We start from the raw sequence: 44,005 nt of genomic DNA, 5'->3' as shown, positions 1-44,005 counted from the left end.
TAAAAATGCAATTGATCCGCGTCGAAATATGGCATGAAGATTTCGGCCGGCGTTGATACCTGGTCGATCATCTTCAACTCTTCCATGCCGGCGAGCAATCGATCCAATCCCAGCGAGGCACCCACGCCGGGCAGTTCCTGGCTCGTATAAAGCTCGGCCAGATTATCGTACCGTCCACCGGAGCAAACGCTGCCTAGGCTCGGCAGATCGTCGAGAAAGGTTTCAAAGATCACACCGGTGTAGTAATCCAGACCGCGGGCGATCGAGACGTCAACCTTCAAATTCTCGCGCCTAACACCACCTGCAGCAGCGCCCAGTACAACTTCGTAGAGTCTGTCGACGCCAGCTTCACCGACCTCGCTACCCGTGACAAGGATTTTTGATTCAGCTAGAACCTTTTCGTCGCCGCCTGCGAGCGTTGCGAAGTGCAATACCGTGTCAGCTTGCTCCCACGACGCTCCTGCGGTTTCCATTATTTCCTTCACGACGGCATTGGGCCCGATCTTGGCCAGCTTGTCGATCGCACGCAACACCGGTACGGCCTGCTCGGTCAGTCCTGTGCGTTCGAGCAATCCGCGCAACACCATGCGATTGTTGACATGGATGTGAAAGCGTTCGAAGCCGATGGCACGTAGGAGATCGTGCATCACCAGTATCGTCTCGATATCGGACGCCGCGCTGCGGGTTCCGATCGTGTCGAAGTCGCACTGCATGAACTCACGATAGCGGCCATGTTGGGTATTCTCGCCGCGCCACACCGTGGCGATGTGGTAGCGCTTGAACGGCATCCCCAATTCGTGGGCATGCTGCGCCACGAACCGCGCCAGGGGCACCGTCAGATCGAAACGCATGCCCACCCAACGCTCGCCCGGGTCCTGAAAGCGGTAGAGCTGTTTATCGGTCTCGTCCCCCCCCTTGCCGGTGAGGATGTCGAGATATTCCAAGGCCGGCGTATCGATGGGACTGAAACCGTATGAGCGGTACACGCGCCGTGCGGTGTCGATGATCCGTTCGCGGGGAATCATCGAGGCGGGCAGATAATCGCGAAAGCCTTTTAGCGTGCGCGGTTCGATGCGTGTCGGTCGGTTCAAGCTCGTCGGTCCTGAGAGATGGCCGCCGCGGCCGGTTTCGATGCAGGGCGGCCCGCCCCTACCACTTAGGGCAGTCCGTCAAACAGCGCCACGACTGCAGTTCACGTTAGCCAATAATGGGCAGCAGCGGGGGCCTGCGGCTGCGGAAGCTGTGCCGCTTTTTGTCTGGCAGGATCGCCTCGACATATTCGTCGACCTGCTCGGACGTCTCAAAGTAATGCTCGTAAACCCAGTCGTCCTCGTATTCGCAGTTATCCGTCGAGTAGTCGCGGCAGATCTGCGGCCGGGTTTCGTAAATGCCGCAGCGATTGTCCGGCAGCAGGTGCTTGCAGGTCGTGTGAACCAGCAGATACCAGCTCCCATCTTCGACAAACACCGTCGCGTCGGCGTGCAACAGATACCAGCGGATGTAGTCGAATTCCTCGTGCGTCGTCGGGGTATCGATCGGCGCGGCCAAATAATGACAGCACTTGGCCGGACAATGATCGCACAGACATTCTCCCGCCGGCAGCTCTTCGCGGCGGATTTTGCGTTTGGCGGTCGCTTCCATCGACGCATCCCTTTTTCAATCGTACACCAGGAACAGCCCTTGCCGGGGAATTGCCAAGCATGGCTCGCTGGCGCGAGCGTCATCGGCAGAGTCCACGGTGCGTCTAGGGTAGCAAAATGGGCCGCGCGCGGCTAGCAGCCGTGACCCACGATGGCCTCAGTCCCAGATGGGCAAGGCGTTTGCCGAAGATAGGGCTAGCCACCTGTGCGATGACGGCGGCAACCTGCGCTCAGTCAATTCCGATGTCGGCGGGAATGCCGTCCGCCGTGACGCGATCCAGCGTCCGCTGATTTGGCGCGATGTAGCTGTGCGCCAGGCCCACGGCAACAAGTGCCCGGATCGTCAAGTAAGTAACATCCAGTTCAAACCAACGATGACCATGGGCGGCGCTGCGCTGATCGGCATGATGGTTGTTGTGCCAACCTTCGCCGTTAGAGATGAGGGCCACCAGCCAATTGTTCCGACTGTTTTCGTCGGTTGCATAATTACGGTAGCCCCATACGTGGGTAACAGAGTTGACGCTCCAGGTGATGTGCCAGACGGCCACAGTGCGAACGAACACGCCCCATACCAGCAGACTCGCCCCCATTTGTGTCGCACCAGCCCAGGTGCCCGTCAGTGCTCCGCCCAGGCATGCCCCGGCGATATAGAACACGACGAACTGGGCGATATTGACCCAAAGCCAGAAATGATTGCGCTCGAAACGCATGTAGAACGAATCGCGCAGCAGGTCGCGGCCATAGCGGTCGTAGGCGGCGATGGAATTCAGCCCTCGGTTTTCGACAAACAGCCAACCCATGTGCGACCACAGAAAATTGACGAGCGGCGAATGGGGGTCGGGCTGCTCATCCGAGTGTTGATGATGTACACGATGTGCGACGACCCAGCGGACCGGAGTATCCTGCAGGCAGCAAACGCCCAGTACCGAAAGGGCATGTTCCAGCCACAGCGGACAGACGAAGCTGCGATGTGTCAGTAATCGGTGAAAGCACAGGTTCACCCCCAACGTCCCGAACACATACAGTCCCAACGCAGCGGCGGCCACCCCCGTCCAGCTGAACAACCAAGGCACCACGGCGCACAGCGCCACGCCATGGTAGGCAGCGACGCCGGCCACATTGCCCCACATCACGCGGCTGCCGGCCGCCGTCGAGGGGTAGGCGAGTGATCGATCGGCCGACGGCGCGGGCGCCGCGTGGGGCAGGCCCAGCACGGTCGATGCACCAGACTGGGCATCGTGCGGAACAATTAGCCGACGGCCCGCACGTACCCGTGTTGGTGCAATTTCAGACTGCATGTCATGTCACCTGGGCCAAGTCTTGGAAAAGCGTGCCAACGCCGGCCGCCCCGCGCGTAGAGAGCTTTGAATGTTCAGGACTCATTAGCGCTGGACAGTTCGCACTCTGCCAAGTCGCTGCTAGCAGGACCTCGTTGATTCGTTCGATGCCAGACTAAAGAAGATGTGCATTACGGGTCGTCTGGCGCAGAGGAATAGGCGTTGTGAAACGGAATCTGCCTACCGCTCAAAAGGGTGGCCGCAAGGCGGCCTATGTTTAGTCGAAAAGGCCATTTTTAGTCAATCGATCGCAGCTTCGATTCATAGCGACGGCGGCTAGCATGGCATTGCTAGCATTGTCGTGTCGATTGGCGGGAAATCGCTCGGGTGGGAACTTGTCTTGTTCCGGACAACGTGCGGCGATTATTGTTACGGCAGTCTTGGTAACGAATTTCAAAAGAATGCAAGGAAGGGTCCACGGATGGACCAGCAGGCTCAAGCTACGCGGGCCGACAGCCCGCAAGGTGATAAGTTGCCGTCGCATGAGCGCCGCATCCGTTTTGACGGAGCGCATGCGCCGGTTCCGCGGCCGATAACGGTATTCTCGACACCAGGCGCGCGCGGCTCCAACTAAATGCCAGAGCGCTACCGGATTCCCGCCGGGACCGCAGTCAAGGCTTCGCGCGCCTTTCCATTTTGCTGCTGGCACGTGCCGCTGTCGGCTCGAATTGCACACCCGCCAGCGTCACTACAATGTTTCCTCGCGCGCCGTCAGCACATACCGTGGCGCGGAACGCCGCGGCGAGCAAAACTTGCTTCGAGCCACACCGGACCGGCTCTTCTGCTCGCTTAACACGGTGCTAAGCTTGCGTATGTCGTTTGGGGGGCCAGTTCGGCGGGGTGGCCAGCTTGTTAGCTTTGCTGCCGGCCGCGGCCTTACCGTCTGATCGACCAAGCGGCTCCGTTTTTATTACTACCAAATCGTGTCAGCCCCACAGCTTGATATGCAGGTCAACATCACCGCCGTCGGCCCCGATAATTGCGGACTCGCCGATCCGATCGTGCACTACGTCACCGGACAGGGTGCGAATATTTCCGAAATCCAGATGTACGACCACGATGAGCAGCGCGTCTTTGCGATGCTGCTACGGATCGAATTGCCGGCGGATCGTTTCCCCCATTTGCGCGCCGCCATGGCCGAAATTGGGCAGCGTACGGCGCTATCGATTCGGGTCTGGTCTCCGGAGGAACGCGCGGCGCGACCACGATTGGCCATTTGCACCACGATTCGACCGGAGCCGGCCCTCGCGGTGTTGCGCGCCGTACGCGACGGGCGCGTGAAGGCCGAGGTGCCGCTGATGATCGGCAACCGGGCTAACTGTCGCTCGTTGGGGGAGCAATTCGGCGTCGACTGGCATCATATCGGCAATGAGCAGGGCGCGGTCGACGACGATCGGATGATCGAGCTTTGTGACGAGTACCAGATCGATTACATAATCCTGGCTCGCTACATGCGCATTCTGCCTGCCTCGAGTTGCTGGAAATATGCCGGCGGAAGAATTATCAATTTGCACCATGGACTGCTCCCCAGCTTTCCGGGTATGCGTCCTTACCACGAGGCCTACGCCAGCCGCATGCTCACTTACGGCTGTACGTGCCACTTCATCGTGCCCGACTTGGACGCCGGCAATCAAATCATCTACCAATCGACGTTCACCGTGCCGCCGGGCATGCCGCTGGATGACATCATCCGGCTCGGTCAGGAAGACAACGAACCGCACTGCCTGGTCGAGGGAGTGAGGCGCGTGGTCGATCGAGAGGTACGGCTGCACTTTCACCGGGTCGTGGCCGCGAAGTAGGTACGGAAGGCCACCCCGTCGCTCGGTCTTCGCAACGTGCCGATCAGGCTCATCAGAAACGCCGCAGACGATCCAGGCACCAGCGGATCTCGCTCCAGGCCAGCACCAGGTAGGCCACTCCGCCGACCGCGATTTCCAAGATCAGCACCGCCGCGGGGGGCAGCCAGGAAATGCCGACCAGTGCCTGCCGCGCCGCGAGCACGATGGCGCCCATGCCAACCGCCGCCAGCGCCGGTCGAACGAGCTGTTTGGCCCAGGCGACGACCGAGACGTCGACCAACCGCAAGCATAAAAGCATGTAGGGAAGGAATAATACCAGGCAGGTGGTGAGCGAGTATCCCCAAGCGACGCCCAGCGTCGCGTGTCCCCAGGCACGTCCGACGGCCAGGCCGACGAGCACACCCGGCACGACCACCAAGAGCATCGCGAGCAATCCGATCAGCATGGCGCGCCAATGGCCGGCCGAAATAAAAATGCTACCTGCCATCATGACGAATCCCTGGACCAGAATCGCGGCCGCCAGCGCCGTCAGTAACGGACCAGCGGGGGCCCATTTCTCCCCTCCCAATACGACCATCGTATCGCGGGCAACGATCATCAGCCCGACGCCCGCGGGAAAGCCGGCTACCGCCAGCAGTCGCTGAAACGCCAACACGATCTGGGCATAGTGCGGATGGTCGTGAACGCTGCGCGATAGCGCCGGCAACATCACGCTGCTCAACGGAGTGGTAAGCACAACGACGGGTTTCATCATCACGGTGAACGCCTGGCTATAGAAACCAAGCGCTTCGCGCCCTAGCAAAAAGCCGACCAGGATCTTGTCGATGTTTCCCAATAAGTGCAGCACGATCTGGCTGGCCGTGAAGTAGCCGCCGAACCGCAGCGTACCGCCCACCGGTTCACCGTCACGAGGCCGAAGTGGCCTCCACGGCTCCAAGCACCATGCGACCGCCGCCAGAGCCACCAACTCCACATATTGCTGTACGATCAGCGCCCACACACCGTATCCGGCAACTGCCATGCCGATGGCCAGCACTCCGCCCGCGAATTGTCCGACCAAGCGGCTTACGGCGGCGCTACCCAACCGCAGGTTTCGTTCTAGCAGGGCAATATGTTGCAGCCCCAGCGCGCTGGCAATCGACGTGGCCGAAAGTGCCACGGTGACCGTGGTAGCGTCGGGTTCGCCGTAGAACCAGGCCACCGCCGGCGCGATCACAACTGCCGCCAACGCCGTTGCAAAACCCAACGCCAAGTGTGCCCAGAACAGGGTTGACACCAGAGCGGGCGTCAACTCGCGAGATTGTACGGTAGCGATGTTCATGCCCAGCGACGTGAAGATCCGCAGGAACATGATCACCGGCAGGACCATGCCCATCAGACCAAAGTCCTGCGGCGCAATCAGGTGGTATAAGCTGGCCAGCACGATCAACGAAACGACATGTGAGGCAACCTGGGCCACCACCGTCCGGCGGCTACCATGGCGCACTGCCTGACGCAGTCGCTCCGCAGAGAACGTCGCATTCAGCGAATCGGTCGGACCAGTTTGACCGGAGATCGGCATGAAATGCAGACTTCGCGATAAAGGAAGTGGCGAGGTCGTGGAACGCCCTGGCGCCACGCGAGTTCACGTTCAACTATAGTCACTGGCGGGACCTGAAGCTGCTCGCCGCGACAGCGTACACCGAGACTCGCGCAAGGAATGAGAATTGCCTCCGAGCGCTAGCTGCGCGTCGCATTGCGCTCGAGAGCTTCGAGAACCTTCGGATGGAGGATCTCTCCTTCGCGCACGACAAGAGCCTCGCGTGTGATCTCGTCTTCCAGGTCGAGTTGCAGCTTTCCTTCCTTGACCAGCAGTGCGAGAAAGCTGGCCACGTTCTTGGCGTACATTTGGCTGGCATGTTGGGGCACGGTGGCGGGCAAATTGTCTGGGCCGAGGACCGTGACCCCTTGATGCACGACCGTTTCCCCTAGCCGCGTCAGCTCGCAGTTTCCGCCGCGTTCGGCCGCCAGATCGACAATCACCGAGCCGGCGTGCATGGCCTCGACCATTTCGGTTGTGATCAGGATAGGTGCTTTGCGACCGGGAACCGCGGCCGTGGTGATGACGACGTCTTGCCTGCCCAAAGCGCCGAGCAGTAGGTCGCGTTGGCGACGATAGAACGACTCGTCGAAAGCCTTGGCGTAGCCACCCGCATCCTGCGCGCCTTGCGTCTCCAGCGGCAAATCAAGGAACTTCGCCCCGAGGCTTTGCGCTTGATCCTTTACGTCCGGGCGCACATCGTAGGCTTCGACAACTGCACCCAGGCGCCGCGCCGTGGCGATGGCTTGCAACCCGGCCACGCCGACGCCCAGCACCAAGGCTCGGGCGGGGAGCAGCGTACCAGCGGCGGTCATCATCAGGGGAAACATTTTTGGCAGCGCAGAGGCGCCGAGCAGCACGGCCTTGTAGCCTGCCAACATGGCCATGCTCGACAGCGCGTCCATCGATTGCGCGCGGGTGATGCGCGGGATCATTTCCATAGAGAGCGCGGTGACGCCGCGCGCCGAGAATTGCACAAGCGCTTCGGGAGCACCCAGCGGGTCGCAAAACCCAACCAGCGTTTGTCCCCGCCGCACCAGGCCTAAATCGGTAATGCCGGCTTCGCAGTTGGCCCCCAGGGCCCGGACGTGAACCATGAGGTCGGCCGCGGCAAAAACCTGTTCGCGGGTCGGCACCAATTCGGCGCCTTGATCCAGATAGGCCTGATCGGAAAATCCGGCGGCTTCGCCGGCGCCGGATTCAACCAAGCAATTAATACCAGCCTTGGCCAGTGCGGCCAGCACGGCCGGTACCAGGGCCACGCGACGCTCGCCCGGATAGGTCTCTTTGACAACGCCACATTTCATCACTTGATTGCTCGCTGGCCGCCCGGGTCGGTGCAAACGGGAAAATCGCCGCAACGGATCACCAGTCCCGCGGAGCGACGGCGGTAGTCCGTCCGCAGGCAGGAAGCTAAGGCCCTGGCGACCTTGGACTTGCCGCCGGGACACTGCTTGGATTCCCCCGCTGGCGAAGGAATTGCGTCCAGGTTAGGTTCCTAGCCTTGATCGAACAAGTCACAGGCAGTAAATTGTCAGTTTCTCATTTGCCAGAACCCCGCCACCGGGGATAAAGAGGTTCTCTTGAGTGCCACGATGAAAAGCTACATGGCGAAGACGGGCGAGGTCGAGCAGAAGTGGTGGCTCGTAGACGCCACCGATCAGGTTGTCGGACGCTTGGCCGCCGAAATCGCCGTGATCCTGATGGGCAAGCATCGCCCAACGTACACGCCGCACGTCGATACGGGCGACTTCGTGATTGTGCTCAACGTCGAAAAGATCAGCTTTACTGGCAACAAGTGGCAGAATAAGAAATATACGCACTACACCGGCTATACGGGCCTGCGCACCGAGACGGCTGAACACCGACGCGACCGTCGGCCTGAGCTAATCCTCAGCGAGGCCGTGCGACGCATGCTCCCCAAGAATAAGCTGGCGGCCAAGATGCTCTCGAAACTCAAGATTTACGTGGGGAGCGATCATCCGCACCAGGCACAAATGCCCGAGCCAAAAGAATTCGTGCTGAAGTAGATCACACAGAAATCAATAACTAACGCTGCCATAACGTGCTCGGCCAATCGATTCAGTGGCCGACCATGACTGCAAATTTTACGAGGTAGTTGATGTCCACCGTCGAGACTCCCGCCGCTGCGAAAAAGAATAACGGAGATGTCCTGGGCACAGGGCGGCGCAAGACGTCGGTGGCGCGAGTTCGCGTGCGACCGGGTAATGGCACCGTTACAATCAACGGTCGTCCGTTGGACCATTTCTTTGTCCGCGAGCAAGACCGCAATGCCGTGCTGGCCCCACTGGTGCAAACTGATCGCGTAACGAGCGTCGATCTGCACATCAACGTTCACGGTGGCGGCATTACCGGTCAGGCCGGTGCCTGCAAGCTGGGCATTGCTCGGGCGCTTAAGAAGTATGACGTGACGTTGGAAGAACCGCTTCGCCAACAACACATGCTGACGCGTGACAGCCGCATGAAAGAGCGCAAGCACTACGGTCTCCGCGGTGCCCGCCGTGGCACTCAGTTCTCCAAGCGGTAGCCCGGAAGCCATCGGCACGGTTCCAGGATCCCCGCGATTTCCGGAAATCGGCGCCGCCAGTACTGGACTCTGGCGTGGCCTTCGATGGTCATGCTTCCGCCGGGAGCAAGGGCGCGATCACCGCGCCTTCACTGAATTTGATCGGCCGACCCACCGGCGACATCTCTTCGTGCCGCTGGTCGATCCCTAAAGCCGTCAGGATCGTGGCGTGAACGTCGGCCACGCTGCGGGGGTCGGATACTTCACGTCCGCCCTCAGGATCGGTGGCGCCAATCACCTGACCGCCACGGATGCCACCGCCGGCCAATGCCATACTAAACCCGTGCGGCCAGTGATCTCGCCCGTCGAGCGGATTAATTCGCGGCGTACGCCCAAACTCGCCGCCGCACAGCACCACCGTGCGATCCAACAGTTCGTGTTCGCGGAGGTCGGCCACCAGCGCCGCCAGTGCCGGGTCGAGCGTGCGCACTAGCTCGCTGTGGGTCTCGTGATTGTTCGTGTGGCTGTCCCAGCCGGCGAGCGTCACTTCGACGCAGCGGACGCCCTGCTGGATCAGTCGACGCGCGGCTAGGCAACCGCGCCCGAATGGTGTATCGCCGTAGCTGCCGCGCACGGTCGCCGGCTCGCCTGCGACCTCGAATGCTTGCAATTGCTCTGAGCTCATCATCACCAGAGCGCGCTTGACCATCTCGTCGTGCTGCGTGGCCGCGACTTGCCGCCGGCGCCCCGTCGCGAACGATTGATCAACAATATTCCGGTCGCGCACGCGTGCTTCGTGGCGTTCGTTCGAAACCCGATTGGTGACATCGGACAGCCGTTCGGCCGGATCGAACGTCTTGAACGCGTCGTACTGATTGCCCAAGAATCCACCGCGAGATGGCCACTGGTTGGGCAATATCGACACGTGCCGTGGGATCTCCGTATCGCCGACGGGCAGTTGATGGCAGCAGATCGCGCCAATCGAAGGATGGAGGATCGACTGGTCGGGCCGATACCCGGTCTTGACCAGGTAGGTGCCCCGTTCGTGATCTCCCTCTTTGCTGACCAGCGACCGCACGAGCGACACGTGCGACATCTGCTCCGCCAGACGTGCAAACCCGTCGGCCAGCTGGATACCGTCAACCGCCGTGGGAATTGCCGTTGTCCCGCCGGAGATGGCTGTGCCGGGGTGCGGATCGAACGTTTCCAGCTGGCTTGGGCCGCCAGCCAGCCAAAGCAGGACCACTGACTGTGCTGGCTCGCGTGGAGACTGTTGCTCGGCGCGGCGAGCCAGCGCGTGAGCCAGGGGTGTTAGCCAGCCCATGCCCGCCAGGCCAGCCGCCTGCAGAAGGCGGCGGCGGCTGATGCTGTGGCGTGGACCACCATAAACAGTCGCGGGATTGGCTAATGATTCCATGAGAACTCCGCGCTGTTCACTAGCGCCCAATAGATATCCTCCATCTGTTGACGCCGAATAGAGCCGCGGCTGTCGGACAGTTTGGCGACGAAGTGCTGCTGCTCTTGGGCTGTGGGTTGCCGCGCAAGGCAAGCCAGATAAGCGATTTCGATGGCCTTTTCGTCGGTAGACGCGAGTGCCGCGATCTGCGTCGCGGCGTTTCCCAGCAGGTTCTCCTTGGTTTTCTCTTTGACCAGAGTCCCGTTCATCAGCAGCAGCCTCTGCGGAACCGTGCCCCCCTCCAAGGCGAACTCATCGGCCCCCAGATCGCCGTAGTGTTTCAGGAATTCTGCCTGTCCAATCGCGCGGGCCGCGCGCACCAGGATATGCGACTGGTAGTCGAGCGTCGCCAGTGACGAAGCTTGCAGCAGACTGCCCACCACTTGCTCGGGTCGCAGTCGCGTAATGGGAAACTTGGACCATGCGTCGGGCCGGAGAGGGTCTGCGGCGCCGTCGAGCGTGTCTCCCTCTATCCGGCTATCAAGTTGAAACGCCTCGGACGACGCGATAACCTCGATCAAACGTCGCAAATCGTATTCATGAGCGACAAAATCTTCGGCCAGGACGGTGAGGGCCCGCGGCGCTTCCACGTCGAACGAGATATCGTCGATCGGTTCCACCAGCGGTCGCCCCAGGAGTAGAGCCCACACACGATTAACAGTGGCACGCGCGAAGGCCTTGTTGGCGGAGTTCGTTACCCAGTCAGCCAATCGTTGCCGAGGCGTTCCTTGCTTGGGAAGAAGGTCGACCGCGAAGGGAACGCCAGCGACGACGATCTTAGGATCGCCACTGACGGGATCGTCGATCTCGGCCGGGCCTTCCCGATCGCGAATGCCGCGCAGGGAATTCTCCGTCTGGCCAAAAAAGCCCGCCAGCGCCTGAAAATCACTTTGCTTCCACGGCCGGAACGGATGATCGTGACACTCGGCGCAATCAAGCCGTACGCCCAACATAGCACGCGAAACGCGAGCAGCCAGCAGGTTGGCATCGGGCCCCTTGCCAGCGTCGGCCTGCACGGTGACTGTGACAAAGTTCGTCGCCGGCTTGTCGGTCCAAATGCCGTCGGTCGCAATCAATTGTGCGACGATCTCGTTGTACGGCCGGTTGGCATGGATCTCGTCAGCCAACCACGAGACGAAGCGGCGGCGGCGATAAATCAGAAATGGGCCGTCGTCCGTGCCCACATAGGCGCGTGCCAGCCGCTCGGCCAGGTAGTCGCTGGAGCGCCGATCTTCGAGTAAGCGATTCAGCCACCAGGCGAGACGACCATCGTTCGTGTGTGATTCGAGCTGCCGGATCTCCGCCAGCGAGGGAACCGTGCCTGCCAGCGCCAATGACAGTCTCCGCACGATCAATAGCTCAGGCGCTCGCCGCGCAGGCTCGATACCTGCGGCGTCCCACGCCTTGCGAAAACTGGAATTCAAGCGCTCGACGCTCGGATGCAAATCCGCAGTGGGTGCGCGAAGAGCGTCAGGGCCAGCCGCCGGAGTGTGGACCGGCGACAGGCTCGCCGCCAATGCCACGGCGCCACCCAGGCAAACTGCGATAAAGAGCAGATTCCGACCCCACACGGGCGTATCTCCGCCGGATTGATCGAGGCGGTCTTTCGTCAGCCCCATCGTAACGCGCAACCTCAGCAAGTTCTTCGTCAGCCGGGACAATTTCTTGCCCGGTGCGGGTAAGCGGAAGCCTTTCTGAACGAATCCGCTTATAGTGGAGAGCAACCCGCACGACGCGTAGTACTCCGGGAATCGGCCGATATGTCGAGATCCGTTACCTCCGCGATTCCACACGATGCGACGTCTGTCGTCGTAAGCACCTTCAGAGATGCGGGGATGTCGGATTCCGTGGAGGTACTCTGCGACCCTGTCGCACCGATGTCTGGCGCGGTCCAAATACACGGGCTAAGGCGACTGGTTGGCAAAGCACTTCGGATCTGCGACTGGCTGTTCGGCTGCGTGGCCCTCTTCATTGGCTTGGCGGTGTTGGCGACTTTGCCCGCGTTGCAATTGCTGAGCCTAGGATATTTGCTAGAGGTCTCGGGGCGTGTTGCCCGCGAGGGGCGGCTGGCGACAGGCTTTGTGGGAGTGCGCAAGGCGGCGCGGCTGGGCGGAATCGTGCTGGGGACGTGGTTGCTGCTATGGCCGTTGCGTTTCGTGTCGTTGCTGGCGAACTCGGCTCGACTGATCGAACCCGGCGGCGTGGCCGACCGTGGTTGGACGGCTGTCTTATGGGTGCTGACAGCGCTCTTTGCCTGTCACGTTGTGAGTGCCTGCTGGCGGGGCGGAAGGCTCCGTGGTTTTTTCTGGCCGCGGCCAGTTCGATTCGTGCGCGAGCTTACGCAACCGGGCGCTTACCGGCGCGCCCGCGATGCCGTGTGGATGTTCGTGGTCGGCCTGCGCCTGCCTTATTACTTTTGGCTGGGCTTGCGCGGCTTTCTCGGTGGACTGGCCTGGCTCGTGGTGCCGATCACCCTGCTAGCCGCCGGCGCCCGTGCGCCTGTGGCAGGATTCGCCGGGGGCTTGCTACTGGCGGTGGTGGTGCTTTATCTCCCTTTTGCGCAGGTACACTTCGCGGCCGAGAATCGCCTGCGGGCCATGTTTGAAGTACGCGCACTGCGCGATCACTTTCGTCGGGCACCCATCGCGTTTTTTGTGGCGCTGGTCGGTACATTGCTATTCGCGGTGCCGTTGTATCTTCTGAAGATCGAAATCATCCCTCGCGAGGCCGCTTGGCTGCCTAGCCTGGTCTTTGTGGCCTTCATCGGCCCGGCGCGTCTGCTGACCGGCTGGGCCTATGCGCGGGCGCGGCGCCGTGAATCCCCGCGGCACTGGGTATTTCGCACCGTGGCCCGCCTGGCCATGCTTCCAGTGGCACTGGCATACGTGGCAGTGGTGTATTTCACCCAATTCACAAGCTGGTATGGGATCGCTAGCTTGTACGAGCAGCACGCCTTCCTGGTGCCGGTCCCCTTCCTCGGTCTGTAGCAAATCCAGCTGCGGCGGAATCGGCATCGCGATATGCGAGACCGTGCCCGTCGCAAGCTACGAAATGATCCACAGATTTCATGGACGCGAAGAGGGACCGTGGTCCGAGAACTTCCGTATCCATCTCGTTTTGCGCAATCTACGAAATCTGCAGAACTGCGTCGTCGAGCGGCATTCCCTGGTTAACGATCCGTTTTTCTACGGAGTCGCTTGAGGAAGCGCTCCATCTCGACCACGTGCCGGACGTGCTTTCCGCGACCGATGAGCTCGTGCTCGTCGTGTGCTTCGATAGCGTACGAAACACGCCGTCCGTCAACGGCCAGCACCTCGGCCCGCGCGATCACCATGGCGCCGGCCGGCGTGGCGGCCAGATGTTCAAATTCAAAACCGACGCCCAGTGACTGCTCGCCATCGTCGAGATGCGGGATGATCGCCTTGAAGGCGGCAAACTCCATAAGCATCAGCATAAAGGGCGAACCGAACACGGGGGGCCCGGCAGGATCGTAGTGACTCACCAGGTCGGCCGAGACAACGCGTCGCGAAGCCTCGCCGCGAATTCCTGGAACGAGCGTGCTTTTCATAGTGTCGATCCTGTTGTGCAAGGGCCGAATGCCGCCGGCAATGACCGGGTAATTATGCGGCGCCATCCGGCGTTACGGAAGGAGTGCCACTATCTTAAGGCCAAGCTGCCCGCTGTGTCGGGAGTACATGCGCCGCTAGAATGAAGCAGAGCGTTGGCTGTCGTGGGCCCGCGACCCTGGCGCTCGGTAAGTCCTGAGGGAACTTCGATGCCGCGACAAAATCTCTTTATCTTGTTGATCGTCTCGATTCTGTCGGTCGTTTGCTATCGGCAGGCAGACAATGCCCATCGTAGCGAACGTGGTCGCATGTTCGACACCTTCAACGAGGTCCTCAGCGAGGTCGACCAGAAGTATCTTCGCAAGGTGGAGAGTCGCCAGTTATTCGAAGGGGCGCTGCAGGGGATGATGAGCACGCTCGATCCCTATTCCGCCTATATCGGCCCAGAGCAATACGCCGAGTTTGTCGCCACGCTGGAACAAAAGTTTGGGGGCATCGGCATCGAGGTCTCGCAAGATCCGGATAAGGGCGTGCTGACGGTCACAACACCAATCGCAGATTCGCCGGCCTTTGCCGCGGGAATCCGCGCGGGGGACGTCATTCTCAGCATCGATGGCGAAAGCACGCAAGGCCTTGAGATCAACGACGTCGTCGGCCGACTGCGCGGGTCGCGAGGAGTTGTCCAATTGACCGTGCTTCACAAAGGGGAGACTGAACCAACCGAGATTGCCATCAGCCGCGGCGTGGTGCCGGTGGCGTCGGTTCTGGGGGGCAAGCGCGACGAAAGGGCCCGCTGGGACTTCTTTCTGCCCGGGCAAGATCGCATCGGCTACGTGCGAGTGACGAATTTCGGCGAGAATACGGTCGATGAGCTCAAGTCCGCGCTCGCCGATGTTACAGCGCGAGACGCCCGAGGGTTGATTCTGGATTTGCGCAACAACAGCGGCGGCGTACTCAAGCAAGCGATTGCTACCTGCGACCTGTTTCTGCGCGGCGGTCGAATTGTCAGCACGCGCGGTCGCAATGGCGATGAAATCGAGAGTTGGGATGCCTCGGGAAAGGCCCCCTACGCACAATTGCCCCTGGTCGTGCTCGTCAATCAGCGGACCGCCAGCGCAGCCGAGATCGTAGCGGCCGCGCTGCAAGATCAACACCGTGCGATCATTGTTGGGCAACGTACTTTCGGCAAAGGTACGGTTCAAAACGTGATTCGGCTCGAGGGGGGGACCAGCTTGCTGAAACTCACCACGGCCAGTTACTGGCGTCCCAATGGCCGCGACATTCACCGCCATCCCGACGTGAAAGATCAGGAAACCTGGGGTGTCCAGCCCGACCCCGGTTTCGACGTGCCCATTGACGACGACCAGTACGCCGATCTGGTTCGCAAACGGCATGAGGGGGACGTCATCCGCTCAAGCCCCACCGTGCCGGCCGGTGAATCCGAGGGGTTGGCGGATGCTGCCTTGCAATCGGACGTCCAACTGCAGAAAGCCGTCGCCGCACTTACGTCGCAGCTTGCCACTCGCCAGTCGACGGACCCACCGTAAAAGCTCAATTAGTTGGCGACGAACCGGACAATACGGCTTGCCAATAGCGCCCGACACGGTTCCCTGTCACGATCCAACTATGCCTACCCGCTTAACATGCACTTGCCAAAGTGTTTGCAATTGCTGCTCGCAGACTGCGCCGTGTGGCGCCAGGTCGGGTACTTTACGTCGGGATCAGAATTGTCGCTAAGTCGTTATGAGAAAATGCGCAGCGTCGGTGAGCGGCGGTATGACGTTGCTTTTTTCAAACTTTGGCGCTGGAGTTGCTACATACTCCGCCGCTCTGCCGACCTGGCAGTCCTTGGCCCCACTCACGCGAGGGGAGTGGGAAGAGTTCAGGACATAGGTCGGCGGTAGTTGTACGGTCCGAGGGGAGCACAGGAGGGTGAATTGCCATGCCAATGTCTAAAGTCCACTGCAAGGTTATCGAGACGGTCTGCGACCAGACTGCCGGTCGCGATTCATTCGTCCCAGCGGAGAGGGAGTTGTCGCCATGGGCCGACCCTTTCATCGCTCGGCTGGTCGCACGCTACCGCCTGCGGGCGGCCTTGGACGATTCCTTACGGTTCCTCCAAACCGATGCGTCATACGCTGAGTGCCAGCCGACCCAATTGCCCGAAGCGAGGCGTCCGCGTGGGAGTCGGTTCACGACGACCATTGATGATTGCCCACCATCGGTCGATTCGTGGCCTTGGTAGGAGTTCTGACCCTTGGGATCGATGCGTTGATAGCACGTCTCTAGCGTTTGCTGGAAACGCAAGATGAGTCTTCTTATTTCAGAAGCGATTCCAGATCGGTGTCGAATCGCACGGAAATGACCTTCCAGTTGCCGTAGGCGCTGCCTGTCTCAACGCTACGTGCGTCTCGATAAAAGGCGATGTACCACACGACGGGATATTCTTCGCACTTATATAGGTACTTGAAGAGGACTAAATCCGCGCCTACCTTGCGGGCTTGGATTAGTTCGTACCCCCTTGCCCGTCCATAGACTGACTCCAACTCGGCCGTCTTCTTAACCAACTGCTCTCGCTGATTTTGCCTTTCAGGCTTGGCCAATTGGCTGTCGACCAGCAAAACTGCGTACGCTTCCTGAGTTCGATGGTCTCTGAGATTGCCGAAGAAATTCGTCAGACGCTCGCGCAGTTCGCTAACGACCGGACTTTCTTCTGACACCTGAGCATCTGCGACAGCGCAAGTAAAGGTCAGCGCAAGGCTCAACCAGACAAGACCGCAGGCACCTTCCCTGAACATCGGGGAATTCTCCGATTCTAGTTATTCGACCGGCGTGCTCGGTGCCGGCTGTTGTTTGCGCGTCTGCGTCATGCTGGCCGCATCAGATGCTGCGGCCAGGCGAGAGGTCGCATCGCCATTTGGGCGCGAATCTCGGCCGCGATGAAAAAGGACCCGGTCACGCACAAAAGGTGCTCTGGCGTGGCGAGCATTCGTACGGCGTCCCATGCGCTCGCCGGGTCGGCAAACGTCTGGCAGTGGTCTGCTCGTAGGTCGCGGGCGATCTCGCGCAGCTCTTCCGTAGGTACGCCACGCGGGTTGTTACCATACCTCGTGAGAAGAACGACGTCGAACTTGGGCAACAATATTGACATCATGCCGCGCACGTCTTTGTCCTGAGTTGTCGCGAAAATCAATATTCGCGGCTGCGTAGCAAAACTAGTTTCCAAAGTCTCCACCAGCGCCGCGACAGACGCCACATTATGCGCAGCGTCGACGACGATGGTCGGACGACGGCCGACCACTTCGATGCGCGCCGGCGAGTGAACGTGGGCCAGTCCGCTGCGCAAATGGGCTTCGGCAATCGACCACTCACGGTCCTGCAACTGGGCGAGCGTTGCCAGGGCCACCGCGGCATTAGCGGCCTGGTGCGGGCCGAGCAATCCCAGCAGCACGTCCTGATAAGAGCGGCTAGGCGCCGCGGGGAAGCTGAAATCCATCCGTCCGGGGCGGGGATGGTTATCCACGCCGTGCGGCGGGTGATACTGGTAATGGAAATCGCGTCCCAGCTGGATCAAGCGGCTATCGCGCTCGTGGCAAATCTGCTCGATCACGCGACGCGGCTCATCCTCGGTCACGCCCGACACCAGCGGTACGCTGGGTTTGACAATACCCGCCTTTTCGTAGGCGATGGCTGCCAACGTGTTGCCCAACTGGCGGGTGTGGTCGAAGCTGATGCTGGTGATTACGGATACCAGGGGGTCGCAAACGTTCGTCGAGTCGAGACGACCGCCCAACCCGACTTCCAGCACCGCGGCTTGTACCCCGCAGGCGGCGAACGAGAGCAGCGCCATGACGGTGGTCAACTCGAAGTAGGTGGGACCACACTCGTCCGCATAGCGGGCCGCCACCTGGTCCATTGCGTCGACTTCTGGTCTGAGACGCTCGATCAACGCCACGAGCTCATCGGCCGAGCAGGCGCGGCCGTCGACCGCGATCCGTTCTTCCAGACTTTCGAGGTGGGGGGAAGTAAAGAGGCCCGTGCGATATCCGGCGGCTGTCAGCACGCCGGCAATCATGGCCGAGGTGGATCCTTTTCCCTTGGTCCCGGCGACATGGACGATGGGCATCCCGGTTTGAGGGTTGCCAACCCGTTCTAAGAGTTCGTGCATCCGTTCCAATTTGAACTGTCGTGCCCCATAGGTCACCGAGGGCGCGCGTTCGTAGTTGATACGGTCGAACAGGTAGGCCGTTGCACGTTCGTAGTCGGTGGAACCCACGTTGCGTCCCGGCAGCGAGAATCTGTGAATTCGGCTGTGAGACGCAAGTCTAACGTCAAACGGGCCAATCGTCTGCCAGGGTCGTCATGTTGGCTATGTTGCCCTTGGCGACCCTACCGTCTCTGAATGTGCATTGGATCAGGATGGTCCAAATGCGGGCCGCGCATGCGGGAGGGCCGAAAGGGTGCGGGACCCTTCCGGCCCTGTTGTGTGGGGATCAAGGCAGGATGTAAGGTAGGGAATTTGGTAGGGCTGTCCCGCTGCGCGCGGGCTGCGTTCCTAGCACGCCCCCCGACGCGCTAGAACGAAATCGATGTGGTCGCGTTAAGATGCCGTGCCGGATAACTGTTCGTGTCTAAGCGACTGGCAAAGATTGCGGAACTCACCCAGATCGCGCTCGATAGCCCGAGCAAAATAGCGTTCCGAGGCGCCAGCGGCAGTCTGCAATTGTTCGTGACAGACTTGCAGCCGGTCGAGCAACTCTCTCATCCAGAGAAACTTGGTGTGCTGATCCATTCCTTGCCACTCCCAGAGCTGTTTCGCTCGAATGCCCGCGGAATTGAGAAGCACGTGGCGTGCCAGACGCGCGGCTGTTGCCCTGCTGCAAATGGCTTTTTCAAGACGCAAATGACACGACAGCAATGGGTTGTGAATCACCCAAGATTTCGGCACTGGAAGCCACTGGGCCCCGGCTGAGGAGTACGCGCGTGTAACTTCGACAATCCTGCTGTCACCGGGCCGACAAGATATGCCGGATATAGGGTCGCGGATCCATGGACACTACTCTGTGCAGGCGACCGCTAGGACTCTTGGCCTCGGGGAGCTACTGGTTCAGAGTCATGGGTTCGCCGCCGGTCCTGGTCGAGGCTCCTTGCCAGATGTTTCTGTCGATGCTGTTAACAACCGTGCGAACCGAGCCGTCCATCAGCGATACGTTGACGCACCCTGGGTGGTAGCTGCGGGAAGTGATGGCGGCATAGGTCACGGCCGTGGCCGAAGACGCCTCGGTGACGCCCACGAAGTCCACGTCGTAGCTCGCACCGTTGAAGGTACACAAGGCGGCACTATTAGGGGTGAAGGTCGTCGTGCAGCCCGTCTGGTTGCTCTTGCCGTCGCCCCATTCCGTATGTTCTTTGTTGTCCGTTTGATTGGGGCCCATTTTAGCTGTGCCGCCCAAGCCGCAAAGATCGCTAGGCACGTTAGGTTGCGTGGATGTCGCGGTGGTTGACCCGCTGTAATAGGAACCCCAGGCCTTGACCTCCATGGCCATCAGCGTGTTGCTTAATCCGTCTGTGAAGTCGGCCGGTCGCAGGCGGCTGTTGACATAGAACGAACCAGGCGGGGTCGTTAGACGCGTCGGATCGAAGATCAGCCAGGGACCAAGGTTCACCCCGTAGGTTCCGGGGTACGAATTCAATGAGCCATCGGTATTGAGCTTAGCCGTGTCATTGATTTCCGACGGACACATGTAGGCTGCGATACGCAGTCCCATCACCGGCGTCCCGTCCCCCATCGTCTGGTCCTCGGTGCTCAACGCCGTGTAGTTCGCGCCGAGCGCTCCTTGCTCCAGGTACGGCAGCAACCGAGACCAGACCGCAATGTCGTTCGTCTTGTCGTTCAGCACCCCGCTCCAGTACATGGCAGGCGGATATGCGGCAAAGCTCGACTCATAGTTGTGTAGAGCCAACGTCACCTGCTTGAGGTTATTAGAACATTGGCTGCGCCGGGCCGCTTCGCGAGCTGCCTGCACGGCCGGCAACAACAGCCCCACCAGAATTCCAATAATTGCGATGACTACCAACAGTTCTACTAGCGTGAAGCCCGATCGCTTTGCCGCAGTCATTTCTGTAATCCGATCTCAAAGGGTAGAGTAAGCTTTCGTTTTTCACAGATAATGAGACTCAGTATCATGTACTTGGAGCCTGATTTTATGTGGTAAAGAGCGGGTGTCAATGCGCCGTGCGGAAAACTTTTGTCTGCCGATGGCGATGAGAAGACCCCGCACGACCGGTCGCGATGACCCAAATCATTCGGGGGAAAGCTGGCAGGATCGAGCCTGTCCCCACTGGCTAGCGGGATCGCCCGGCGAATGATGACAGGTGGTCTATGCCGCGCAGAAGGCATAAGCCTTGTTTGTCGGGGGCTTCCGGCTCAGATCCAGACTCGGAACCTCCGCACGGCCAATAAAAAAACCACTGCCGGCCCGTTAGAAGGCCAGCAGTGGTCATTAATTGGCATGCTTGCTCAGCCCTCGGCCCTGTGTGGCCTTTGACAAAAGCCATCACGGCCGGGAGGGCCTTGCCCGGCACTCAACGGCGTCGCCGCCGGTGCCGTACGATCCACAAACCGGCCAAGGCGGTGCCCATCAAGGCGATGCCGGTTGGTTCGGGAATATTGTTCTTCGACTCGTGAAACGTCTGCGTGACAAACGAGAGCGTCGGAACGCCTCCGCCCACCGTCGCCGACAGGGCCAGGACGTCCTTCTGCACGATCACTTGCGAGTGTCCCACTGCGAAAGTGCCGGAATCGGACAGCTTGGTAGTCCCCGGTGAGATCGAAAAGATGCTCAAGCTCAAATTCGTGTCCGTGGGCAGGAACGTCTCGGTGACGCTGGCCACTCCGCTGCCGCCCAGCACCGAGGGATTCCCAGTGAGCGTTGCCCCACTGATATTTTTAGTGGCGTCGAGCTCGGTGACGCTGAATCCAATCAAGGCGTCCGATCCGGCTCCGCCCAGGAAGTCGATAAAGGCGCCTTGGAACATCAGGCCTACATCCCCTGCGCCGTCAACATAGGTGACGACGTTCACTCCCGTATCGCTGGGCATGTCCCCGGTATTCAGGTAAGAGAAGCTACCGAAGACAAGATCGCCAACGGTGATCGTCCCTCCCGCGGTGAGGGTGGAAAGAAGCGTCGCAGATGCCGTGGTCGGCAAGACGCTACAAGAAGCAATTGCGGCTAGTGCGCACGCGAGCAGAGATCTCTTTGCGGTCATTTGCGCCTCTTTGTGGTCTAACTTGATGTTAAGTTCGTGAGCATTGTTCCGAGTTCGCGCTCCGCGTGGATAACGGCACGCCAACGAACGGTGATGAGCGTCATCGCTGCAATGAGGCCTTCGCCCATCAAGTGCCGCAAAGAGCGCGCACGAAAACAGGAGAAAAACTGATTGGAGGGACGACGCGATGAGAGAACCCCTGAGGAGCCAGACGGCTCAACTCAGCTAGCAAATAGGTTCTCGATTCAGGTCATTAGCGTCGTCAAAGATGCCGCATAGGAAGTTGCCACGGACGGTGTGTCCATGTGCGTCGCTACCACATCTTCGCCGATCATTGCGTCCGTTGCAATAATCCAAGTAAAAAAAATCCAAAAATCCTCCCAATGTGGTTTCCGCCGCATGTTTCACAGCGGGGTTCTTCCCAGAAAAAGCAGTCTGGCAGTAAGGCATATGCTGGGAAGGTCCCGCGGGGGATGGGAGTGCAGTGGCAGATTTCCGGCCGAATAAGGGGTTGGTAGACTGGATTTTTGGCCCGTTGACCCCACTTTCTGTCGCATGCTATAAGTAATGATGAGCCGATAGTTTACGTTCCATTTCGCCAAGGCCGGCAAAGCGTGCGACAGGGCGGCTCCCTTGGCCGCCCGTGCGCTGCTGGCGGGCCTGCGCAGCCATCGAGCGAAAGTTCGCCGGCGCGGCGACCGACTCCCAACCTTCGCTGGCGTGCTATGGCCCTCGTCAACATTCGTATCTTGGACGGCGCTGATCGCGGCCGTTTATACGAGGATGTAGCCACTCCGGTGACGATCGGCCGCGAAGAAGGAAACGACATCCAACTCGCCGACGAACGAGTCAGCCGCTTTCACCTGAAGATTCAAGAAGATCAGGACAAAGTGGTGCTCACCGATCTGGATAGCACCAACGGCACGAAGGTCAACGGCGACGACACGCACCTGCGGATTTTGCGCTACGGCGATATGATCACGTTGGGTCGTTCGGTGTTGCTGTTCGGATCGCAGGAGCAGATTGCCCAACGGCTGGCAAGCTTGCGCGACCCAGAAGCCAACAATCTTGGGACGGTAGGCTCCGATCTCGGCGACGGCGATGTGCATGAAGCCAGTCTCGATTTCGAGGTCGGCTGGAGCGGCGCCACCGGCTCGCAGGCAATCTTGCACAGGCTGTCGCCCCCTGAGCTTCCAGAGCGTCTGGGGCCCTGTCAGGCCGCCCAGTTGTCCGAACTGCTCGAGTACCTTCACATTCGTATCCGCACCCTGCTCGAGTCGGTGCAAATTGATAACAAGGACAATAAGCAGGAACGCGTGACGTTGGACGTGCGGCAGTGGCAAAACCTCTTGGATTTGCAATCTCGCCTGGCGTCGTACTTGCGATCGATTGGGCGACCGCAAGAGGAAGAATAGTCCTTCGTCGCAGCTACATTCCGACGGACGATAGGCCACGCACGCCATTCGTTTCCAATCGCCGGAATGAGCCTTTTCTGGATGCTACGGCTGGCAGACCAGACCGTGCAAACCACCGCGAGACGCGTACATTACGTGCGCTATTGCGCGCGTCAGGCTCACCACTGCGATTGTCTTGTCGTCATGTGAAAGTGCTCGAGCCCTCGGCCTCACTCTGTCGCGCTGCACGCGCGTTTGTTAGAATCCAAACGGTTGCTAGCTTGGCCACATCCCGACGTATTTGCGGGCGTGGCCCAGAGGACCTCCTGTCGGCTGCAAGCGTTTTCCCGTCGCGATAAGTTTCCTTGCAGTCGATTTTTTTGCGCGGACGGATTCTTCACAGGCTCGAGGACACGATGAGCAACGCTGGTCGCTTCGTTCACCTGCACTGCCACAGCCATTACAGCCTGTTGGATGGCGCGAGTCCGATCGAAGGATTGGTCGAGAAAGCCAAAAGCCAAGGCATGAATGCCTTGGCACTGACGGATCACGGCAATCTCTACGGCGCGCTCGAATTCTACGAGGCCGCCAAGGCCGAAGGGATCAATCCGATCATCGGCTACGAAGCCTATATTGCGCCTGGCAGCCGTTTCCAGAAAGAAGCCGAAGCGAACCAAGAAGCAAGTTACCATCTGACTCTATTGGCCGAAAATCGCACCGGCTTTCAGAATCTGGTCAAGCTCGCCTCGGCCGCGTTCCTGGAAGGCTTTTACCGCAAGCCTCGCATCGATAAGGAACTGCTTGCCGCGCACAGCGAGGGATTGATCTGTCTCAGCGGCTGTGTCTCCGGCGAATTGAGCCGCGCGCTACTGCGTGGTAGTGCGACTGAGACCAATATCGAGGAAGCGATGCGAATCGCCGCCTGGTTCCACCAGACGTTCGGCGATCGCTATTTTCTTGAGATTCAAAACAACGGCGTCGAGATCCAGCGGATGGCGCTGGAAGCAACAGTCGACGTAGCCCGTCGCATGGGGCTGCCACTGGTGGCCACGAGCGACGCGCACTATGTCAACCGAGAAGACGCCGAAGCGCAAGACGTGTTGTTGTGCATCAATACGGGCCGCTTCCGCACCGATACCAATCGCATGCGGATGGAAGGAAACGAATTTTTCCTACGCGGGCCCGATGAGATGTATAAGGCCTTCCCGGGACTCGAAGATGCCGTGGCCCGTAGTCAAGAGATCGCCGACCGGGTGTCAATCGAACTGGAACTCGGCAAGCGGCACTTCCCCACGTTCGACATACCTGGCGAAAACACGTCCAACGACTATTTGCGCGACTTGTGCTTGGCCGGATTGAAAGAACGCTATGCCAAGCAGCCTGATTATTGTGTCGACGGCCAGTTGGCGCCGGCGGTGCTGGAGCGGCTCGAGCGCGAGTTGGACGTCATCAACAAGCTCGGCTTTCCCAACTATTTTCTTATCGTCTGGGACTTCGTGCGCTTTGCGCGCGAGCGCGACATTCCGGCCACGGCGCGCGGCTCGGGTGTGGGCTCGCTCGTGGCATTTGCCTTGCGATTGAGCCACGTCTGCCCGCTGAAGTACGACCTGCTCTTCGAGCGGTTCCTCGATATCAGCCGCCTCGAAGCACCGGATATCGATATCGACTTCTGCAAGGACCGCCGCGGCGAGGTCATAAACTACGTTAAAGAGAAGTACGGCGCCGCGAACGTGGCCCAGATCGGCACCTTCGGCACTTTGGCCGCGCGGGCCGCGATCCGCGACGTGGGGCGTGCCCTGGGATTGCCGATCCCCCGCGTCGACACGGTCGTCGCCATGGTCCCCGAGACCCTGGGCATCACTTTGGAAGAAGCCCTGAAGGCCAGCGAAGACCTGAAACGCGCCTACGATAACGATGGCGAGATTCGCGAACTGCTGAATCTGGCCATGAAGATCGAGGGCCTGGCCCGGAACGTGGGCACGCACGCCGCAGCCGTCGTGATCGCCGACCGGCCATTGAATGAGTACGTCCCCTTGCAGCGCGTGCAAGGCAAGGAAGAAGTCATTACGCAATGGGCCATGGGGGACGTCGAGCGGGCCGGGCTGCTGAAGATGGACTTTCTGGGCCTGCGCAACCTGACGATCCTTTCCAAAGCCGTCGAACTGATCCAGCAGACCACTGGCCGTCACGTCGACCCGTATGAATTTCCGCTCGACGATCGCGACACATTCGCGTTGCTCTGCCGCGGCGAGACCAAGGGCATCTTTCAGCTCGAAAGTGGTGGCATTCGAGACCTCTTGCAGCGGATGAAGCCGGACCATTTTCGCGACATCATCGCCACCAATGCGCTCTACCGGCCAGGCCCGCTCGAAGGAGGCATGGTCGACGACTACATCCAGGTCAAGCACGGACGCAAGCCGGCCGAATATAAGCATCCTGTGATGAAGGAGATTCTGGAGGAGACGCACGGTGTGATGGTTTATCAAGAGCAGGTCATGCGGATCCTCAATCGCCTGGGGGGCATCGAGCTGTCCAGCGCTTATTCCTGCATCAAGGCGATCAGCAAGAAGAAGCTGCCGATGATCGCCAAGTTCCGCGAGCAGTTCATCACAGGCGCCGTCGAGCAAGGACTCAAGGAACGCGAAGCCGACGAGCTGTTCGGCATGATCGAGAAATTTGCGGGCTACGGCTTCAACAAAAGTCACTCGACCGCGTACGCCCTGATTGCGTACATGACCGCTTACTTGAAGGCGCATTTTTCGGTCGAGTTCATGGCCGCCCTGTTGTGCGGCGACATTCAGGGCCGCAATTTCAAAAAGAAAGACGCGTTGGTCGAGCACCTGGACGATTGCCGGCGGATGAATATCACGGTCGTGCCGGCCGACGTAAACCGGTGCCAAGGCGAATTCGCGGTCGAGGATGGCAAGATCCTCTTCGGACTTGCCGCCATCAAGGGGTGCGGCGCGCAAGCTGCCGACGCGATCAATGCCGAGCGCCGCGCGAACGGGCCGTTCGTCGATCTATTCGACTTTTGCGAGCGCGTCGACCCATCGCTGGTCAATCGGGCCACGATTGAATCGCTAGTCAAAGCCGGCGCGTTCGACTTTACGGGGGCGCGGCGTTCGCAGAACGCCGCGGCGGTGGAGCGCGCCTTACAATCCGGCGCCGCGGCTTTGGCCGACCGCCGCTCGGGGCAGAAGGGTCTTTTTGCCGCGGATGATGAGCCGACGGTGACCGCGGCCACCTTGCCAGATCTGCCCGAATGGCCCGAACGAGAAAAGCTTGCGGCCGAGAAGGAGGTCCTGGGCTACTATCTGTCGAGCCACCCGCTGGCCGAGCACGAGGAGACATTGGCCAGCTATTGCACCCATACTGCAGTCGAGGCCACGGCGTTGGCGCACCGGACGGAGGTGGTATTAGGTGGAATCCTGGCCTCGATCAAGTTCTCGAACACCAAAAACCCCCGGCCCGGCAGTACCGCTACGAAGTACGCCATGTTCGATCTGGAGGACACGGCCGGCATGATGCGTTGTATTGTCTGGCCCGAGGAGTTCGCCAACTACGGCGAACTGGTCAAGGCCGACGGTATCGTGGCCGTCCGCGGTGCCATCGACAAGCGCCCCGGCAGCGAAGAGGCCAATCTGATCGTCAACGAAGTCATGCACCTCGCGGATCTGCCGGCGCGATTCACGCGTGGCGTGACGATCCGCGTCGACGAAGAGCCACACGGCGTTCACGGACTCGAGCAACTGTATGAGATCCTGCGTGGCTATCCTGGCAGTTGCGAGTTGGAGTTGGTCCTGCGTTTAGCCGATGGAAGCCGGGTTGCATGCGCATGCGACGGGATGCGCGTCGAGTTGACAACCGAGATGCGCAGACGCGTCGAAGAATTGCTCGGACGTGGCTGCCTGCGTCCCATTGCTTCACGTCCCAGGCCGGCAGGCGGTGGTCAAAACGGCCACGGTCAAAATGGTTATTCGCGCGGCACGGCCACGGCTCGGCGTTGACGGGATCTGGCTCAGGCGTGATGGCGGTGGAACTAAGCGCGGCCGCGATTCTTTTTCTTGGTTTCTGACGAACCGTTGCCATTTGCCCCGGTCCGTGCCACCGCTCCCCGCGCCGCGGTGGTTGGGGACGCGCCGCCGGCCGGTGCCGTGGACTTGGGGAGTAACTTGCGCTCGGTAATGCCCCACAAGCTGGAGGCGATAAAGTACAGACACAAACCGCTAGCCACTTTAAAGAACATCACGCCCATAAAGATCATCATGTATTGCATCATTTTTTGCTGCATGGCGGCTTGCTCGTCGGCCGCCGGGGGCATGAACATCTTCTGTTGCCAGATGAACAGGCCGATCGTGATGCACGGCAATAGATTGAAATAGGGGCCCAGCCAACCACTCGGCCCGGCCAATACCGCCGGCAAATAGTTGTGCCAATTCCATAGCATGTCAGGCGCGGCCAGGTTCGAGCACCAGCGGATCGATTCGCTGATCAGCGGCGCACCGCGCAGTTCGACGTCAACTGACAACGAACGATAGAGACCGAGGAAAATCGGCAATTGCAGAAAAACAGGTAGACAGCCGGCCAGAGGGTTGTATTTGTGCTTGCGAAACAACTCCTGCTGCGCCTTGCTGCGGGCTTCCATGTTGCCTTTGTATTTCTCCTGAATCCGCTTGATCTCGGGTTGCAACTCCTGCATCTTCTGGGCATTGAGCGCTTGCCGCCGGCTGAGCGGGAACATCATCGAGCGCACCAGCACGGTGAGCATGATGATCGCGATGCCGTAGTTGGGAATGATCCTGTAGAAAAAGTGCAGCACTTCGAGCATCGGTTGCGCTACCCAACCGAACCAGCCGTAGTAGACCAGGTTGCCGAGGCCGTAATGCGCAAGCAGCGCCGGCTTCTTCGGCCCTGAGAAGATCTTGAATGATTGTGCAAACGGCTTGCCTTGCGGAGCGACGGTTTCCACTTTGCTTATCAGGCGGAACGATACGTTCGTGCGGTTGAGCTTGCTACGATCGGCCGGCACATCGCCTACGCGAATCGGCACGGCGCGGCCGTAATTTGTCTCATCGGCAGCGCCATTGTCCGTCTCTTCGGCGCTCGCCGGCAGCAGGGCTACGGCAAAATACTGGGCGTCGACACCGATATACTTCAACCAATCGTCTTGCCAGGTGGGGAGGTCCGTACCCTCGGCGATCGTGTAGGCGCTGACCAACCCATTCTTCTCGCGCCGATTAGCCAGAAACCCGACCACGACGTCGCGCATGCCGGCGCCGCCACGCATGTTCGGACTGATCTTCATCGCATACCAGGCGCCTTCTAGCGGCAAGCCGGTGGGACCATCGAGGCGCCAGGCCAGCTTATGCTCTCTGTCGCCGGTGTTGCGCACCTCGATGGCGAAGTCGAGGTGATATGCCTTGGCCGAAGGATTATCGGCCTCGGCCGGATCGACTTTGCCCAGGCGAAACTTTTTGATCACCGACAGCCCGGCCTCGGCCAGATCATACTGAAACGCGATCTCGTCCGGATCGACGCGCGGCAGCACTTGCCAAGGGGACGTGCGCATCATGATGCCGGGTAACTCTTCGGCATCCTTGGCGATGCGTTCGCCGTCGAGGCTGTCGATCGTTAACAGGAACGACAAGGCGTCGATCCCTTCGGGCCGAATGACTTCCATCGGCCGGCGGCGCAGCGTGCCGTTTAGTTTCCGGCCGTCGACGGCTCCGTCGGGAGTGTGTCGATTGATCGTGAGCGTGAACTCATCGCCCGGTTCGGTCTGTTCGAGTGCTTCTTGAAACTCGATCGGCCCGAGGACCGCATTCCCGTTGAGCTCGGTGATCACGTCGTCGACTTTGAGTCCGGCCTCGTCCGCGGGCGTTCCAGGGCCCACCACGCGCACCAGCGCGCCTTGCTCGTGATTAGGCACTACACCCAGGTCAAGTTGCCCCAAGTAGCCGCTACGGTCTTCCTGATCGAGGTACTGCGGACTGTTGAGCTCGACGCGTTGAACCGCCGCTCCGGCGCTAGTAAAGGTCACGAGCTCGCGGAAACCACTCTTTGGATCAGCCGAACCGAGGGTTAATCGTTGTTCGGGGGACTGCGGGGGAGGAGCCAGAACAGCCGGCTTTTTGGGCTCGGCGCCGACGTCTGCAGCCGCCTTCTCGTCGGCTGGCTCGTCAGCCGCAACTGCGGCGAGTTCGGGCTGCTTGTCAGCGGCACCAGCCGCGGGCTTGTCGGCCAGCTTGGCGTTTTCCTGGGCGGCCTGCTGTGCGGCGGGTGCAGCCTTCTGCTGCCACCAGCGCATCAGCTGCATGTTCACCATCAAGACGACAAAAGCCACCAACAAAAACGTCGTAAATCGCTTATCCATTCCCCGCATCCTTTATCGCCAGTCAGAGCTTGGCGATCGTTATGTGCAATTCGGCAGTCGCTGCCATTTGCGGCCAATAGGGTGGGTGCCGCTCGGCACAATCGTGCGCGTCGCTAACGGCCGTCGCGCAGACGGTCGCCCAGAAAATTGTCCAGCTCCGGCGTCTCGTAGATCTTCGCGATCGTCTTCTCCACCGGATACTCGACGCGCCGGAACGTTACCAGGTCGTCTTCAAGCACTACGTAGCAGGCCCGCGAGTCTCCGTCGCGCGGCTGGCCGACCGAGCCGACGTTGATCATCGTCTTGTCGGACCCTAAATGGTGCTGGTAACCAATCTCATCGGGACTGAGGAAGTTCAAGCTTTGAGTGAACACGCCGGGTACGTGGGTGTGCCCCTGAAAGCAATGATGCTCGATCAACGAGAAGATCTTTTCCATCTTCCGCTGGTTGTAGATGTCTTCGGGGAACACGTATTCGTTGAGCGGGTTGCGGGCCGATCCATGCACGAAAAGGAAGCCGTTCTCACGGCGATTACGCGGCAGCTCGCCGAGAAAATCCCAGCGGCGGGCATTGTCCGTCGGACTTCCCAGCGGCTTTTCCAACTGCTCGCGCGTCCAGAAAATAGCCCGCTCGGCACCCGAGTTGAATCCCTCTGGATCGAAGAGCGCGCCCTGGTCGTGGTTGCCCAAAATGCAGACGTTCAACGTCATTACCAGGTCGATGCACTCACGGGGGTTAGGGCCGTAGCCAATGATGTCCCCCAGGCAGTAGATCTCTTGGATCCCCTGTCCTCGGACGTCGGCCAGCACGGCCTCGAGCGCTTCGAGGTTGCTGTGAATGTCGCTGATCAGGGCACGCTTCACGAGAGCAGACCTTATGTCGCCCAGGCGTCACGCAAATGCGTGCAGCGAGCAGACGAGGAGATTGTCACAAACCAATATCGCAGTGTAAGTTAGCGTTTTGCGATGGTCAAGGCGAGGCATTTTGCCGCGTAAACCGCACAGGCAGCCGCCGGTGGCCGCGGAAAACTGCCCGCCTCGCTCCATTATACGGCAAATAACGCCAGCGGCCGAGGCGGACAGAACATGGCGATGACCACAACCCACTGCAAGCCCGGACGACCCTTGTACGCAGCCGGCACGATTTGAGTGGCGCGCGGCGGCCACACCGCCATTGCCGCTACGGCCCGGCGATGGGTATGGGCCGCGAAATCAGATCGGATGCGATCTTGCAGTTTGGCAATGTTTTTTGGAGGAGCTCGACCTGTTCTTTGCTGACCACTATTCCTTGGATATGAAGTTCGGTGAGACTCTTGAGTCCCAAAAGCGGCGTGAGGTCGGTAACCGCCGTGCGGTCGAGCCAGAGTTCTTGCAAGCCAGTGAGACCGGCGAGCGGCCAGATGGCGCTAACCGGCGTGCCGCTGAAGGACACGGTTCCAAGGTTTTTGAATCCGGCTAGCGGAGTGAGATCGCGGACTTTGGTATCGTCAAAGTGGAGATACCGCAGGCTCGTGAGTCTGGCCAGAGGCGCGAGGTCGCTGATTTGCGTGCCGCTGACGTTCAGGATCTCGAGCGCAGTGAGTGCGCCCAGCGGCGCAAAATCGCTCACCGGCGTACGCGCAAGGCCAACGTTACCCAGCTTCGAAAGCCCGGCCAGCGGTGAAATGTCGACGACCTGACTGCCGTTGAAGTAGAGGGCTTGCAGATTCATTAGACCGGCGAGCGGAGACAGATCGCTAACCGGGGTGTCCTCAAAGCAGACCATGTCCAATTGCTTCGCTTCGCTGAGCGGGGCAAGATCGCGAACCGGACAACCATCGAGAACTAGCGTGGATAGTCGCGGCAGTCTCGCGAGCGGCCGAAGATCGCTGACGCCTGTACGTGCGAGGTCGAGTCTCTCCAGGTCTTTGAAACCTGCAATCGGTGAAATGTCGCTTACTTGGGTATCGTTAAGGAAAACTGCAACCAGGCCAGTGAGGCTGCTGAGCGGCGAGAGGTCGGTCACTCGCGTTTCCTCCAGGCTGAGCATTTCGAGCCTTTTTAGGGCGGCAAGCGTCGAGATGTCGTCCAACGATCGATGCTGATAGGCAAGCACCGCTTCGACTCTCGGTCCACACAAGACTGACAGAACGCGACGCCACCAGGGCGGCGCTATTAGCTTTCCAGACAGGTCAAAATCCGGACGATCGAATCGGCCCACGAACCTAACCACGGTCGACTGGTCGCTCGCTTTTATTTGGTCAACAACTTGCAGCTCGTGCCGGGATTGCGCCCGTTCGTAAGTGATCCAAACCAGGGGGATGCAAAATACGGTCATCAAACCGAAGAGCGAACGCAGGCTATAAGAGAGCCAATGGCGGACGGGCTGCTGCGTCGCGGGAAGCGGTTGGGTCGTGCCGGCCATGCTAGAATATTTTCATCCGGTAGCGTCGATGCTGAAAAAGCATGACGTTCAATTGAAGACAACATTCTAAGGTCCTCCCATTGCGCATCCTAGCAATCGAAACCAGCGGTACGTCAGGCAGTGTTGCCTCATTCGACGCTGGCAGTCTTTTAACCCAGATCGAGCTCGACCCCGCCGGGCGAAGTGCTCGCACCTTGGCCCCTGGTATTCGCGAGTTGCTCCGCCAGGTCGCATGGACGCCACGGGACGTGCAGTTGGTCGCTGTGGCCGTGGGCCCGGGTTCTTTTACAGGGCTGCGCCTAGGAGTCATGACGGCCAAGGCCTTTGCCTATGCTGTAGGGGCGCAGGTCGTGGGCATTGGGACCTTGGAGGCAATCGCCGCCCGCTCGCCGGCCGAGGCACTCCTGGTGGCTACGGCGATTGATGCACAACGTGGCGAAGTCTACGCCGGTTTATTTTCGCGCGACCAAGCAGGCCAACTCATCGCCGCCAGTGATGTGCGAATCGTCGAGTCCGCGACCTGGCTTGCCGGCCTGCCGCCAGGAGTCGTCGTCACGGGCCCGGCGCTCGTGAAATTCGCAGAGCAAGTGCCGCCGCAAGCCACGGTTGCCCCGCATTCTTGTTGGTCGCCTGATGCTGCCGCGGTTGGTCGGCTGGCGGCCGCGCGCATTCAGCGTGGCATGGCGGACGACCTTTGGTCGCTGGCACCGCTCTATCTGAGGCGCAGTGCGGCGGAAGAAAAGTTGGAAGCTCGTTCGACCTGAACCACGGGACCGTAAGAATCGCAGGCGGGCCCCGCGCAATTCGGTTCCCGAGTGCCGTTACATCCGTGCCGCCGCGGTTTTTCGGCAGAAACCGCAATTCTCGCGCACGTAAGCGGCATCTCACGGCGCGGCCGATTAGGATACGGACAGACACCGTTAGCTTGGTTTGGTCCCAGGCATCGGTTCGCTGGAGAAACTCGGTCAATGCCTTTGATGCTACGAACGATAATCGGTCTCGTTGTCGTGTTGGCGAGCGCGGTGCCCGCTCGAGCATTGATCATCTTGCCCAAGTTCGACCCTACGGTGACGGCGCTTCCCTATGCGAGTCAGGTCGAGACGGCGACCAATTACGCGATTCAACAGTTCGAGAACCTGTACTCCGATCCGATCACGATCAACGTCACAATTGCCGCCGCTGCTCTGCCGTCGCCGGTTTTGGGGCAAGCAAACGATATTTTTTTGGGACCTTTCAACTATACCCAGGTGCGCAATGCTCTCATCAAGAGTGCGACGACTGCGAACGATGCCACATCGATTGCCAGTCTGAGCGCCGCGGACCCAACCGGCGGCAGCACGATGTTCATCCCCAGAGCCGAAGCCCAAGCGTTAGGATTCCTTGGTGCCAATGATCCCTACAATACCGGCACGTTTACGTTCAGCACGGTTCAGAGTTTTACGTTTGATCCCAACAATCGTGCCGTCCCCGGCGAGTACGACTTCGTAGGAATTGCGATGCACGAGATTTCCCACATCCTGGGACGCATCGCTGCGGTTTCCCCGCCCACTTACATCGATGTGGCAGACCTATTTCGCTACACCGCGCCCGGTGTGCGTGGACTCAGCAGCGTCGATACAAGCGTATACTTTTCGATTAATGGCGGCATCACGAACTTGAAATATTTCGATGACTCGTTCGATCGCGGCGACTGGGCCAAAAACCAGGGACCGGATTCGTTCAACGCTTTCTCCAACTCCGGCGTGGTGAATGGTCTGACGACGGTCGATACGACCTATCTCGACGTGCTCGGTTACCATCTGGTGCCCGAGCCCACGAGCGGCACGTTGTTGGCGGGGATGATGGTCGGCTTGTTCTTGCTATACCCGAGCGCGCAACGGCTGCGTGCATTGAACTGCGCAAATCGAAAACGATCGGCAAACTGAGTGGCTTTAAGCCAATTTTGCCAACATGGGCAGGATTTGCTTTGCGGCGCCAACGGTGGTTTCGATATCCTGTTCGCTATGCGCGGCCGAGATGAACAGCGCCTCATATTGGCTGCACGGCATATAGACGCCGCGCTCAATGAGATCCCAAAACCAACGGGCGAAACGCTGCGTATTCGATCGGCTGGCACCGTCCCAATCCGCGACCGGCTGAGCGTTGAAGAACAGCGTCATCATGCTTCCCACGCGCGTGATCGAATGCTCAATGCCGGCATGCTTAGCAGCTGCCGCAAAACCCGCCTGCAATTGGCTGCCGAGCTGTTCCAGCCGGCCATAGGGCGGGTCGTCTCGCAAGCATTTGAGCGTGGCGATGCCGGCGGCAACCGCCAGCGGATTGCCACTGAGCGTGCCAGCCTGAAATACGGGTCCGGCGGGCAGAATGCGATCCATGATATCGGCCCGGCCTCCATAGGCGCCTACGGGCAACCCGCCCCCGACGATCTTACCGAGAGTCGTCAAATCGGGTGTGATTTCGAAGATCGATTGCGCTCCGCCGTACGCCACTCGGAACCCGGTCATGACCTCGTCGAAGATCAGCAGCGCACCGGCAATACTGGTCAGCCGCCGCAGCACCGTCAGAAACTCGGAAGTAGGAATGACGCAACCCATATTGCCTACGACTGGCTCGAGAATTACGCCCGCCACGCGCAAACCGTGTTCGGCAAACGCGCGCTCAAGTCCTGCGACGTCGTTGTAGGCCAACACCAGCGTGTCGCGCGTCGTGCCCGCCGTCACTCCCGGCGAGTTGGGAACGCCCAACGTCGCGGCGGCACTGCCGGCGGCCACCAGCAAGCTGTCAACGTGGCCATGATAGTTGCCGGCAAATTTGATGATGACATCTCGACCTGTGAAGCCGCGCGCCAAACGGATCGCGCTCATTGTTGCTTCCGTGCCCGAGCTCACCAGACGGACCTTCTCGACCGAAGGCACGGCGTCGATAATCAGTTGAGCAAGTTCGTTTTCGGCCAATGTCGGAGCACCGAAGCTGGTTCCGCGATGGATCGTCTCCTCCAGCGCCGCGACCACCGGAGGATAGCAGTGTCCCAGGATCATCGGACCCCAGGAGCCGACGTAATCGATGAATCGCTGGCCGTCGATGTCATATAGATAAGCCCCTTTGCCGCGCTCGAAGAAAATGGGCTCACCTCCGACTCCGCCGAAGGCGCGGGCTGGGCTGTTCACGCCGCCGGGAATAAGCTGCTTTGCCCGGGCAAATGCGGCCTGGCTCTTCTCACGCGTCACGGCAAGATCTCCGAGAAATAGCAGGGATGCTGCGGTGTGGAACGATTACCGCTCGGCCCAGAATGCACCAGGAACTCGCGACAAAAAGGATGCCGCGGTTCACAGATCATGCGGCAATGGTCACGTCGTCGCCAGCCAATGGGCCACGTCCTTGGCCCAATACGTAAGAATTATATCCGCGCCGGCGCGATGCATGGCTGTGAGCGATTCAATCACGACGGCTCGCTCGTCGATCCAACCGCGTGCTGCGGCCGCTTTGACCATGCTGTACTCGCCCGATACGTTGTACGCAGCCAGCGGGACTCCCGGAAATCGATCGCGCACGCTCCGCAAGATGTCGAGATACGCGAGTGCCGGCTTGACCATGACTATGTCGGCCCCTTCGGCCAAGTCGAGGTCGACCTCACGCAAAGCCTGGCCTGGATCGGTAGCCGGATCCATCTGGTAGCTGCGGCGGTCTCCGAAGGCCGGTGCGCTTTCAGCCGCCTCGCGGAAGGGGCCATAAAACGCGCTGGCAAATTTGGCGGCATAGCTCATGATCGGCAGATGTGAGTGGCCACTCTCGTCGAGCGCCCGGCGGATGGCCCCGACCATGCCGTCCATCATGCCGCTGGGTGCGATCACGTCTGCACCCGCGCGGGCGTGGGTAATCGCCTGGCGTGCGAGAAGTCCGAGGGTGGCGTCGTTATCGACGTCTGTCCGACCAGCCACCTGGCCTACGACCCCGCAGTGACCGTGATCCGTGTACTCGCAAAAACAAACGTCGGTGATCACCAGCAAGTCAGGCGTTGCTCGTTTCAGAGCCCGCACCGCCTGCGGCACAATCCCCTCGTCGCTATAGGCGTCTTTGCCGAGCGGATCTTTTTCGGCAGGGATACCGAACAAGATCACACCCGAGATTCCAGCAGCGGCCAATTCCGCCGCTTCACGCGACACCTCATCGACCGACAATTGGAAAATGCCAGGCATGGCGTCGATGGCCTGTCGCACGCCTCGCCCAGGTCGCACGAACAACGGTTGGATCAAGCGATTTGTTTCGACGCGCGTGGCCCGAATCATCTCGCGCAGGCGCGGATGTTGTCGCAGACGTCGCAAGCGCGTGGTGGGAAAACCAGTTTGAAAAGAGCGCGGTGCGTTCATTATGGCGTCGAATCACGAATTAGAAGAAGTCCGCTTATTGGACCGAAGAAGCTTCCGCCGCCGTGCGCGCCGCTAAGCCAGCCGTGGCGCGATCGACGGCCCGCGCCGCCCAGGGTTTGTCGCCGTAAAGTTTCACCACGGCTTCGCGAATGGCGCGAGCGGCCGTAGGATCGGTCTGTTGCAGTTGGTCGGCGGTATCCAATCGCTGTGTCAGCACTTGCAGCACCTCGCTGGATTGTTGTTGGATCCGACCACGCAGCAATTCCCATTGTTTGCGTGCCAGTCGCAGAGTTTCTTGGTCTGAAACGTCGAGGCTTTGTGTCCCGTCGTACAAAGCGACGATGGCCTGCAATCGCTGTTCGGCCACTTCGGGATTCAACCGAGCGTGGCTCATCGCCTCCAGATAGGCGCGCTCCAGAGGCGAGGCAGAATCGACATTCGCGGCAGACCTCGCCCGCCACTCCGCCCGCCGCCCGGCGATATACAGCTCGACCTCGTCCTGATATTGGCGCACTTCCGCGGCGCGAGAATCGTTCGGATAGTGCTGCAAAAAAGCCTTGATTTCTCCATCGACAGACTGCAGCGTGGATATCTCGCCCGTCCTGGCCGCCTGCGCGACGCGCGCGTACAAACGGTCTGCCGAGGCCGGCTGCATGAGATACCAGGTGCCGAGGCCCAACAAAGCTCCGGCGCCGAGTAGTACCGCGGTCTGCAAACCACGCCAGTGCGACGGCTCTTCGACGGTAGCCTCGCGTCGCCGATGTTCCTCTTCCGAGACTTTCACAAAACTTGCGGCAGGCTCTTCCGGCGGGACCTCGGGCAGCTTGTCCGCGATCTTCTTTTCTGCGGCCGTCGACGACACCAGGTCGATCGTTACGCCGAGCGCGCGTTCGCGCCGTATGGCGGCGGTGACTTCGTGCGGCGAGACGGGCGCCGCTAGTTCGTATTGCTCGGGCGAAATGTTGGCCGATCCTGGCTTGAGCGGCGCGGGCGGCGGACCTGGGGCCGTCATGGTGGCGCTGGACACGCTGACGTCCGGAGGGATGTCCGCGGCCTGCGTGGGGGCTGATAAGATCGGATCAATGCGCTGCGACAGCCCATGACGCATCGCTTCCAATCGCCGCGACAGCACCATCGCCGTGGCGATGCGCTGTTCGGGATCCTTCACCAGCAAATCGGCCACAATGAACTGCAACTCTTCGGGCACATCCGGGGCATAGCGGCGCACCGGATCGGGTTCGGCATAGCGCTGTAATTGCAGCATCTCGACCAGTGTGGCGGCCTTGAACGGGGGCCGCCCGGCCAACAGCGTGTACATGACGCCACCCAAGCTGTACAGATCGCAGCGGGGAGTGATCGGCCGGCCATCGGTCTGCTCAGGTGCCATGTATTCAGCCGTCCCTAGCACTCCTCCCACGGCCGTCATGCCAGCCGATCCAAACAGCTTGGCAATGCCGAAATCCGAGAGCTTGATTTGTCCTTCCGGCGTCAGCAGTAAATTAGCGGGTTTGATGTCGCGGTGGATGACGCCACGATCATGGGCATGTTTCAGTGCTCGACAAGTCTGAACGGCGAAGTCGGTCACCTCGCGCCACGCGAAGCGACGGCCGGTTTGCAACTCGTCCTCGAGACTTCGCCCGTCCACAAGTTCCATCGAATAGTACAAGTACTCTTCTTGCTCACCGAACCCGAAAAGCCGCACGATGTTTGGATGGCGGAGCTTGCGCAGGGTCTCGATCTCGGCTTTGAAGCGATCGCGAAAGCCATCGTCATGTGCCAGCGTCGCCGAGAGAAGCTTGATGGCGGCGAGCTCGCCCGTTTCGATGAGCGTGGCCTCGAAGACGGTCCCCATGCCGCCACGCCCGAGCTTGCGGCCAATCCGGTATGGTCCGAGTTGCTCGATTTGCATTTGGCGACCACGACGAGCGGTAAGGAGTGAGCGGGGAGGCGGCCGGATTGTTACCGCAAACAGGTCCATCGACAGCGAAAATCACCCTCTTGCTAATCTAGCCCCGATCGCCGGACGAGGCCAGCCGCCGATCCCCTTAGGCCCCTGGTTTGACGACCCTGGACAGAGTCCTTGCGAGTTTGCGGCCACAGTCGGATAATCGCCACGTCTTGCCGGCGAGCCGCGCTTGTTTTCGTGTGTGCGGCCAGTGCCCTGCGGCCGCAAGGCTGCCGTGGCACTTTGACACGACAGAACCTGCTCACGTTACCCATTCGGACAAGGACATTCCCACGTGGCCAACGAATATCTGACGCTCGCACGCAACGAAAATCAGGCCCGGGGCATTGCCCAATACGCGATTGATTTCCTGGCCGGCCGGTCTGTGGGGCCTGCGGATTCGGTCTATCGCATGGTCGAACGGTTTCATCTCGACAGCATCGCGTGCGGAGTCTCGGCGCTGGCCTGCGGTGCGAATGCCCCCACCGTGCTCAGGCGCGAAGCACTGGAATACACTTGTCCGGACCCGCACCTGGGTGTGCCCTGCTTCGGCTCGACCGAGCGCGTCATGCCGGAGAAGGCGGTGTTGGCCAATAGTTCGGCAGTACGCGAGTGGGACGCCAATGGCACCAACTTCGGCTTTAATCCGGCCCGTGGTTACACCAAGGGCGAATTCGGTCACAACGATTTTTATCCGGTTGCCGTGGCAGGTGCCCAGTTGCGAGGGCTCGATGGCCGGCAAACGCTAAGGGCCATGATTGCGATCGACGAGATTCGCGGACGATTGGCCGAGGTCTTTGCCCTCAAGAATTACAAGATCGACCACGTCGTACACGGTGCCATCGCCTCGGCCGCGGTCTATGGGGCCATCCTGGGCGCGAATGTCGACCAGATCGAATCGGCCATCGGGCTGGTAGTGGCCCATTACATTCCCTTCCGTGCGATCCGCGCCGGGCACCAATTGTCTGATTCGAAGGGAGCATCGGCCGCTATCAGCACCGAAGCTGCCATCCTCTCGATGCGCCGCGCGATGCGCGGATTTGTCGGGCCAGCGGATATCTTCCGGAATCCGGAGGGCATTTTCTGCCTGTTTGAAAAGCCGTCGACGCGTCATACAAGTCCCTTCGACCTGACGCTCAGCACCTCGGGTGACGATTTCGCGGTGATGGGGATGCACTTCAAGCTCGGGCTGTACGAGCATCAGTCAGCTGGCGCCATTCAGGGTGTCATGGATTTGCTGGCGAAGCACCCGCAAATCTTGGCCGACGAAAGTCAGCTCAAACGTGTGCGCATCGCGATCTATGAGCCGGCATTCCATATCATCGGCGACCCAGCCAAGCGAGATCCACATACCAGACAAAGCGCCGACCACTCGATGGTCTATATCATCGCGACGCTGTTGCGGAAGGCCTTCGAGCAGCGGCGTTCGGGCTGGCAAGAGTTGATGCTGGTGCCGGAGGACTACAACCAGCAAAGCTTGTTTCATCCGTTGACCCGCGGAATCATGCAGCGTATCGAGTTCGCGCACGGCGGCTCCGAATACGACGCCAAATACCCGGACGGCATTCCTACATCACTGGAAATCGAGCATGCGACCTTGGGCCGCCTGTCGAGCGGCTTGGTTATGTATCCCCAAGGACATGCGCGCAATTCCGGCGGGCAGCTGGACCAATTGCTTGCCCATAAATTCCGACTGCTCGCCGGACTTGGCGTGCGCGACGTCGACCAACTCTACAAGAGGTTTACAGCTCTGACCGAGAAATCTGCCAGCGATATCGCGCAGCTGTACGATTTTGAAATACTTGAGCGCGGCGGATTTTAAACGTAGTGCGTGCTCGCGCCGCTTTGTGTAACGCACTGCGGGCAACGCGACCCGTTCGATCCTGTAGAATCCGCGATCGCTGGAGCGCGACAGAGCGAAGATCATCGCTCAGGCCAGGATCGTCGGTATCACTTCACCATGTACGTTCGTCAGGCGGCGGCGAATGCCATTGTGGTAAAACGTCAGCCGCTCGTGATCGATGCCCAACAGGTGTAGCACTGTGGCGTGGAAGTCGTTCCAGTGCACGCGGTTCTCCACAGCCTTGTAGCCGAACTCATCCGTGCGACCATAAGAAGTGCCAGGCCGTAATCCTGCGCCGGCCATCCAAACCGAGAACCCATATTGATTGTGATCGCGCCCTTTTCCGATAATGTCGGCAGCGGACTGCGTGAAAGGGGTTCGCCCGAACTCCGTGGTAAAGAGCACCAGCGTGTCGTCCAGCATGCCACGTTGCCGCAAGTCGCGCAGCAAACCGGCCACGGGCCGATCGATGCGTGGCGCCTCCTGGCCGTGATTAGCGACCATGTCTTCGTGACCGTCCCAGTTGATGCGAGGGTTCCCGAACGACCCGCCGGAAAAGAGTTGCACGAATCGCACGCCGCGTTCGAGTAGTCTCCTTGCCAGTAAGCAACCTCGCCCGAAATCGGCAGACTCCGCACGATCGAGCCCGTACAACGTGTGTGTGGCCGCGGTCTCGCCGTCGAGCGTCGTAACCTCGGGAACGGCGAGTTGCATTTTTGCCGCCAACTCGTAGCTTCGCACCCGGGCAGATAGGGCGTCGTCGGCGCCGCGTTGTTCGAGATGCCTGCGGTTCATGGCATTCAACAGGTCGCGCGTTGCCCGTTCATGCGCGCTGTCGATGGGTTGCGCCGGCGTGAGATCGTCGATTGCGGTGCCCGTGCTGCGGAACACGACACCTTGGTGCCGCGCAGGCAAGAAACCATTGGTCCAATTGATCGTGCCGCCGGCCGGCATGCCACGCACGTCGGGAATAACGACGAACGAGGGGAGATCATCCGTCTCGGCCCCCAAGCCGTATGACAGCCAGGAACCGAGCACAGGAAATCCGTTCAGGCGAAAGCCGCTGTTCTCTTGAAATGTGGCGGGCGTGTGGTTCGACGTTTCGGCGTACATCGAATTGATGATCGTCAGCTCGTCGGCCATCTCGGCAATGCACGGAAACAGCTCCGAGACCCACAGCCCACTGCGCCCTCGCTGGGCGAAATCCCAGTCGTTCTTGCGCAGCAGGCCAACCTGGCCAAAAAACACGTCCGGCTTCTCGTCGGCAGGCAACGGCTGACCGTGATACTTGGCGAGCGCTGGTTTGTAATCGAACGAATCGACATGGCTCAGCGCGCCGCATAGACAGATATGGATTACGCGTTGGGCCCGAGGGGCACGGTGCGGCGGCAGATCGTCAGCCTCGCCGGGCACCGGCGCGGCCGAGGCGTAGCCACCGCGCGCGAGCAAGTTGGTCAAGGCCACTCCCCCCAGGCCTGACGCCACCCACGACAAAAACCCGCGCCGATCGACCGGCGGCAGTGCCATGTCGATGGTAAGTCGTTCGTTAGAGCGCGCCTTTACAGGACGCGTGATGTAATGATGATCAATCGACATACAAGAATTCATTACTGTTGAAGATCGCCCGGGTCAGCGAGGGCAACCCAAATTCGCTGACCACGCGGCGGGCGGTGGCGAGTTCGTCGTCAGCCGGCGAGCGCGCGCAGGCCAACTGGTAGGCCAGGTGGACCTGCCGATCGACTTCCGCGCCAGCCTCGCGCTCGAGGCGGCAGGCGAACGCGTCTGCCATCCGCAATACAAACGAGTTGTTGAGCAAGACCAAGGCTTGCAGCGGAGTGGTTGTCAGCGCGCGGCGCGGCGCCGTAGTCGAGGGATCGGGGCAATCGAACGCATCCAGCAGCCCGTTGCGACCGCCCCGCGTCCAAGTGCGGTAGACGCTGCGGCGGTTATATTCCGGGCCGATCGGGTCGGCGGGCAGATAGGTGTACGTGCCTGATCTCAACACCACTTTGTAATCTGCAAACCCGGCGCCGCCGCGGGCCGGATTCAGTTCGCCGGCAACCGCCAAGGTGGCGTCGCGCACCGCTTCGGCTTCCAAACGCTGCGGCCGCTTGCGCCACAGCAGTCTATTCTCGGCATCTTGCCGCACCGCCGCGACATCGTACGTCGACGCCTGGCGATACGTCGCTGACAACACGATGGTGCGATGCAATTGCTTCAAGCTGAATCCGTCGGCCACAAACTTTGCCGCTAGCCAATCCAGCAGCTCAGGATGGGTTGGACGTCCACCGTTGAAACCGAAATCGTTCGGTGTATCAACCAGTCCCATGCCGAAATGGTAATGCCAGACGCGGTTAACAATCACACGCGCGAAGAGCGGATTTTGCGGGCTCGTGATCCAGTGTGCCAGTGCTGCTCTTCGCTGCGCTTCGGGCGCATCGGCCGACAAGCTGAAATTGGCGTCCGAGCCCGCGAGCGCAGCGATTCCCCCCGGAGTAACCTCGGTGCCTTGCTGACGAATGTCGCCGCGCACCAGCAGATGAGCCGGTTCGGGCTGCCGTGGCGCAACCGCATAGCACTTTACACTCGGCGGCAAGCTCGTTGCGGCACGTAACTGGCCGATTTCTTTGTTCCAGGTCCGACGTTGAGACAATGCGTCAGGTGAGAGCCGCGCGAGGATCGCGGATTCGGCGACAAAGTTCGAATTCGATGCCGCTGAAGTGGCCACTTCCTCAGCCGTTAACGCTCGTTCGTAAAGCGCGGCGCGCGCTATCTTGCCGGCGAGCATCCTATTACCACCCGGCGGTCCGTGACGCATGCCGATCACCACTTGCGATTCGCCCGCTTTATAGGTTACGGGCCCGGCGGTGGAGTAGGGCTTGCCGTACGGCACTCCGTTGCGGTAAGCGGTGACGGTTCCATCCTCGGCATAGACGATGGCAATGTGAACAAATTCCTTGTCAGCAATGGTTTCAGCCGGACCGCCAAACGGTTGCGATCGCAAGAAATTATTGCTGCCAGCCATCCAGCGGTCCGGCTCGCGCTCGCCGAAGACGATTGCGTCGAAGACCGATCCGTCTAATTTCTGGACCGCCACTACGCCGCCGCCTGCTTGTTGCAGATGGGACAACCTCAGCCATACTTCGAGCGTTTTGGCGCCCAGGTCTTTGCTCAACGGAATGGTACTCACGTAGCTCTCGGCTCCATCCAACATCAGGCCACCATCAACCACTGCCGCCGCACCATGCGTGGTGCCGTGTAGGAAGCCAATCTTGTCGCGCGTGTCCACCGAGAAATCCCATGACGACAATGGCGTCGGCGCATGGCGTGTCACGGTGCTCGAGGCCTCCCGCTCCTGCAGAATTTCTGCGCGGGCCGGCTCGTCGATCGCGACGATCTGCTCGGTCAATTGGGCGATGCGGCCTAACGCGTCGGCCGACTGCAGCGCAAATAGCGATTTTTCAGCAGATGACGTGACGTCACGTTCGCCATGTCGTACGCCCCCCAACGCCGATGTGAGCCGGTAGTATTCGCTCTGTCGAACGGCATCGAACTTGTGATCATGGCAGCGTGCGCAGTTGACCGTCAGAGCAAGAAAAGTTTGGCACGTCGTGCCGACCAGATCTTCCAGCTCATCCTGGCGAACGACGGCCTTCATGGCGGCGCTTTGCTGATTCTGGCCCGCGGTGTCGTAGGCTCCTGCCGTGAGAAAGCCCGTGGCCTTGATCGCGTCCGGGTCGCCGGGCAGCAACACATCGCCGGCCAATTGCTGGCGCGCGAACTCATCGAAGGGTAGATCGCGATTCAGTGCGTCAATCACCCAATCGCGATAGGGCCATGCATTGCGACGTGGCTCGTCATACTCGAAACCGTTGCTTTCACCGAATCGCGCCAAATCGAGCCAGTGCCGCGCCCACCGCTCGCCATATTGCGGCGAGGCGAGCAATCGGTCTACCAGCCGTTTGTAGGCTTGCGGATCTTGGTCGGCAACAAATGCGGCGACATCGTTTGGCACAGGGGGCAAACCTGTGAGATCGAACGACAGCCGGCGTATCAAGGTACGTCGATCGGCCTCGGGCGAAGGTTTGAGCCCCGCGCCTTCGAGCCGGGCTAGCACGAATCGATCGAGCGGACCCCGCGGCCAAGACTGTTCATGCACGGCAGGAGGCTCGGTCGGACGGACCGGCTGCAATGACCACCAGTCATATCCACCGCGTACATCGCTCGTATAACGAAAGCGATCGATCGGATTGGTGCCCCACGCAGCTCCGGCCTCGATCCAGCCGCGGAGCAGTTCTTTTTCCGCAGCGGCGAGCGGCTTCTTGGGGGGCATTTCGTCGTCGCGGACGCGCTGCCACAGGTAGCTTTCGTCTGGTTGGCTGGCGACGATTGCTGCTCCGGCGGTCCCTCCGGCCACCGCTGTCGCCGCCTGGGTCAGGTCGAGTTCCCCCTTTTTGTCAGTCGCGTTATGGCAACCCAAACAACGGGCAGCCAAAAGCGGCGCGAT

32 protein-coding genes are annotated in these 44,005 nt (G+C 60.3%); 10 read left to right on the top strand and 22 right to left on the bottom strand.

The genetic code is table 11. The features are described from left to right. The 4 genes from hisS to VGG64_10355 all read right to left on the bottom strand — a co-directional run. Nucleotides 1-1,025 (bottom strand): histidine--tRNA ligase (gene hisS, locus VGG64_10370; protein HEY1599998.1); only part of this gene is annotated, 1,025 nt, incomplete at its 3' end. 172 nt (nucleotides 1,026-1,197) lie between these two features. Further along, nucleotides 1,198-1,641, bottom strand: a complete 444-nt coding sequence (locus tag VGG64_10365; protein ID HEY1599997.1) for a YkgJ family cysteine cluster protein — start codon at nucleotides 1,639-1,641, stop codon at nucleotides 1,198-1,200. A 229-nt stretch (nucleotides 1,642-1,870) separates the two neighbouring features. Further along, nucleotides 1,871-2,938: a fatty acid desaturase gene (locus tag VGG64_10360; protein ID HEY1599996.1), complete on the bottom strand. Its 1,068-nt coding sequence runs from the start codon at nucleotides 2,936-2,938 to the stop codon at nucleotides 1,871-1,873. Between the two features lie 256 nt (nucleotides 2,939-3,194). Further along, complete coding sequence (locus VGG64_10355) at nucleotides 3,195-3,491, bottom strand: hypothetical protein (protein ID HEY1599995.1); 297 nt, start codon at nucleotides 3,489-3,491, stop codon at nucleotides 3,195-3,197. A gap of 430 nt (nucleotides 3,492-3,921) precedes the next feature. Between VGG64_10355 and VGG64_10350 the strand changes: the two genes are divergently transcribed. Then, a complete protein-coding gene (locus VGG64_10350) occupies nucleotides 3,922-4,776 on the top strand; it encodes a formyltransferase family protein (protein ID HEY1599994.1) in 855 nt (284 codons plus the stop codon). 52 nt (nucleotides 4,777-4,828) lie between these two features. On the opposite strand, the gene VGG64_10345 is transcribed toward VGG64_10350, so the two are convergent. Both VGG64_10345 and VGG64_10340 read right to left on the bottom strand, forming a co-directional pair. After that, the gene (locus tag VGG64_10345) at nucleotides 4,829-6,337 is read right to left on the bottom strand and encodes a lipopolysaccharide biosynthesis protein (GenBank protein HEY1599993.1); all 1,509 of its coding nucleotides are present in this window, start codon (nucleotides 6,335-6,337) and stop codon (nucleotides 4,829-4,831) included. A 158-nt stretch (nucleotides 6,338-6,495) separates the two neighbouring features. Beyond that, complete coding sequence (locus VGG64_10340) at nucleotides 6,496-7,662, bottom strand: Re/Si-specific NAD(P)(+) transhydrogenase subunit alpha (protein HEY1599992.1); 1,167 nt, start codon at nucleotides 7,660-7,662, stop codon at nucleotides 6,496-6,498. Nucleotides 7,663-7,950: 288 nt separating this feature from the next. On the opposite strand from VGG64_10340, the gene rplM reads away from it, so the two are divergent. Both rplM and rpsI read left to right on the top strand, forming a co-directional pair. After that, nucleotides 7,951-8,385, top strand: coding sequence for a 50S ribosomal protein L13 (gene rplM, locus VGG64_10335; protein ID HEY1599991.1), 435 nt, complete (start codon nucleotides 7,951-7,953; stop codon nucleotides 8,383-8,385). Between the two features lie 92 nt (nucleotides 8,386-8,477). Then, nucleotides 8,478-8,903: a 30S ribosomal protein S9 gene (gene rpsI, locus VGG64_10330; GenBank protein HEY1599990.1), complete on the top strand. Its 426-nt coding sequence runs from the start codon at nucleotides 8,478-8,480 to the stop codon at nucleotides 8,901-8,903. Between the two features lie 88 nt (nucleotides 8,904-8,991). Here the strand turns inward: rpsI and VGG64_10325 are convergent, their stop codons facing one another. Continuing rightward, nucleotides 8,992-10,299 (bottom strand): DUF1501 domain-containing protein, encoded by a 1,308-nt coding sequence (locus tag VGG64_10325; protein HEY1599989.1) that lies wholly within the window; start codon nucleotides 10,297-10,299, stop codon nucleotides 8,992-8,994. Then, entirely contained in the window at nucleotides 10,287-11,999 is a 1,713-nt protein-coding gene (locus VGG64_10320) for a DUF1549 domain-containing protein (protein ID HEY1599988.1), read from the bottom strand. Before VGG64_10320 ends, VGG64_10325 begins: the two co-directional genes overlap by 13 nt. A gap of 216 nt (nucleotides 12,000-12,215) precedes the next feature. On the opposite strand from VGG64_10320, the gene VGG64_10315 reads away from it, so the two are divergent. Further along, nucleotides 12,216-13,325 (top strand): DUF4013 domain-containing protein, encoded by a 1,110-nt coding sequence (locus tag VGG64_10315; GenBank protein ID HEY1599987.1) that lies wholly within the window; start codon nucleotides 12,216-12,218, stop codon nucleotides 13,323-13,325. Nucleotides 13,326-13,507: 182 nt separating this feature from the next. Here the strand turns inward: VGG64_10315 and VGG64_10310 are convergent, their stop codons facing one another. After that, the gene (locus VGG64_10310; GenBank protein HEY1599986.1) at nucleotides 13,508-13,906 is read right to left on the bottom strand and encodes a thioesterase; all 399 of its coding nucleotides are present in this window, start codon (nucleotides 13,904-13,906) and stop codon (nucleotides 13,508-13,510) included. A 207-nt stretch (nucleotides 13,907-14,113) separates the two neighbouring features. Here VGG64_10310 and VGG64_10305 point away from each other — a divergent pair, with 207 nt between their 5' ends. Then, nucleotides 14,114-15,451: a S41 family peptidase gene (locus VGG64_10305; protein ID HEY1599985.1), complete on the top strand. Its 1,338-nt coding sequence runs from the start codon at nucleotides 14,114-14,116 to the stop codon at nucleotides 15,449-15,451. A gap of 771 nt (nucleotides 15,452-16,222) precedes the next feature. Here the strand turns inward: VGG64_10305 and VGG64_10300 are convergent. The 5 genes from VGG64_10300 to VGG64_10280 all read right to left on the bottom strand — a co-directional run bounded on the left by VGG64_10300 (nucleotide 16,223) and on the right by VGG64_10280 (nucleotide 21,173). Continuing rightward, nucleotides 16,223-16,702 (bottom strand): hypothetical protein, encoded by a 480-nt coding sequence (locus VGG64_10300; protein ID HEY1599984.1) that lies wholly within the window; start codon nucleotides 16,700-16,702, stop codon nucleotides 16,223-16,225. 68 nt (nucleotides 16,703-16,770) lie between these two features. Next, entirely contained in the window at nucleotides 16,771-18,180 is a 1,410-nt protein-coding gene (locus VGG64_10295; protein HEY1599983.1) for a folylpolyglutamate synthase/dihydrofolate synthase family protein, read from the bottom strand. Nucleotides 18,181-18,504: 324 nt separating this feature from the next. After that, entirely contained in the window at nucleotides 18,505-18,696 is a 192-nt protein-coding gene (locus VGG64_10290; GenBank protein HEY1599982.1) for a hypothetical protein, read from the bottom strand. Between the two features lie 307 nt (nucleotides 18,697-19,003). After that, nucleotides 19,004-20,023 carry a DUF1559 domain-containing protein gene (locus VGG64_10285; protein HEY1599981.1) on the bottom strand — a complete coding sequence of 340 codons (1,020 nt, stop codon included), beginning with the start codon at nucleotides 20,021-20,023 and terminating at the stop codon, nucleotides 19,004-19,006. Nucleotides 20,024-20,489: 466 nt separating this feature from the next. Then, complete coding sequence (locus VGG64_10280) at nucleotides 20,490-21,173, bottom strand: PEP-CTERM sorting domain-containing protein (GenBank protein HEY1599980.1); 684 nt, start codon at nucleotides 21,171-21,173, stop codon at nucleotides 20,490-20,492. A gap of 725 nt (nucleotides 21,174-21,898) precedes the next feature. On the opposite strand from VGG64_10280, the gene VGG64_10275 reads away from it, so the two are divergent. Both VGG64_10275 and dnaE read left to right on the top strand, forming a co-directional pair. Then, the gene (locus VGG64_10275; protein ID HEY1599979.1) at nucleotides 21,899-22,588 is read left to right on the top strand and encodes an FHA domain-containing protein; all 690 of its coding nucleotides are present in this window, start codon (nucleotides 21,899-21,901) and stop codon (nucleotides 22,586-22,588) included. Nucleotides 22,589-22,983: 395 nt separating this feature from the next. Next, a complete protein-coding gene (dnaE, locus tag VGG64_10270) occupies nucleotides 22,984-26,574 on the top strand; it encodes a DNA polymerase III subunit alpha (GenBank protein ID HEY1599978.1) in 3,591 nt (1,196 codons plus the stop codon). 32 nt (nucleotides 26,575-26,606) lie between these two features. Here the strand turns inward: dnaE and VGG64_10265 are convergent, their stop codons facing one another. The 3 genes from VGG64_10265 to VGG64_10255 form a co-directional block, all read right to left on the bottom strand. Then, entirely contained in the window at nucleotides 26,607-28,940 is a 2,334-nt protein-coding gene (locus VGG64_10265) for a YidC/Oxa1 family insertase periplasmic-domain containing protein (protein ID HEY1599977.1), read from the bottom strand. Between the two features lie 113 nt (nucleotides 28,941-29,053). Continuing rightward, nucleotides 29,054-29,803 carry a metallophosphoesterase family protein gene (locus VGG64_10260; protein ID HEY1599976.1) on the bottom strand — a complete coding sequence of 250 codons (750 nt, stop codon included), beginning with the start codon at nucleotides 29,801-29,803 and terminating at the stop codon, nucleotides 29,054-29,056. 316 nt (nucleotides 29,804-30,119) lie between these two features. Next, the gene (locus tag VGG64_10255) at nucleotides 30,120-31,010 is read right to left on the bottom strand and encodes a leucine-rich repeat domain-containing protein (GenBank protein ID HEY1599975.1); all 891 of its coding nucleotides are present in this window, start codon (nucleotides 31,008-31,010) and stop codon (nucleotides 30,120-30,122) included. 413 nt (nucleotides 31,011-31,423) lie between these two features. Here VGG64_10255 and tsaB point away from each other — a divergent pair, with 413 nt between their 5' ends. Together tsaB and VGG64_10245 are read left to right on the top strand one after the other, a co-directional pair. Further along, nucleotides 31,424-32,107, top strand: coding sequence for a tRNA (adenosine(37)-N6)-threonylcarbamoyltransferase complex dimerization subunit type 1 TsaB (gene tsaB, locus VGG64_10250; protein HEY1599974.1), 684 nt, complete (start codon nucleotides 31,424-31,426; stop codon nucleotides 32,105-32,107). Between the two features lie 213 nt (nucleotides 32,108-32,320). Next, nucleotides 32,321-33,268 (top strand): NF038122 family metalloprotease, encoded by a 948-nt coding sequence (locus VGG64_10245; protein ID HEY1599973.1) that lies wholly within the window; start codon nucleotides 32,321-32,323, stop codon nucleotides 33,266-33,268. Between the two features lie 6 nt (nucleotides 33,269-33,274). On the opposite strand, the gene hemL is transcribed toward VGG64_10245, so the two are convergent. The 3 genes from hemL to VGG64_10230 form a co-directional block, all read right to left on the bottom strand. Then, complete coding sequence (hemL, locus tag VGG64_10240) at nucleotides 33,275-34,570, bottom strand: glutamate-1-semialdehyde 2,1-aminomutase (GenBank protein ID HEY1599972.1); 1,296 nt, start codon at nucleotides 34,568-34,570, stop codon at nucleotides 33,275-33,277. Nucleotides 34,571-34,690: 120 nt separating this feature from the next. Then, a complete protein-coding gene (gene hemB, locus VGG64_10235) occupies nucleotides 34,691-35,710 on the bottom strand; it encodes a porphobilinogen synthase (protein HEY1599971.1) in 1,020 nt (339 codons plus the stop codon). Between the two features lie 34 nt (nucleotides 35,711-35,744). Beyond that, nucleotides 35,745-37,619 (bottom strand): serine/threonine-protein kinase, encoded by a 1,875-nt coding sequence (locus VGG64_10230; GenBank protein ID HEY1599970.1) that lies wholly within the window; start codon nucleotides 37,617-37,619, stop codon nucleotides 35,745-35,747. A 331-nt stretch (nucleotides 37,620-37,950) separates the two neighbouring features. On the opposite strand from VGG64_10230, the gene VGG64_10225 reads away from it, so the two are divergent. Beyond that, the gene (locus tag VGG64_10225; GenBank protein HEY1599969.1) at nucleotides 37,951-39,477 is read left to right on the top strand and encodes an MmgE/PrpD family protein; all 1,527 of its coding nucleotides are present in this window, start codon (nucleotides 37,951-37,953) and stop codon (nucleotides 39,475-39,477) included. A 108-nt stretch (nucleotides 39,478-39,585) separates the two neighbouring features. On the opposite strand, the gene VGG64_10220 is transcribed toward VGG64_10225, so the two are convergent. Together VGG64_10220 and VGG64_10215 are read right to left on the bottom strand one after the other, a co-directional pair. After that, nucleotides 39,586-41,094, bottom strand: a complete 1,509-nt coding sequence (locus VGG64_10220; protein ID HEY1599968.1) for a DUF1501 domain-containing protein — start codon at nucleotides 41,092-41,094, stop codon at nucleotides 39,586-39,588. After that, nucleotides 41,084-44,005, bottom strand: a 2,922-nt coding sequence (locus VGG64_10215; protein HEY1599967.1) for a DUF1553 domain-containing protein, incomplete at its 5' end; no start/stop codon positions are given. The genes VGG64_10220 and VGG64_10215, both read right to left, overlap by 11 nt.

The sequence above is a fragment of the Pirellulales bacterium genome (assembly GCA_036490175.1).
Taxonomy (GTDB): Bacteria; Planctomycetota; Planctomycetia; order Pirellulales; family JACPPG01; genus JACPPG01.
This window is presented reverse-complemented; position numbering and strand designations above follow the sequence as displayed.

Bases quoted from the DNA above. Each gene is read 5' to 3' on its own strand.
- VGG64_10365 (HEY1599997.1), bottom strand. From the start codon at position 1,641: ATGGAAGCGACCGCCAAACGCAAAATCCGCCGCGAAGAGCTGCCGGCG.
- VGG64_10360 (HEY1599996.1), bottom strand. From the start codon at position 2,938: ATGCAGTCTGAAATTGCACCAACACGGGTACGTGCGGGCCGTCGGCTA.
- VGG64_10355 (HEY1599995.1), bottom strand. From the start codon at position 3,491: ATGCGCTCCGTCAAAACGGATGCGGCGCTCATGCGACGGCAACTTATC.
- VGG64_10350 (HEY1599994.1), top strand. From the start codon at position 3,922: ATGCAGGTCAACATCACCGCCGTCGGCCCCGATAATTGCGGACTCGCC.
- VGG64_10345 (HEY1599993.1), bottom strand. From the start codon at position 6,337: ATGCCGATCTCCGGTCAAACTGGTCCGACCGATTCGCTGAATGCGACG.
- VGG64_10340 (HEY1599992.1), bottom strand. From the start codon at position 7,662: ATGAAATGTGGCGTTGTCAAAGAGACCTATCCGGGCGAGCGTCGCGTG.
- rplM (HEY1599991.1), top strand. From the start codon at position 7,951: ATGAAAAGCTACATGGCGAAGACGGGCGAGGTCGAGCAGAAGTGGTGG.
- rpsI (HEY1599990.1), top strand. From the start codon at position 8,478: ATGTCCACCGTCGAGACTCCCGCCGCTGCGAAAAAGAATAACGGAGAT.
- VGG64_10325 (HEY1599989.1), bottom strand. From the start codon at position 10,299: ATGGAATCATTAGCCAATCCCGCGACTGTTTATGGTGGTCCACGCCAC.
- VGG64_10315 (HEY1599987.1), top strand. From the start codon at position 12,216: ATGTCTGGCGCGGTCCAAATACACGGGCTAAGGCGACTGGTTGGCAAA.
- VGG64_10310 (HEY1599986.1), bottom strand. From the start codon at position 13,906: ATGAAAAGCACGCTCGTTCCAGGAATTCGCGGCGAGGCTTCGCGACGC.
- VGG64_10305 (HEY1599985.1), top strand. From the start codon at position 14,114: ATGCCGCGACAAAATCTCTTTATCTTGTTGATCGTCTCGATTCTGTCG.
- VGG64_10300 (HEY1599984.1), bottom strand. From the start codon at position 16,702: ATGTTCAGGGAAGGTGCCTGCGGTCTTGTCTGGTTGAGCCTTGCGCTG.
- VGG64_10290 (HEY1599982.1), bottom strand. From the start codon at position 18,696: ATGGATCAGCACACCAAGTTTCTCTGGATGAGAGAGTTGCTCGACCGG.
- VGG64_10285 (HEY1599981.1), bottom strand. From the start codon at position 20,023: ATGACTGCGGCAAAGCGATCGGGCTTCACGCTAGTAGAACTGTTGGTA.
- VGG64_10280 (HEY1599980.1), bottom strand. From the start codon at position 21,173: ATGACCGCAAAGAGATCTCTGCTCGCGTGCGCACTAGCCGCAATTGCT.
- VGG64_10275 (HEY1599979.1), top strand. From the start codon at position 21,899: ATGGCCCTCGTCAACATTCGTATCTTGGACGGCGCTGATCGCGGCCGT.
- dnaE (HEY1599978.1), top strand. From the start codon at position 22,984: ATGAGCAACGCTGGTCGCTTCGTTCACCTGCACTGCCACAGCCATTAC.
- VGG64_10265 (HEY1599977.1), bottom strand. From the start codon at position 28,940: ATGGATAAGCGATTTACGACGTTTTTGTTGGTGGCTTTTGTCGTCTTG.
- VGG64_10245 (HEY1599973.1), top strand. From the start codon at position 32,321: ATGCTACGAACGATAATCGGTCTCGTTGTCGTGTTGGCGAGCGCGGTG.
- hemB (HEY1599971.1), bottom strand. From the start codon at position 35,710: ATGAACGCACCGCGCTCTTTTCAAACTGGTTTTCCCACCACGCGCTTG.
- VGG64_10230 (HEY1599970.1), bottom strand. From the start codon at position 37,619: ATGCAAATCGAGCAACTCGGACCATACCGGATTGGCCGCAAGCTCGGG.
- VGG64_10220 (HEY1599968.1), bottom strand. From the start codon at position 41,094: ATGTCGATTGATCATCATTACATCACGCGTCCTGTAAAGGCGCGCTCT.